This is a genomic window from Christiangramia sp. 3-2217-3z, from assembly GCF_051195275.1.
In the GTDB taxonomy this organism is placed as follows: Bacteria; Bacteroidota; Bacteroidia; order Flavobacteriales; family Flavobacteriaceae; genus Christiangramia; species Christiangramia marina.
In genome coordinates this window covers 115,041-172,711 of sequence record NZ_JBNJLI010000002.1, presented here as the reverse complement: position 1 = coordinate 172,711, position 57,671 = coordinate 115,041, and the positions used below count along the sequence as shown (strand labels likewise).

53 protein-coding genes and 1 tRNA gene (2 of these 54 cut by a window edge) are annotated in these 57,671 nt (G+C 37.3%); 29 read left to right on the top strand and 25 right to left on the bottom strand.

The features are described from left to right. Positions 1–232 carry the 3' end of a lipocalin family protein gene (locus ACSHZO_RS04120; RefSeq protein ID WP_298246094.1) on the top strand. The gene continues 338 nt to the left of window position 1, outside the view, so the window shows 232 of its 570 coding nt (coding positions 339–570); the start codon falls outside the window, past its left edge; the stop codon is at positions 230–232. Between the two features lie 85 nt (positions 233–317). Here ACSHZO_RS04120 and polA read toward each other — a convergent pair whose 3' ends face one another. Both polA and ACSHZO_RS04110 read right to left on the bottom strand, forming a co-directional pair. Further along, positions 318–3,143 carry a DNA polymerase I gene (gene polA, locus ACSHZO_RS04115; RefSeq protein WP_298246095.1) on the bottom strand — a complete coding sequence of 942 codons (2,826 nt, stop codon included), beginning with the start codon at positions 3,141–3,143 and terminating at the stop codon, positions 318–320. A 73-nt stretch (positions 3,144–3,216) separates the two neighbouring features. Beyond that, positions 3,217–4,191: a N(4)-(beta-N-acetylglucosaminyl)-L-asparaginase gene (locus tag ACSHZO_RS04110; RefSeq protein ID WP_298246096.1), complete on the bottom strand. Its 975-nt coding sequence runs from the start codon at positions 4,189–4,191 to the stop codon at positions 3,217–3,219. A 148-nt stretch (positions 4,192–4,339) separates the two neighbouring features. Here ACSHZO_RS04110 and ACSHZO_RS04105 point away from each other — a divergent pair, with 148 nt between their 5' ends. Together ACSHZO_RS04105 and ACSHZO_RS04100 are read left to right on the top strand one after the other, a co-directional pair. Next, the gene (locus ACSHZO_RS04105) at positions 4,340–5,566 is read left to right on the top strand and encodes a metallophosphoesterase (RefSeq protein ID WP_298246097.1); all 1,227 of its coding nucleotides are present in this window, start codon (positions 4,340–4,342) and stop codon (positions 5,564–5,566) included. Positions 5,567–5,637: 71 nt separating this feature from the next. After that, on the top strand, positions 5,638–5,934 hold the full coding sequence (locus tag ACSHZO_RS04100) for a thioredoxin family protein (RefSeq protein ID WP_298246098.1): 297 nt from the start codon (positions 5,638–5,640) through the stop codon (positions 5,932–5,934). Here ACSHZO_RS04100 and ACSHZO_RS04095 read toward each other — a convergent pair. Both ACSHZO_RS04095 and ACSHZO_RS04090 read right to left on the bottom strand, forming a co-directional pair. Then, complete coding sequence (locus ACSHZO_RS04095) at positions 5,906–6,565, bottom strand: polysaccharide deacetylase family protein (protein ID WP_298246099.1); 660 nt, start codon at positions 6,563–6,565, stop codon at positions 5,906–5,908. The genes ACSHZO_RS04100 and ACSHZO_RS04095 overlap by 29 nt on opposite strands. 46 nt (positions 6,566–6,611) lie before the next feature. Then, positions 6,612–9,920 carry a glycosyltransferase family 117 protein gene (locus tag ACSHZO_RS04090; RefSeq protein ID WP_298246100.1) on the bottom strand — a complete coding sequence of 1,103 codons (3,309 nt, stop codon included), beginning with the start codon at positions 9,918–9,920 and terminating at the stop codon, positions 6,612–6,614. Between the two features lie 212 nt (positions 9,921–10,132). On the opposite strand from ACSHZO_RS04090, the gene ACSHZO_RS04085 reads away from it, so the two are divergent. From ACSHZO_RS04085 to ACSHZO_RS04070, 4 genes are all read left to right on the top strand, one after another. Then, positions 10,133–10,205, top strand: a tRNA-Gln gene (locus ACSHZO_RS04085). Between the two features lie 136 nt (positions 10,206–10,341). Continuing rightward, positions 10,342–10,554 (top strand): hypothetical protein, encoded by a 213-nt coding sequence (locus tag ACSHZO_RS04080; protein WP_298246101.1) that lies wholly within the window; start codon positions 10,342–10,344, stop codon positions 10,552–10,554. A gap of 99 nt (positions 10,555–10,653) precedes the next feature. Continuing rightward, positions 10,654–10,896: a hypothetical protein gene (locus ACSHZO_RS04075; RefSeq protein ID WP_298246102.1), complete on the top strand. Its 243-nt coding sequence runs from the start codon at positions 10,654–10,656 to the stop codon at positions 10,894–10,896. Positions 10,897–11,060: 164 nt separating this feature from the next. Further along, the gene (locus ACSHZO_RS04070) at positions 11,061–12,011 is read left to right on the top strand and encodes a hypothetical protein (RefSeq protein ID WP_298246103.1); all 951 of its coding nucleotides are present in this window, start codon (positions 11,061–11,063) and stop codon (positions 12,009–12,011) included. Between the two features lie 200 nt (positions 12,012–12,211). On the opposite strand, the gene ACSHZO_RS04065 is transcribed toward ACSHZO_RS04070, so the two are convergent. The 6 genes from ACSHZO_RS04065 to ACSHZO_RS04040 all read right to left on the bottom strand — a co-directional run bounded on the left by ACSHZO_RS04065 (position 12,212) and on the right by ACSHZO_RS04040 (position 19,940). Then, on the bottom strand, positions 12,212–13,663 hold the full coding sequence (locus tag ACSHZO_RS04065; RefSeq protein WP_298246104.1) for a 5-methylcytosine restriction system specificity protein McrC: 1,452 nt from the start codon (positions 13,661–13,663) through the stop codon (positions 12,212–12,214). After that, positions 13,664–15,820 carry an McrB family protein gene (locus ACSHZO_RS04060; RefSeq protein ID WP_298246105.1) on the bottom strand — a complete coding sequence of 719 codons (2,157 nt, stop codon included), beginning with the start codon at positions 15,818–15,820 and terminating at the stop codon, positions 13,664–13,666. 46 nt (positions 15,821–15,866) lie between these two features. Next, a complete protein-coding gene (locus ACSHZO_RS04055; RefSeq protein WP_298246106.1) occupies positions 15,867–16,193 on the bottom strand; it encodes a hypothetical protein in 327 nt (108 codons plus the stop codon). 9 nt (positions 16,194–16,202) lie between these two features. Next, on the bottom strand, positions 16,203–19,343 hold the full coding sequence (locus ACSHZO_RS04050; protein WP_298246107.1) for an Eco57I restriction-modification methylase domain-containing protein: 3,141 nt from the start codon (positions 19,341–19,343) through the stop codon (positions 16,203–16,205). Positions 19,344–19,422: 79 nt separating this feature from the next. Next, complete coding sequence (locus ACSHZO_RS04045) at positions 19,423–19,716, bottom strand: type II toxin-antitoxin system RelE/ParE family toxin (protein ID WP_298246108.1); 294 nt, start codon at positions 19,714–19,716, stop codon at positions 19,423–19,425. Continuing rightward, positions 19,716–19,940 carry a type II toxin-antitoxin system ParD family antitoxin gene (locus ACSHZO_RS04040; RefSeq protein ID WP_298246109.1) on the bottom strand — a complete coding sequence of 75 codons (225 nt, stop codon included), beginning with the start codon at positions 19,938–19,940 and terminating at the stop codon, positions 19,716–19,718. Before ACSHZO_RS04040 ends, ACSHZO_RS04045 begins: the two co-directional genes overlap by 1 nt. 121 nt (positions 19,941–20,061) lie before the next feature. On the opposite strand from ACSHZO_RS04040, the gene ACSHZO_RS04035 reads away from it, so the two are divergent. Beyond that, positions 20,062–20,334: a hypothetical protein gene (locus tag ACSHZO_RS04035; RefSeq protein ID WP_298246110.1), complete on the top strand. Its 273-nt coding sequence runs from the start codon at positions 20,062–20,064 to the stop codon at positions 20,332–20,334. Between the two features lie 295 nt (positions 20,335–20,629). On the opposite strand, the gene ACSHZO_RS04030 is transcribed toward ACSHZO_RS04035, so the two are convergent. The 10 genes from ACSHZO_RS04030 to ACSHZO_RS03985 form a co-directional block, all read right to left on the bottom strand. Next, complete coding sequence (locus ACSHZO_RS04030; RefSeq protein WP_298246111.1) at positions 20,630–21,226, bottom strand: hypothetical protein; 597 nt, start codon at positions 21,224–21,226, stop codon at positions 20,630–20,632. Between the two features lie 6 nt (positions 21,227–21,232). Next, positions 21,233–21,628 carry a hypothetical protein gene (locus ACSHZO_RS04025; RefSeq protein WP_298246112.1) on the bottom strand — a complete coding sequence of 132 codons (396 nt, stop codon included), beginning with the start codon at positions 21,626–21,628 and terminating at the stop codon, positions 21,233–21,235. A 520-nt stretch (positions 21,629–22,148) separates the two neighbouring features. Beyond that, positions 22,149–23,054 (bottom strand): DUF5712 family protein, encoded by a 906-nt coding sequence (locus ACSHZO_RS04020; RefSeq protein WP_298246113.1) that lies wholly within the window; start codon positions 23,052–23,054, stop codon positions 22,149–22,151. Next, positions 23,054–23,518 carry a BfmA/BtgA family mobilization protein gene (locus ACSHZO_RS04015; RefSeq protein WP_298246114.1) on the bottom strand — a complete coding sequence of 155 codons (465 nt, stop codon included), beginning with the start codon at positions 23,516–23,518 and terminating at the stop codon, positions 23,054–23,056. Before ACSHZO_RS04015 ends, ACSHZO_RS04020 begins: the two co-directional genes overlap by 1 nt. Positions 23,519–23,626: 108 nt before the next feature. Then, entirely contained in the window at positions 23,627–24,508 is an 882-nt protein-coding gene (locus ACSHZO_RS04010; protein ID WP_298331805.1) for a toprim domain-containing protein, read from the bottom strand. 224 nt (positions 24,509–24,732) lie between these two features. Beyond that, positions 24,733–25,572, bottom strand: a complete 840-nt coding sequence (locus ACSHZO_RS04005) for a primase-helicase family protein (protein WP_366941457.1) — start codon at positions 25,570–25,572, stop codon at positions 24,733–24,735. A gap of 60 nt (positions 25,573–25,632) precedes the next feature. Further along, positions 25,633–25,950, bottom strand: coding sequence for a hypothetical protein (locus ACSHZO_RS04000; RefSeq protein WP_366877824.1), 318 nt, complete (start codon positions 25,948–25,950; stop codon positions 25,633–25,635). 103 nt (positions 25,951–26,053) lie between these two features. Further along, a complete protein-coding gene (locus ACSHZO_RS03995; RefSeq protein WP_298246116.1) occupies positions 26,054–26,356 on the bottom strand; it encodes a helix-turn-helix domain-containing protein in 303 nt (100 codons plus the stop codon). A gap of 137 nt (positions 26,357–26,493) precedes the next feature. Next, on the bottom strand, positions 26,494–27,708 hold the full coding sequence (locus ACSHZO_RS03990; RefSeq protein ID WP_298246117.1) for a hypothetical protein: 1,215 nt from the start codon (positions 27,706–27,708) through the stop codon (positions 26,494–26,496). 4 nt (positions 27,709–27,712) lie between these two features. Continuing rightward, positions 27,713–28,948, bottom strand: coding sequence for a site-specific integrase (locus ACSHZO_RS03985; protein WP_366877827.1), 1,236 nt, complete (start codon positions 28,946–28,948; stop codon positions 27,713–27,715). Between the two features lie 555 nt (positions 28,949–29,503). Here ACSHZO_RS03985 and ACSHZO_RS03980 point away from each other — a divergent pair. The 10 genes from ACSHZO_RS03980 to ACSHZO_RS03935 all read left to right on the top strand — a co-directional run bounded on the left by ACSHZO_RS03980 (position 29,504) and on the right by ACSHZO_RS03935 (position 37,778). Next, a complete protein-coding gene (locus ACSHZO_RS03980) occupies positions 29,504–29,743 on the top strand; it encodes a ribbon-helix-helix domain-containing protein (RefSeq protein ID WP_298246230.1) in 240 nt (79 codons plus the stop codon). 834 nt (positions 29,744–30,577) lie between these two features. Then, complete coding sequence (locus tag ACSHZO_RS03975) at positions 30,578–31,051, top strand: UpxY family transcription antiterminator (RefSeq protein ID WP_298246119.1); 474 nt, start codon at positions 30,578–30,580, stop codon at positions 31,049–31,051. A 114-nt stretch (positions 31,052–31,165) separates the two neighbouring features. Further along, positions 31,166–32,182, top strand: coding sequence for an NAD-dependent epimerase (locus ACSHZO_RS03970; RefSeq protein ID WP_298246120.1), 1,017 nt, complete (start codon positions 31,166–31,168; stop codon positions 32,180–32,182). A 20-nt stretch (positions 32,183–32,202) separates the two neighbouring features. Then, positions 32,203–32,991, top strand: a complete 789-nt coding sequence (gene cysQ / locus ACSHZO_RS03965) for a 3'(2'),5'-bisphosphate nucleotidase CysQ (RefSeq protein ID WP_298246121.1) — start codon at positions 32,203–32,205, stop codon at positions 32,989–32,991. 35 nt (positions 32,992–33,026) lie between these two features. After that, positions 33,027–33,902: a glucose-1-phosphate thymidylyltransferase RfbA gene (gene rfbA, locus ACSHZO_RS03960; RefSeq protein WP_298246122.1), complete on the top strand. Its 876-nt coding sequence runs from the start codon at positions 33,027–33,029 to the stop codon at positions 33,900–33,902. Next, on the top strand, positions 33,899–34,909 hold the full coding sequence (rfbB, locus tag ACSHZO_RS03955) for a dTDP-glucose 4,6-dehydratase (RefSeq protein ID WP_298246123.1): 1,011 nt from the start codon (positions 33,899–33,901) through the stop codon (positions 34,907–34,909). Before rfbA ends, rfbB begins: the two co-directional genes overlap by 4 nt. Positions 34,910–35,045: 136 nt before the next feature. Beyond that, entirely contained in the window at positions 35,046–35,519 is a 474-nt protein-coding gene (locus tag ACSHZO_RS03950) for a hypothetical protein (RefSeq protein WP_298246124.1), read from the top strand. A 95-nt stretch (positions 35,520–35,614) separates the two neighbouring features. Next, a complete protein-coding gene (locus ACSHZO_RS03945; RefSeq protein ID WP_298246125.1) occupies positions 35,615–36,616 on the top strand; it encodes a PAS domain-containing protein in 1,002 nt (333 codons plus the stop codon). 5 nt (positions 36,617–36,621) lie between these two features. Then, positions 36,622–37,395 (top strand): sensor histidine kinase, encoded by a 774-nt coding sequence (locus tag ACSHZO_RS03940; RefSeq protein WP_298246126.1) that lies wholly within the window; start codon positions 36,622–36,624, stop codon positions 37,393–37,395. Next, positions 37,392–37,778 carry a response regulator gene (locus tag ACSHZO_RS03935; protein WP_298246127.1) on the top strand — a complete coding sequence of 129 codons (387 nt, stop codon included), beginning with the start codon at positions 37,392–37,394 and terminating at the stop codon, positions 37,776–37,778. The genes ACSHZO_RS03940 and ACSHZO_RS03935 overlap by 4 nt, the downstream gene beginning before the upstream one ends. 50 nt (positions 37,779–37,828) lie before the next feature. Here the strand turns inward: ACSHZO_RS03935 and ACSHZO_RS03930 are convergent, their stop codons facing one another. From ACSHZO_RS03930 to ACSHZO_RS03920, 3 genes are all read right to left on the bottom strand, one after another. Then, on the bottom strand, positions 37,829–38,158 hold the full coding sequence (locus ACSHZO_RS03930; protein ID WP_295180871.1) for a hypothetical protein: 330 nt from the start codon (positions 38,156–38,158) through the stop codon (positions 37,829–37,831). A 147-nt stretch (positions 38,159–38,305) separates the two neighbouring features. After that, the gene (locus tag ACSHZO_RS03925; RefSeq protein WP_298246128.1) at positions 38,306–38,923 is read right to left on the bottom strand and encodes a metallophosphatase domain-containing protein; all 618 of its coding nucleotides are present in this window, start codon (positions 38,921–38,923) and stop codon (positions 38,306–38,308) included. A gap of 79 nt (positions 38,924–39,002) precedes the next feature. Next, positions 39,003–39,215 (bottom strand): hypothetical protein, encoded by a 213-nt coding sequence (locus ACSHZO_RS03920; RefSeq protein ID WP_298246129.1) that lies wholly within the window; start codon positions 39,213–39,215, stop codon positions 39,003–39,005. Between the two features lie 184 nt (positions 39,216–39,399). Here ACSHZO_RS03920 and ACSHZO_RS03915 point away from each other — a divergent pair, with 184 nt between their 5' ends. Next, positions 39,400–40,923, top strand: coding sequence for a hypothetical protein (locus tag ACSHZO_RS03915; protein WP_298246130.1), 1,524 nt, complete (start codon positions 39,400–39,402; stop codon positions 40,921–40,923). Here the strand turns inward: ACSHZO_RS03915 and ACSHZO_RS03910 are convergent. Beyond that, positions 40,920–41,747 (bottom strand): universal stress protein, encoded by an 828-nt coding sequence (locus tag ACSHZO_RS03910; RefSeq protein ID WP_298246131.1) that lies wholly within the window; start codon positions 41,745–41,747, stop codon positions 40,920–40,922. The two genes, ACSHZO_RS03915 and ACSHZO_RS03910, sit on opposite strands and share 4 nt — an antisense overlap. 162 nt (positions 41,748–41,909) lie before the next feature. Between ACSHZO_RS03910 and rimP the strand changes: the two genes are divergently transcribed. From rimP to infB, 3 genes are read left to right on the top strand one after another with little or no spacing between them, the layout of a single operon-like run. Further along, positions 41,910–42,371 (top strand): ribosome assembly cofactor RimP, encoded by a 462-nt coding sequence (gene rimP, locus ACSHZO_RS03905; RefSeq protein WP_298246132.1) that lies wholly within the window; start codon positions 41,910–41,912, stop codon positions 42,369–42,371. A gap of 12 nt (positions 42,372–42,383) precedes the next feature. Further along, the gene (gene nusA, locus ACSHZO_RS03900; protein WP_295180859.1) at positions 42,384–43,616 is read left to right on the top strand and encodes a transcription termination factor NusA; all 1,233 of its coding nucleotides are present in this window, start codon (positions 42,384–42,386) and stop codon (positions 43,614–43,616) included. A gap of 51 nt (positions 43,617–43,667) precedes the next feature. Then, positions 43,668–46,493 (top strand): translation initiation factor IF-2, encoded by a 2,826-nt coding sequence (gene infB / locus ACSHZO_RS03895; RefSeq protein ID WP_298246133.1) that lies wholly within the window; start codon positions 43,668–43,670, stop codon positions 46,491–46,493. An 824-nt stretch (positions 46,494–47,317) separates the two neighbouring features. Here infB and ACSHZO_RS03890 read toward each other — a convergent pair. Then, complete coding sequence (locus tag ACSHZO_RS03890; RefSeq protein WP_295180855.1) at positions 47,318–47,707, bottom strand: SPOR domain-containing protein; 390 nt, start codon at positions 47,705–47,707, stop codon at positions 47,318–47,320. A 225-nt stretch (positions 47,708–47,932) separates the two neighbouring features. On the opposite strand from ACSHZO_RS03890, the gene ACSHZO_RS03885 reads away from it, so the two are divergent. The 7 genes in view from ACSHZO_RS03885 to ACSHZO_RS03855 are tightly spaced (at most 48 nt apart) and all read left to right on the top strand, a layout consistent with a single transcriptional unit that may run on beyond the window. After that, on the top strand, positions 47,933–49,297 hold the full coding sequence (locus ACSHZO_RS03885; RefSeq protein ID WP_298246134.1) for a c-type cytochrome: 1,365 nt from the start codon (positions 47,933–47,935) through the stop codon (positions 49,295–49,297). A 48-nt stretch (positions 49,298–49,345) separates the two neighbouring features. Further along, positions 49,346–52,441 carry a TAT-variant-translocated molybdopterin oxidoreductase gene (locus ACSHZO_RS03880; protein WP_298246135.1) on the top strand — a complete coding sequence of 1,032 codons (3,096 nt, stop codon included), beginning with the start codon at positions 49,346–49,348 and terminating at the stop codon, positions 52,439–52,441. Between the two features lie 33 nt (positions 52,442–52,474). Next, on the top strand, positions 52,475–54,289 hold the full coding sequence (gene nrfD, locus ACSHZO_RS03875; RefSeq protein WP_298246136.1) for an NrfD/PsrC family molybdoenzyme membrane anchor subunit: 1,815 nt from the start codon (positions 52,475–52,477) through the stop codon (positions 54,287–54,289). Positions 54,290–54,294: 5 nt separating this feature from the next. Beyond that, positions 54,295–54,822, top strand: coding sequence for a DUF3341 domain-containing protein (locus tag ACSHZO_RS03870; RefSeq protein ID WP_298246137.1), 528 nt, complete (start codon positions 54,295–54,297; stop codon positions 54,820–54,822). A gap of 5 nt (positions 54,823–54,827) precedes the next feature. Further along, a complete protein-coding gene (locus ACSHZO_RS03865; RefSeq protein ID WP_298246138.1) occupies positions 54,828–55,520 on the top strand; it encodes a c-type cytochrome in 693 nt (230 codons plus the stop codon). Positions 55,521–55,538: 18 nt separating this feature from the next. Then, positions 55,539–56,945, top strand: a complete 1,407-nt coding sequence (locus ACSHZO_RS03860) for a quinol:cytochrome C oxidoreductase (RefSeq protein WP_298246139.1) — start codon at positions 55,539–55,541, stop codon at positions 56,943–56,945. Between the two features lie 33 nt (positions 56,946–56,978). Next, a protein-coding gene (locus tag ACSHZO_RS03855; protein WP_298246140.1) for a cytochrome c oxidase subunit II crosses the window boundary here: on the top strand, positions 56,979–57,671 show its 5' portion. It continues 501 nt past the right edge of the window; 693 of the gene's 1,194 nt are visible here — the first part of the coding sequence; its start codon is at positions 56,979–56,981; its stop codon lies beyond the right edge, outside the window.

Sequence of the window (57,671 nt, the reverse complement as noted above, 5' to 3'; positions counted from 1 at the left end):
TTCATCAGATAGAATGGATTCTGGAACCTGGAATATTGTGGATAATAAACTGGTACTAAACATTAGTATCAATGGATCTGATTATACACATGAAAAAGCGATCGATCTTGGATCTGATACTTTCGCTTTTGATGTCACCAAAATTGAATCAGATCAATATGTAAATGATCCCGGTAATACGAGAGCTTCTGAAATCAGAATTTTAATGCTGGAGTATACCAGAGCTAAATAATAGTAAGAAGTAGTTTATAGTGTTAGTCAAAAAACCTCGTTAGTACTGCTAACGAGGTTTTTTAGTTAAAGATTTTTACTGTCTTCTAGTGAGCTTCCAGCCAGTTCTGTCCAATTCCTATCTCTACATCTAAAGGCACCTGAAGTTTGTAGGCGTTTTCCATTTCTTTTCGAATCATGGTTTTCATCTCTTCCAGTTCTTCCTTGTGAGCGTCGAACACCAGTTCATCATGAACCTGTAACAGCATACGCGTTTTACAGTTTCCAGCTTTCAGTTTTTTGTGAATATTGATCATGGCTAGTTTGATGATGTCTGCTGCACTACCCTGGATTGGTGCATTCACAGCGTTTCTTTCCGCAGCACCACGAACCACCTGGTTTCTTGAATTGATATCTTTCAAATAGCGTCGGCGTCCCAGTACAGTACTTACATACCCATTCTGTCTTGCAAACTCTACCTGGTCTGCAATATAACTACTCAGTTTAGGATAAGTCTTATAATAAGTGTCGATCAAATCTTTCGCTTCACTACGGGAGAGAGAAGTTTGATTACTCAACCCAAAAGCTGAAACACCATAAATGATCCCAAAATTCACCGTTTTGGCGTTACTTCTTTGTTCGCGAGTAACTTCTTCCAGTGGCACGTTGAATACCTTTGCAGCGGTGGAGGCATGAATATCTTCACCTTCTTGAAAGGCCTTTATCATATTTTCTTCATCACTTAAAGCGGCGATAATACGCAATTCGATCTGGGAATAATCGGCGGCTAACAGGACGAAGTTTTCATCTCTGGGAACGAAAGCTTTTCTAACCTGTCTGCCCCGTTCTGTTCTAATCGGGATGTTTTGTAAGTTCGGGTTGTTGGAACTCAGCCTTCCGGTAGCCGCGATAGTTTGCATATATTCGGTATGCACACGGCCGGTCGTTTTTTCTACCTGATTTGGTAGCGCATCCACATAGGTGTTCTGTAATTTAACGAGTCCGCGGTAATCCAGTACATGTTGAACGATCGGATTCTCTTCAGCTAGAACAGAAAGTACGTCTTCACTGGTGCTGTACTGACCCGTTTTCGTTTTCTTGGGTTTCTTGGAAAGTTCCAGTTTTTCAAAAAGGATGATTCCCAGTTGTTTTGGTGAACTTATCAGGAATTCTTCTCCTGCTTCCTTATAGATCTTTGTTTCCAGATCTTGAATATCATTGGTTAATGCTTCTGAAAGGGACTGCAGGTAATTTTCGTCCAGTTTAATTCCTTCCAGCTCCATATCTGCCAGTACTTCTACCAGCGGAATTTCAATTTCATTAAATAATTTTTTCGTGTTTGCATCTTCCAGTTCTTTCTCGAAAAGCGTTTTTAGCTGAAGAGTAATATCGGCATCTTCTACTCCGTATTCAGTTTGAGATTTGAGATCCACATCACGCATGCTTTTTTGATTCTTACCTTTTTTTCCAATAAGTTCGGTAATTGGTTGCGGAGTATAATTAAGGTAAGTTTCGGCCAGAACATCCATATTATGACGCATATCTGGATTAATAAGATAATGTGCGATCATGGTGTCAAAGATCGGTGATTTCACTTCGATATTATATTTGTCCAGGACCTTGATATCATATTTTAGATTCTGACCTATCTTCTCTATGGATTCATTTTCAAAAAACGGACGAATTTTTTCGATCAATTCCTGTGCTTTCTCGCGTTCCTTCGGAAATGGAAGATAGTAGCCTTTCCCGGCTTCCCAGGAAAAAGCGATTCCTACTAATTCTGCATCCAGCGGATTCAATCCTGTGGTTTCGGTATCGAAACAAACACTTTTCTGCATGAGCAGTCGTTCAAAAAACAGCTTTTGAGCCATTTCTGTTTCAAGTAACTGGTAAAGATGGGGAGTATCAGCCAGATTTGTTCTTGAGGAAGTTCGTTCGATCTCTTCACCATCACCTCCAAATAATGAAAACTGTCCAGCCCCTGCGGTTTGCGCATTTTGTTTTGCTGAAGGCGAATTACTCACCTGCGTTGGGGTGCTTTCTTCTTCTCCTGAAAATAATTTTAAAAACTGATCTTTCAATCTTCTAAATTCAAGGTCTTCGAAGATCTCCTGTACCTTGTCCCCATCTGGCATGGAAAGCTCATAATCTTCAGCATGAAATTTCACATCACAGTCTACGAAGATGGTGGCCAGTTTTTTAGATAAAAGTCCTAATTCCGCATTTTCAATGACCTTTTCCTTCATTTTTCCTTTAAGATCATCGGTATTTGCCAGTAAACCTTCCATGCTTCCGTATTTCTTCAGAAACTTTTTGGCAGTCTTTTCACCAACTCCCGGTAATCCCGGAATATTATCTACAGAGTCACCCATCATTCCAAGGAAATCAATCACCTGCTCCGGGCGTTCCACCTCAAATTTCTTCTGAACTTCAGGTATTCCCCAGATCTCGATCCCATTACCCATTCTGGCGGGACGATACATGAAAATATTTTCTGAAACCAGCTGAGCGAAATCCTTGTCTGGCGTCACCATATATACCTTATAGTTCTCCTTTTCTGCCTGTTTGGCAAGAGTTCCAATGATGTCATCTGCTTCCATTCCGGCACATTCCACCACGGGAATATGCATAGCGCGAAGAATTTCCTGTATTACGGGGATAGATTCACGTATAGGTTCAGGGGTTTCATCCCTATTAGCTTTATAGTCTGAGAACATTTCAGTTCTGGCCTCGCTGCCATCCTTATCGAAACAAACCGCTAAATGATCTGGTTTTTCTCTTCGTATAACATCGAAAAGGGAATTCGTAAATCCCATAATCGCAGAAGTATTAAAACCTTTGGAATTAATTCGCGGGTTTTTGATAAAAGCATAATATCCTCGGAAAATTAATGCGTAAGCGTCCAGTAAAAAAAGGCGTTTTTGATCGGCCATTAGAAATGTTTAATAAAATTCGTGATTAGCTCAAAATTACAAAGATTATATCGTTCTGCAGAAAGATATAAAACTAAGAATCCAAATAAGAGGGGCTCAGGTTGTCGCTGCTAATCCCTTCATGAAACTTAGCGTAACTGAAGCCTTTGTGGATACAGTAAGATCCAATTTCCCCGGCTTTGTTGAGTGCTACATATGCGATCTGGAAATCCTTGTGATTTGGTGCTTTGCGAACGGTTCTCATGACCGCTTCCTTACAGGCATCCTGTGGAGACATTCCCTGTCGCATTAATTCCACGATCAGGAAACTACCCACACTTTTCATAATGGCTTCACCCATTCCTGTACCTACAGCACCACCAATTTCATTATCGAGAAAAAGACCAGCACCAATTATTGGAGAATCACCAACACGGCCATTCACTTTGTAGGAAAGTCCGGAAGTTGTACAGGCTCCGGCGATATCCCCTTTGTCGTCCAAACATAGCATCCCGATGGTATCATGGTTTTCAATATTAATAATAGGTCTATACTCTTTGTGTTCCAACCATTCTTTCCATGCTTTTTCAGAGCTTTCGGTAAGCAGGTTCTTCTTTTTAAATCCCTGCTGAATGGCAAATTGTAAGGCGCCTTCACCGGCAAGCATGACATGCGGAGTTTCTTCCATCACTTTTCTCGCTACCTGTACCGGGTGTGCGATCTCCTTCAGGTAAACCACCGCGCCGGCGTTCCCATCTGGTGACATGATACAGGCGTCTAAAGTAACATTTCCATCACGGTCTGGCGCGCCGCCGTCACCAACAGTAGTGTTTTTAAGGTTGGCCTCTTCTACCATCACTCCCTGTTCCACAGCATCCAGGGCGCTAAAACCATTTTCCAGCATAGACCCGGCTTTTTTGGTGGCGTTTTGAAAATTCCAGGTAGCGACCGCAACTGGTTTTGGCTTGATGTTCATAGGTTCTAAAATGTTTTGTGGAAAAAGGCTGGGACTTACACTAAGTGCTCCTACGCTGATCCCGGTTTTCTGAAGAAATTGTCGACGTTTCATGATTTAAATCTCTTGCTAAAAGTAATATTTCGAAGCATGCTTTTAAAATAATGAATAATAGAATGCTTTGTAAGAAGTATGTGCTTAAAGAATCGTTAATAAGCTGGGGTTCGCTGCAATTAAAATTATCTTCGCAAAAAATTACTTAATGCGCTGGTTAATTCTTGCCGTTATCTACATCATCGTAGATCTTTACGCTTTTCAGGCTTTACGGGTATTTTCAAAGAATGTTTGGGTTGCCTCGTTCTATTTCCTGATCTCGATCATTGTGATTGCCAATCTTTTCTATCAATTTAACCAGCCCAATCCTAATGATGGTTTTGGAGGAGGTAGAGGCTACGCGATAGGTATTTTTCTTGCATTCTTTGTAGCGAAAATTGTTCTTGCTTTAGTTCTGCTGGGGGAGGATTTTCTAAGACTTCCATTTGCAGGTTTTCAAAAATTATTCGGCTCTTCAGAAAGTTTTTCTATTCCATCAAGAAGAAAATTTATAAGCACAGTGGCTCTGGGTCTTGCAGCAATTCCATTTGCTGGTTTGTTGTATGGAATGGTAAAGGGTCGGTACAACTTCAGGGTGTTACGATATACACTATATTTCAATGATCTTCCTGAGTCCTTTGATGGTTATACCATTAGCCAGATTAGTGATGTGCATAGTGGAAGTTTCGATAATAAAGAAAAGATACAGTATGGAGTGGATCTTTTAAAAGAGCAGGAAAGTGATCTGGTGGTTTTTACCGGGGATCTTGTGAATAATAAAGCTTCAGAAATGGAAAACTGGAAAGGGATGTTTTCCCAGGTAAATGCCAGGGACGGTGTTTATTCCATTCTCGGCAATCATGATTATGGAGATTATACGCAGTGGGAAAGTCCGGAGGCAAAAAAGCAGAATTTGCAACGCCTGAAGGATACGCATGCAGAAATGGGCTGGAACTTAATGCTTAATGAACACCGCCTGATCGAGAGAAATGGCGAAAAGATAGCGCTGGTTGGAGTAGAGAACTGGGGAATTGGCGGATTCAAAAAAGCCGGTGATCTTCAAAAAGCAGGAAACGGACTCTCCAGTAAAGATTTTAAAGTGCTGCTTAGCCACGATCCTTCTCACTGGGAAGAAGAGGTTAAGAAAGACGAAAAACATTATCATTTAACGCTTAGCGGCCATACTCACGGGATGCAATTTGGGATTGAGATCCCGGGTTGGTTAAAATGGAGTCCGGTGCAATATCGTTACAAGCACTGGGCTGGAATTTACGAAGAAGCAGGACGCTATATTAATGTAAATAGAGGCTTCGGATTTCTGGCATATCCTGGTAGAATAGGAATATGGCCCGAAATTAGCGTCATCGAACTGAAAAAAGGACCTAAACCAGCTTAATACAAAGAATTTCCTATATTTGAGTTTAGCTGGCGAACACGGTAAATAACCGAAAAAATAAATACTGAATTATGTCAAAATTTGGTGAACTAGTAGATCTGAACATTCCGGTACTTCTGGATTTTTATGCTGAATGGAGCGAAGCTTCCGAAGCCATGCATCCGGTATTACGTGATGTCGCGGCCGCTTTAGGTGATAAAGCCAAGGTCATAAAGCTCGATGTGGATAAGAATTCTCAGCTTGCTGAAGCCTTGAGAGTAAAGGGTTTGCCAACGCTTATGATCTACAGGGACGGTGAAATGAAATGGCGCCAAAGCGGTGAGCAGAATGCAAATACGCTTATTGGTCTTCTAAAGGAGCATCAGTAAGACTTTTGAAAGTAAAGCCTTTTTCAGCGTAGTATCTCATCACTCTGGGTAATACTTCTCTGAGATTTTTCAATGCCTTTTCTGAGTCATGGAAGACGATCGTACTTCCATCAACAGCATTGTTTATGACATTCCGGTAGCACTTTTCTGCTGAAATACTGTGGTCATAATCACCACTTATTACATCCCACATCACAATTTTATAGCTTTTTTCCACAAGGTCACGCGCCTGAGCGTTCATGATCTTACCGTAAGGTGGTCTGAAAAATTTTGTCTCTGGGAAGAATTTGTTAGCAGTAAATACCTGCTGAGTTTTCTGGGTATTTTCGATATAAGGAGCTTTGCCAGTTTTCCAGCCGTTAAGGTGATTATACGTGTGATTTCCCACTGCGTGTTCTTTCTCTAAAATACTTCGGAAGATTTCCGGGTACTTTTCAACATTCTCTCCAATACAGAAGAAAGTAGCTTTTGCTGAATACTCTTCGAGTAGATCCAGAACCCATGGCGTGACCTCTGGAATTGGGCCATCGTCAAAAGTGAGATAGATAGCATTTTTATCCTTTATCCTGGAAATACGTTTAGGATAAAGAAGTTTCAGGACTGAAGGATATTTAGACAGGAATAAACTCATCGATATTCAAAAATAAAAAACCCGGCGCAATTGGCCGGGTTCAATTTTATTGCTGATCACTTTGCAGCGAAACCGAATCGTCCTGTTGCCCTATGGGAGTTGCGCCATCCAGCGCTTCCAGTATCTCCTGTTGCGGAGATTTTGCTTCAGCATCTATTTCTTCGTCCTCACGGTAGAAATGCCTGAACTTTTTTAGATAGGTATTAAATTCTTCGGCTTTTTCTCTGGCTGTCTCACGATCCTCATAAACCATCATAATGTCAACCAGGCCGCGGTAACGTTCCATATCGGTAATGATCTCATCTGCATATCTGTATTGACGTTCTACTTCCCAGCCGCTATAAAATTCCAGATTCTCCTGGTACTTCTTAGTCACTTTTTCCCAGATCTCACCGGCTTTTTGAGGTTTGTTAACTTCGTAGTAACCGGTGATAAATGGTTCCAGTAGCGTATAATATTCATAATGCTCGACCGGCATATGTTGCATTCCCAGGTCAAGGATCTCTTCCGCATGTATTGTATCACCCTCGTTAAGAAGATTCTCATTCAGTCTTGCCAGGTTGCTTCTATAGGTAATAGAGTTCTTACGGGTTTCAGGGTCATGATAAATATCTGAAGATCCCATATTTCCCCAATTCCAGTTCTTCACGATGTTGTACATCTTCTCAGTATTCACGCGACCCATATCGAATGGATTTCGGGGATCAAGAGGTGTTTGAATAGGAACCAGTTTATAAGTGACTCCTTCCAGTTGAAGATAATCTTTCATCCATAGGTAATCGTCATCACCAAAACTTCCGCCGGTAAAATAGATAGGACGTTTCCAGTCGTTGTTGGCAATAATATCGAGCATCAACAGCCTGTTCTTGTAAAGCACCTGGTCACCAATCTCAATATCTATATGATCAACGATCTCGTTTGCTTCAGAACGGTCTACGATATTATTGTCCAGTACATTTTGTTTGTCTACCGGAATTCGAACATATTTAGAAGGGAAAGTGTTGATCATGGATCCACTTTGCAATTCGGCCATGGTTCTTGGATCTTCATTCTGAATATAATTCATCCAGGTTTTGATGCCCACAGTGTCCTGGGTTACTTCGCGCAGGAAGATCGCATCGTTCTTTCCATTATACCAGTCCTGTGGTAATTGCGACGGGATCGCATCACTATCAAAAGCTTTTCGCTTCATCTGGTCAATATACCAGTCGGTTGCCAGTAAACTTGTATTGATTACACGAACATCGGTTCGGTATTTTTCAATCTGCTGAACATACCAGAGCGCAAAAGTATCATTATCACCAATGGTAAATATAATGGCATTTTCGTCGATGGAATCCAGGTACATCCTGGCCATGGTTAGTGCAGTGTCTCTGCTGGAACGATCATGATCATCCCAGTTTTCCGAAGCAAGCAATGTTGGCACGGCAAGTAAGCTTGCGATAACCACTACCGGAGCCAGAATTTTAGGACCGATCATTCCTTTAAGTTTATCGAAGATGGCATAGACTCCAAAGCCTATCCAGATCGCAAAAACATAAAAGGACCCTACAAGTGCATAGTCCCGTTCTCTTGGTTCAAAAGGCCTTTCATTCAGATAAACTTTCAGCGCAATTCCGGTAAAAAGGAAAAATACCATAAGCACCCAGAAATTCTTCTGATCTCTTTTCAGCTGAAAAATGAGTCCGATTAGTCCGAGTAAAAGCGGCAGGAAATAATAGGTATTTCGAGCCTTGTTATTTTTTACATCTGAAGGTAAATTCTTTTGCGAACCAATATGCCATTCATCAATAAAATTGATTCCGCTAATCCAGTTTCCATGCAGATCTCCGAATTTTCCCTGTATATCATCCTGTCTCCCGGTGAAGTTCCACATAAAATAACGCCAGTACATATAGCCAACCTGATACTCCAGGAAGTAGCTGATGTTAGACGAAAATGAGGGTTTTTCGACATTGATATAATCGCTAAACTGTCTTAGGAAATTATGATAATCTTCCATATCCCTCTCACCACGGGAAAACTGAGTGCGAAATTCATTGATCGCACTTATAAGTCTTTCTTCGCTCTGGAATTCTGGTTTGATCGTGAAATCCAGGGGACCGGTAAATTCCATATAATTGGTAGCATGCTCGGTACTCCACATTCTTGGCAGAACAGCCTTATGATCGTCATCCAGGTTCTGGCGTGCGTTCTTATATTCATTAACGATCACATACTTTCCAAGCTCCTCGTCTTTTTCATATTGAGGTTTCCCATCGCGATAAGGATTATCTTTGTCGAGTCCGGAATACATCTCAGACCACTGAGGGCCGTAGAATAGATGGGTTTCCCCGTATTGCTCACGATTATAATAGGCGAGTAGCTCACGTGCATTGTCAGGACTGTTTTCATTGATCACGGTTGGTGCATTACTACGAACCGGTAGCATTACCCAGCTGGAGAAACCTATAAGAACGAACAATACACAAAGCAATAGTGTGTTGTACTGGTACAGGTTACGCTTGCGAGTGAAATTGATCAGGAAATAGAATACGGCGATGATCGCAAGTAAAGCGATCGCTGTTCCCGTATTAAAAGGCATTCCCAGGGAATTGGTAAAGAACAATTCTGATGCAGAAAAGAACGTAAGAGTGTATGGTAATAGCAGTTTAAAGATAAACATAAGAACAGCGACCACGACCACGTTGGCGATGATAAAATTCTTGACGGTTACCTTTTTGTAGTTTTTAAAGAAATAAAGGAATCCGATTGCCGGTAAGGTTAACAGACCCATAAAGTGAACCCCAAAAGAGAGACCAATGACCAGGGAGATCAGAATGATCCAGCGATTTCCACGCGGAGTGAACATATCCCGTTCCCAGAGTAGTCCTAAATAGAACATGACCGACATAAAGCAGGCTGCCATGGCGTATACTTCGGCTTCCACAGCATTGAACCAGAAACTGTCGGTAAAAGTAAATGCGAGGGAGCCAACGAGGGCACTACCCAGAACCGCTATTTTCTTAGCATCGGTAAGAGTTTCTCGCGGTCCGGCAATCTTTAGCACCAGTAAGCTGATGGACCAGAACATAAACATGATGGCTACGGCACTGGCAAACCCAGACATGAAATTGACCATCAGGGCAACCTGGGTATTGTCTGCCGCAAAAGTGGCGAAAAATGCCCCCATCATTTGATAAAATGGAGCCCCCGGTGGATGACCAACTTCCAGGTTGGCAGAGGTAGCAATATATTCACCGGCATCCCAGAAACTTGCCGTTGGTTCCAGAGTAAGTGTATAGGTAGTGAGGCCAATAAGAAAAACCAGCCATCCCAGGATCTTATTCCACTTACTAAAGTTGAAATCTGTCATAAATACTTGTGTAATTCTACTGAAGTGGCGAATTTAATAATAATATGCTGAATGCTTTACAAACGCAATGGAAAAGCGAATATTTTGGAAGTGTCTGGAAATGAATAGAAAAAATATGCTTTCAGAAAAAAAATGAAATTTTAATGAAAATCTTTTTGAAAAAGTTTGTGCGATAGAAACTTTGTTTTAAATTTGCATCCGCATTTAAGCATTGGCCTATGGTGTAACTGGCAACACGTCTGGTTTTGGTCCAGAAGAGTCTAGGTTCGAGCCCTAGTAGGCCAACAAGAAAAACCCTTAACTACTTGTAGTTGAGGGTTTTTTGATTTTCAAGGGGGAAGGATAGGGGGCATAACTTGATTAATAATCTTTTAGACGCAATTTTTCAATGTTGTTAAAGAGTCGGTAGAATGTATAAATTATGAAAGCAGAAATAGCTTATAAATTTCTTAAGGCTTCTATTGAGCAAATGACGGATAAGGAAAGAGTGAGGTTATCTGAAATGATTTTACCTTCAGAATCTAAACCTAAAAAGTGTAAGAAAGTAGATCCTATACCGTCTAACGATTATTACAGACGTAAACTCTTAGAATCCGGAATGTTTAAAAGTGGGCCTGGTCTAACGAATAAATAAAATTTTCTTTAACGTAATAGGGTAATATAGGTAAATATTTAATAAGTTTTTAACTTAATAAAATTCTATATTTGTACCTCTAACAAACAAATTCAACCAATGAAAACTCTTATTCCTAATATTTTGGAAGGTATGATGTGCGTAATTGGTGCTATATCTACACGCAATAATTCTTTTTTTTCTAGAAATTCATTTATTAATGAAGATTTTGTAGATCAGTTTAATAGTGATGAAGATAGAAAGCTATTAAGTCAAACTGTAAATGATTTGAAATTGAGCAACGAAAAAAGTAGGAAAATTAAATTGAGTAATGACAAGATTGTAACTATTGTTATTGATTAATGGAGTTTAACATTGCTCTAAATACGATAGTTTATTTAATGTTATTCTTATTTCCGGGCATTTTGTTCCGGAAATTTTATTTTAGAGCTGCTCATTCCAAACAATTCGATCAAGGAAATTTATTTGAAAGGTTTTTGTGGACCATGTTATCAAGTATAATTATCTTGATTTTGGTTATTACATTATTTGTTTTTGTTAGGTCAGTTCTTGAATTACCACTTTTACAATCCCTTTCCTATTCCACTGTTAAAAATATCTTCGATTCACTTTCCTCCAATGTGCTTCCTGAAGAGGACAAAATTGAAAACTCATATACAGATTTTCTAACTTTTATATCAGCCTTGTGGTTACTCTCTGGAGTTTTTGGAATGCTCGCTTATTTGATAAACGCAAAAATTTTTAACCTTTTCAAATATAACAACTACTGGGAGAATGTTTTAAAAGGTACCTACAAAAAGAAAAAGGAAGATAATAATTTAGTATATGGATTTACTGAAGCCGATGTATTAGTTGACACTAATAATGATTCGAAACTTTATTCAGGAAAGGTTATAGATTATTTTCTTTCTCAAAAGGATAATCAACTGGAGACTATAGTACTTTCAGGGGTTAAACGATATAAAAAGATTTTTAACGAAGAAGGAAAGCATATATCTACTGAACCTAGATTTGTGCCGGGAGATAACTTCTGTATAGGCAATGATAAGATTTTGAATCTAAATCTGACTTACGTCTATGAGGATAAATCTGAAAATATTCTTTATAAAAGATTAAGGGTTCTTGTTGATATAACATATGTTCTGGGACTTTTAGCCTTAGTTCTAATTTTATACTTAGATCTGGATTGGGCTTTGGTTTCTACAGTTACTAAAAAATTCATTTTTTTTATTCTGAGTTGGTTAATCCTAGACAATTTTTTGAGATTAATGAAAGTTATAATTAACGGTCAGACTAAAAACCTGAAATTAGAAAATCTCTTGGTATATGTTATTTTTATAATACCTTATCTGTGGTTGTTGAATATAATTGAATGGTGGGGTATAATTATTTTTGAAATTGTTGCCTTTATGATCGTTGGTTTTATACTAAATCCAAACAGGAAGAAAAATCGTTAATGTAAAGCAACATAGGTATCTAACACTATCTCATTAATTTTGTAAGATTGTAAAGCCATTTCATTACCTTTTTCTAGAACTTTTTGTTTTATCTGAATAAGACAATGTTTTTCAATGTGGTATATAAATAAATAGCTATGAGGTTGACACTTAAAATTGTGCTCAATTCTATTAGAGTTGATTTTCTTTTGAAATTAATTTTAGCTATTGGCCTGAACCATATGATATCTCGTTTTTTTATTGAATTTAGCTCTAGAGTTTTCAATGTGAGTTTCTATCCGCTTTAAAAAATTTGTCTCACTTATTATTAAAGATTCCATGTCCATTTCATTGTTAATATTTATACCGTCAACAATAAAATTAGGCGAATTCGTATTGTTACCAAATAAACCATTTGAAACAGAACTATTTAAATTTAACTCCTGCGATAAAGGATAAATTAAACCTCCAAAAATTAAATTAGGCATATAGTATTGCATATAAGTGTGTATTTGATAAAAATCTGAGCGATCCAGATCAATATAAGAACCTTCCATTTTCTTAAATTTTGCATCAAAAACTATAACCTCCTTAGTAAATTTATTCTTCATCACTATATCAGGCAACATTTTTCGACTATAAAAAAGACCTCCATATACCTTTAATTCCTCCTGGCCATTAATCTCCCAATTTGTAAAATATTTACTTAATAATTTTTCAAGATAAACTTCAAATAATTGAGAAATATCAAACATGAAACCATAAGTCTTAAGTTCATTATTTATTTTATTAGCTTCTGTATTCTGATTTTTAAGTAGTATTTCTGCATATTTTAAAACTTCCTTAAAAGGCTTATAAACTGGATTGTAAAGTACCCTATGATTTTTGGCTCTATCTATAATTCCTTGCGAAACATAGCGTTTAGAGTTTTGCTCATTTAGAGTTTGATAAATACCCATTATTTTCGATTTATAACGAACTCCTAAATAATCTTCAACCTTATTACAAGCTGCCAATAATACATCTATAATCTCTTGAATGTATTTTTGAGTTCGGAATGTAGAGGTTAATTTACCTTGAAAAGGCATATCTTGTTTTAGATATTGATTTATACTAACCGTTCCTTTAACCTTTGAACTTCTTTCAGTTACTTTTGTATATTGTTTAGGTAAACCTAATACACTTGCTTTTTCTAAAGCCTGGATGAATATGTAAGCAATAATATACTGAAACTCGTTACTATGATTCTTAGGTTGAGCATATACCTCTTTAGTATCAACATAAATGTCATTGACAAAATTCAACATTCTACGTAAAAATACATTTCCGTAATTCGTTTGAATATTGAAAGTATATCCTTTATGATAAATCACACCCGCAAAAAGACCTGTTTGTATAGCGAAGCGTTTTTCTTCACCTGCTTTTGTAGCAAATAGCTTTAACACCAATTGCTCCTCGTCTTTCAGCTTATTCCTTTTGTCCTTAAAACCAATTATTTGGAGCTGAGAAAAATCTTGATTTTTTGTACTTAATGAATAAACATTAGAAAATAGATTTTTCTCAACTGCAATCTTGTCTTTTTTATATTTTAATTGAAAAGCATTCCATAGCTGATTATCATTAAAATAAGTTGACTCGTAATAATGATGATTTGTTGAAATTCCTATCTTCATCTACCCTAGACTTTCTTTGAATTTTTTTAGCGCACTTTCTAATTTATTGTCTAATTCTTGTTCTGGAAATAAAGCACGTAAATATTCTTTTAAGGAAGGTTCTAAATATAAATGAAACAGAGTTTCTATATTTTTTTTTGATATAGTTTTTGAGTTAGCTATTCCAGTAATTTTCATGAAAAAAGAATGCCCAAATTCATAGGACTTTCCTAATCCTAATTCCTCACTTATAAATGTGTTTAATTTGGTACAAGCATTCGCATATTCAGGCATATTATTAAAATCTAACCCATTTCTAAACTTTGTTTCCTGTTCCAGAACTTCTTGCTTGTAATTCATTCTAATCCACTTAAAACGTCTTCTTAGAGCCAAATCGAAAGCATCAATACTTTTATCTACATCGTTCATCATACCAATGAAAAACAAATTGGAAGGGACTCCAAAATATGAGTTTTTGTTTTGATAATGAAATGCTAAATCGCTTATTTCTGTATCATTATTTGAATCTTCAATTAAAGATTCAATAAGTGCACTATATTGTGTTTTGTAAAGATTTTCATTTGGCTGACTAACATCATAACGATAGTCTTTTTCCAGGCACATTAAAGTTTCGCCAAAGACAGCTGATAAATTAGCTCTATTGATTTCGTCCACTACGAAATAATAAGGTTTTGGTTCTCTTTTTTCTTGCTGTGCTAAAAGGCATTCTTTTTTTGCTTTTTTGCAGAATTTTTTAAACACCCCATCAGTAAGTTCAAATTTTATATTACCATCTTTGCTTACTCCTTTCGGTTTGATACCATCAATAAAGTCTTCATAAGTGAATGAAGGATGGAATGTAACAAATTCATACCTATCAACATCTCCCAGGGAAACAAACTCTAGACTCTGTTTTACGGTATAAGTTTTACCTGTTCCCGGAGGTCCATATAAAATTACATTTGGTGTGTTGGAATCAGCAATGGCACTTGAAGTGGCATATTTCCATAGAAAACGAGAAATTAAGACAGCATTGACAGCTGTGTTTTCAAGGTCTAGAATATTATTCACTAATGAACGAACTTCATGGTTCTTTCCTAAATTTGTTTCGTTTTCACTATCTAAAAAATCATTGTGTAATGTACTAATTGCCTCATCGGAATATATATAGATAAAATCTTTTTGATTATCAAGAACAGCTAGTTTTCTTAGAATCTGCTTGGCTGCGTAATTACTATTTTCTAAAATATTTATTTTTTCGAGAGCCGAAGTGCTCTTAATTATATTTTGTAACAGTGGTTTGATATCTTCACTAAAAAGCTGTTCTGCATCTTGTTTAGAATTAAAGTTTTCACTTTCTCCTCTCGACAAAGCGTTTCTTAACGTGTAAGTCTCCCCATCTTTATTCAACTTTATTTCAAAATTAGTAGCATTCCCCGGTTTTGAAGATCCGTAAATATCACTCGTAGTTCGCTCTAAGAAATTACATAAATAACCACCCTTTTCGCTATTGTTTTCTAACCTGTTTGTGTAGTCTTCTATATCGAGAGTGCCATCAAGTATTTTATTTTTGTAATGCTTCCAATCGATTTGTAAAGTCTCAATTTGTTTTTCTATTTTATTTAAATCTTTATCGGTATAGGTAGCTTTATAACTTTGCCATAGACTATTTATATTGGCTATTCTTTCTTTGTCTAATTTTGAGTTTTTTATTATCATTTCACTTTGCACTTTTAAATGCCACTTTTTGATAAATTGATTGGTGCCGTTACTGCCGTTACAAGGGGTCAATGTGCCTGATGATTGAATATTATTAATATTATACTGACTAAGTATTTTTCTTAATAAACCCTTATCGCTATTATCATAAATCTTTAATAGTTTAATTGGTCTTCGTAATTTGAACCAATCAAACTCTTCATTTATGTTATTCTCGATATACCAGTTTCCCTTTACTTGAACGAGGGCAATTGGCCTACTGCCATCACGAATTAGAATAACATCATCAACTTGTATGTCATTCTTAAAATGTGTGGGATCGGAAACTAAATCTCCGTTTTTATTTTTCCAAGATTCACCCATACCGACTACCTTCTTTTCTTGTAGTATTTGTATGAGCTTTTCTTGTTTAAATTTAGTGCTATCACTAGGATGCATTTGTAAATGCCAGTAGTTCATAAATTAATTTATGGTGTTTTAATTAATTCTTATTTCAAAGTTTCTACTACTTAAACCTTTGCTTCATACCTTGTCCTAGCTTCGCATATTCATAAATTTCTTGAGAAGAATTTGCTTGGGCTATTAGGCTCATTAAATTACTAAGTTGACCCTGTTCAGTAGAACTAATATCTTGATTGGAAAAAATCTCGCAAGCCTTATGCATCCTGCTTTTGAGTTCTTTCAAATTTTTATTAGTATTCTCATTTTTATCTTCTAGCCTGACTAAATTTTGGAACTCTCCTTTACTAGGTCTGGTAATTCGTTTATCCAAACGATATGCGCGATTCATAAAATTTGCATAAGTCGTAGATTTAATTTCTGTAGTACTCATAGGTACTTTTTAACTATTTTCAACAATTACAATTTCTTCATCCGAAAGCCCATATAACTCATAAACCTTTTGGTCAATCTCTTTTTCTGTTTTTGCTATTTGCTCTTGAAGCTCTACTGCTTTTTTCTTATTACCTTCAAATAATTCCATCCACTCGAATTCATCTTTTTTGGTAAGCATGTCGATGATGTTGAGATTGTCTTTTGCTCTCAATTTATTGGTAGCTTTTATTGCCTTGTTGATTTCTTTAATGAAATCACCAAATTCTAGTTCGTGCCAGTTTTCAAGTTTCCTAGATATTTTTATCAGAGAAAATTTTTGCAGCAGATAGTTCTGGAATTTAGAATAAAGTTGAGCGGCTTTATCTTTAATATCTAATAACAAATTGACGGTGGTTTCCACCCATAATTGATCTTTTAAGTCGATTCTTTTTATGGGTAATTTTTTGAATTCTGCAACGCGAATTTTTGGAAAGAGATTATCAAATTCGTTGTTTGAATAGCGAAAATAGAAGGACATTAATTTAGAATTCAGAACACCCAGAATATATTCAATCAAATAATCTGATTCTTGCTCATCATCAATTCTTGCAATATATAAACTACGATCAATTATAAATTGCTCTTTAATCAATGTACTGACCAATGTTTTGCCTAAAATTTCCCTAAATATAATTCGTGGGCCAGCAAAATATTTTTCCTGTCGAGGTGCAGCCAACCAATTGCCGTAGCTGATAAAATGCTCTTTATCCCAAAAATAATTGTAAGAACTAATGTGTTTTCCTTTTAATTCAGGAACAAAAGATTCATCTTTTTTGAAATTTGAATGGTAAGCACGTTCTTTTATAACTTCAGCTGATTGTCCAGTATATTTATCATAGGGATTTACACCTCTTGTAACGTCCATTATTGCACCCACTTCAATAACATCGTTTCTTACTTTTCTGATAATAGGTAATATATTCTCACTTATTTCAACATCAAAAATATATCCTTCATTCTTATAGAATCTTAACTGGTCTATAGGATGCTTGTAAACAATTTGCTTATCTATAAAATTAACAATATCAACTTTGCCGAATGGAGCATCTTTTTTGGCGACTAAAATTAGAGTATCTACAGATGCATCTGGAAAGACGTTTTCCAAATTCGGAATGAGTGTTGATAAATCAAGATTTTCAAGGATATATTTCCGACAATGAGACATCCTTAAATTTTTTAACCAAGAATTAGGAACTATAAAGCTAATTTCCCCCTTTGGTTTTAATAATTCAGTTCCTTTTTCAATGAAAGAAACATATAGTTCTACTTGATATTGAGCAGTTTGATAATTACTATTAATATATTTTTTTGCTTTTTCATCAATGGATCTTGCAACATAAGGCGGATTACCTATAATCACATCAAAACCGCCATCGGCAAAAATTTCTGGAAATTCATTTTCCCACTTAAATGCTTTATGGCCAGCTACACTTTTACTGTCTATAAGGCTATTGCCACATTTAATATTCCTACTCAAATCGTTCAGTTTACGTCGTGGTTGTGCAGTACGCAGCCATAAGGATAGTTTGGCGATCTCTACACTTTCCTGGTTAAGGTCAACTCCGTAAATATTGTTTTCTAAAATGGTGTTTTCAATATCTGGAAATTGCAAACCACCACCTAAAATTTTGGTTTTTAGTTCATCAATATAGTTGTGTTCCTTAATTAGGAAATCAAGTGCCTGGTTCAAAAATGCCCCAGAACCGCAAGCGGGATCACAAATGGTCAACTGTAAAAGCCAATTACGATAGCTGTCCAGCGTTTCTAAAAGCTGTTTTTTAGTGTTTTGATGTGTGCCTTTTTTGACTTCAAAATAATCTGCCTCTTTAAAACCTAGCTCTATCTTCTTTTCCTCACAAAGTTTACCGACAGTATTCTCTACGATATACTTGGTAATATACTTTGGTGTGTAGAAAACCCCATCTTTTTTGCGCTTACTGGTCTGTTTGTCAAACTCACCGCCTTCAATCTCTGCGTTTACACTTTCAATTTCATTAAGGGAGTTCTCAAAAATATGTCCCAGGATATTAACATCTACTTGGCTTTCAAAATCATAATTGGACAATTTGATAGTGTATTTGTACAATAAGTCATTATCAATTTCAAGGGCATCGAGTATAGCATCGGGTTTAAACAAGCCGCCATTATAAGCGTAAATCTCTGCGCGTTTTTGTGTTCCTTTGCGTCCTATGTCCAGAAAATTAAAATATTGCTTAAAAAGGCCGTATAAAGGGCGTTCATCGCCAAAATCCCAATCGTCCTTCCATTTGTTTAATATTTGAAGTGTAGAATTAGAGGGTAGCAGCATTCTGTCTTCTGCAAAAAAGATAAACAGGAAGCGGTCTATAAGTTTTTGAGACTTTTGAAAAAGAGTGAGCTTTACATTCTTTTCAAGTCGTTGAATATCCTTTAGATCATCTATACGCTCGGTCTCACTTAATTTTGCCTTTACCGTTTTTGCGTTATTCCGTACCAGGTCTCGATAGAGTTCACGCTTAAATATGGAGTAATCTTTATAGAATGCCTTTGTAATTTCTTCTTCTTCTGCAATGGATGCTTCCTTAATTTTGAGTGGGACATCATTATGTACCTTATCAATATGTAGGCATAGATAGAGTAGGGTAAACCGATTTTTCGAAAGTGTAAACAAATCGAATTCTTCAAATTCGGTTGCATCATTGATATAAAAACGTAGCTTTTCGAAGTTGGACGTTATTACGTACACACAACCTTTTTGATTGGCTTTATAATCAAACGCTTGACGACGGATACTCTCTAAGTCTTTTGTATTAGTGCCTTTTAACTCGATTACACCTATTGCCATACCATCCTTTAAGATAGCACCATCCGCTTTTCGTGCGTTCTTTTCGTTTTTGAACTCGGTAGTTAAATTTGAATTGGGATTTGGAAATAGAGTATAGCCTAAAATATTAACGAACAACTCATTTAGAAAAGTTGCCTGGTATTGTTCTTCTTTCGCACTTTTTATGTTTTCTTGAATAGTAGTGTTCCAGAAGTATTTTTGATATTTCTTATATGCTTTATCAACTATTTTTTCATCAAGCAAAGCAAGATGTGATTTTAGAACTGATGCCTGGAATAATGCCATTAAATATTATAAAGGGTTACTGAGTTCCCAAAAATAACAAAAGTAACTCGGCATTAACATTTTATTTATTCACAGGGCATCATCTTAAAAAATTCTTGTAATCCCTGCTTCCGTGAAGAACCCGGACTATCCTAATATGGTTTTTGAAAATCCTGTAGAATACTATATGTGAAACATAGGGAAAGCTAGAAAGGCCTTCCTTAATTTCATCCCGATTTTTTCCGATGTATGGATTTTTTAGAAGAAATTGAAAATGTGTTTTCAAACCAATTAGATATTCCAGAGCCTGATCTTCGCCAAATTTACCAACGCCAAATTCATAGATGTCATCAATATCATCATGGGTTTTTTGAGATAAGATGTAATGATCCATTAAGACTTTCTCTTGGATTCAATAATCTGATCCATCGTCATTGAACTATCAGGCCCATCCCAACCAAGCTCAATTTCCTTTCTAAGGTCTTGGATTACTTTTTCCCGATAGATACCATGAAGTCTCAAAGCATCCCTTATGACTTCGCTATTATTTTGATATTCCCCAGAAGCAACCTGCTTGGAGATATATTCTTCTTGTTTTTTTGTGAAACTTATATTCATAGTTTAAAATTACTAAAATATCTATAAATAGCAAATATAGATATGAATTAACTTTTCACTCTTGACACTAAAAAATAGTTATACCATTTCTTATCTTTATTAAATTGAAAATAATTTCTCTATGGATTTGGAAGATTTTTTTAAGGATTTCGAGAATGAAAAAGTTACCCTGGATTATAAGAAATATCTCATACACCTACTTTCTTACCATATCATTAATCAGCAATACTTAAAGGCAATCTTGGAGGCTCAGGTAGAGACCCTGGTTAAAGTAAGTGGCAATCCCCCGGATTTCGATATCACAAAGCACCTGAAAATTATTGAGGACAAAATCGATAAAGCTTCCGATGAAGAATTTATAGAAGCGATGCAGCGAATTATTAATAAAGACTAAGATCTGAGGTGCATTGTGATTTCTACTCCTTCAGTAACATACTTAATTATGGCTGTCCAATTATTATAACTGGTCAGGCTACATTTATTATTGTTCGAAAATATGCCCAACGATTGAAAAGAAATACAGTATTAAAAATAAAGATACCACCCAGAAAAACAACTGCCAAAAGCTTTTATCTATGTGAAAAATCTCAAATAAAGAAAGTATCGTAAGTAGGTAGCATACTAGAAATATTGAAAAGTAATAATTCTATATACTCGCATGTATTTCTCCATGTTTGTTTTAACAGTATTTACATTTTTCGTCTAAATTTTCCATTTTCAATAATTCCCAAAACTTCTGAGCCATCTTCGGATAGAACAAAATCATCCGTTCTTTCCTGACGCGTTTGTAGTCTTGGATTAAAAAATGAAAAGGTAGTTGTAGCTTTTTTCACAAGTAAATCATTTTCATTACTATCTTTATACTTATCCAATAATAAAGATTTCTGCCTTTCCACATTTTCAAGCTTAGCCCTTGACTTTTCAAGGCCTCTACGATATAATTGGCTTAAAGAATTATTAGCCGATATCTTGGCAAGATTATCAATATTTGAATTATCCAATGAATCGTTTTCCTGCTCTGCGCTTTCGATATTAGATTGAAAGTTATCTATCGACTTTTGAGCTTTTTCTATTTCTGACTGATATTTATCTTTTAAAAAATTAATGCTGTCTGCAACCGTTACTTCTATAATTTCTAATTGCGAAACTTCGACCTTTAAATCGGTTTTCACTCCTTTAGCATTTTCTTGTAGGAAGTTGACAATTGCCTGTTTTTGAGCATCTGTATTCTGTTGGCTATTACAGGCCATCATAGTGATAAGTAAAAATTGTAAAACTTTCTTCATGATATTTTATTTAGGTTGTTCAATAAGATCTTTCTTTACAAGTGCCGAAATATATTTCGCTTCTGAAGTTTCAAGATTTGAAGCATAAAGCTTCTCCAAAACGGTGTTTATCTCAATATCTTCTTTGTACTCTTCAGGGATAGGATTGGGGTATTCGAGTATGAAGTTTTTAAGATCAAAATTGAAAGTGGATTGACCTTTGCCATCTGCAGTGTCTTCAAAGTCCCATATACCATCGAGGTAAAACTTTTGTATTATTTTTTTTACCTGGGTATATTCATATTCGTTTAAACCAGAGAATAAAAACTTTTCAGCAATTTCTGGCTCGTCATGGTACTTGGCAAGAGTTTTTAAAATTTCGACTTCTTCAAAACTGTAATTTAAATGTGCTAACTGATTCATTGGCTTATTTTAAATATTAAGTAGCCTTTGATCGTGAAGTTCAAGCACAAAAAAGCGTGGAACTGAACTCACTAGTTTTAGAGGTCTCGCCAGAAACCTATCCACCATATAAGAACAGCCCACGCCGGAACGTGGGCGTCTTAACTTTGAATATGGTGGAATTCAAAAACCTGGCGAGTTTCTAAAACCAAATCAAAAGCTAAACGCTTAAGAATTTTATTTTATAAAAAATATATTTTTTATTCTATAGTTTATGTTTTTATAATTTATAATTCTAAAAACTATATTTATTAGTTTTCAAATTTTAAAAATATAGTTTTAAGTTTTTCTATTAATGCAACCAAAAATAGAATTTTTACTGGTTTAATGCTTTTGTCCTATAAGATATAAAAACCTATTAAAGGACGACACTAATATGGTTTTGCAAAACCATATTACCACAAAATAACATTATTGCTTTAGAATAATAGAATTTTGTAGCGTTAAAAAACTTTAGGGTAATTTCGAAATTTCATTATTTTTACCTTTTAGGCCCCTTAAAACCTCTTTTTATCACATTTTCTTGCTTATTAAGTCTTTTGCTTTCATCTATTTTTTTGATAAGTAGGTCTTTTTCTCGAGGAGAACCATTCTTTAAAATATATTGATTATCAAATTTTTCAATGGCGGATCTTCTATAATTGAAAAGAGTATCAAAAGATTTCTCATTCTTATTGATCCATTTCATACGATCAAAACCTACTTGATAAGAATTTCCTCCTATACTTCGCTGGGTAGACCTTTCTTTGGTAGTAGGTGTTAGTTTTAATCGTTGAGTTTGATCTTTGCGACTTACGATAATATGAGCATGAGAATTAAGTCCAGGTTTATAATCTCCTGAATTATATAAACCTCGCTTAACTTCTTTATCAGTACCTTTGAATTTTCTAAAGTGTTCGATTTTGGCGTAATACACGAGATCTTTCCCTGTCTGCAATCCTTTATTTTGCCTGTTGAAATTCTCGGCGTAATTATCCATTATTTCCTTAATATAATTCTTTAAAAGATGATTGTATTTTGCATATTCATTATTACTAAGCTGCCATACGTTATCAATCTTTTTCTTTTCAGTAGCTAAGGAAATAATATGTTGCAATTCTGAACGGCTAAAACTTATTGTGGGCGCGAAATACTTAGCATCAGCTTTTCCAAGTTTTTTAATATTGCGGTCAATACTATCAATTACCTCAATTGGGCTTATATCGTCCTTTCGATGATTAAAAAAATCTTGTTTTCTGTTTTCGAGTAAAGTGATTTCCTTTAAACTATTCTTTGTATTGATTGTCGCTTCTAACTCCTGATTTTCTTTATCGAGATAATTAACCAATAAAGCGCAACTTCCCATGTTTTTGGCTCCAAGCGTACTATGTGGTTTACTTATAGGCATCAATCAAAAATGTTGTTGATTTTAGATAATATACCAGACTTGTTTTTAGCATCAATTAACTGGGCAATAGCTATAACTGCCTTTCGTTGCTTTTTAATTTCTGCTAATGTTGTATTAGCCCTTTCTCGTTCATGATGATCTATTCTACTAAGTTCTTCTACTAAAATTTTGTAAGATTTTTGAATCTCTTGTTTTTGCTCTTGAGAATAATCGTAGACCTCTTGACGAAGTGGCTTTAAAATATCTCTCTCCTGTATTTTAATAAAAGAAATTAATCTCTTGTCCAGTGTTTTCAATGCCATTGAAGGATTTTCATTTTTAGAGTCTAAAGGATTAATGCCTGTTTTTTTAAAATAGGTAATCATCTCCTCCACCAATTTGTAATAACTAAACCCAAAAGCATCCGATAGTTTCGCAAGTTCTTTATGGTGATACGTTGAAATTAAAATACTTTTTTTTGCCATTTTAATAATTTTAAGTATTGATAATCAGTTATATACATCTGTTAATATATTTTTTATATAATTTTATATAATCAAATAATGTTAGTTTATCCTATTCATAGTAAGGGATTAGGCCTCGCAGAGCAAGTTGAAAATAGGGGCTCTGCCCCTGTTCAACTTGCTATTACCTTCGGCAACATTCTCAACTAGCATTTCATTTGAATGTTTGTACTCAGCATACATTTCATTTTTCAAATTGGCATAGCTATAACTTTCCACAATTGTCGAACTCGCTTTAGTTCCAGAGGAGTCATTATCCAGATATAGATCAATGTCTGAATATTGTTTAAGTAGAGGCAAAACTCTTTCAATGAGCGCTGTAGAATTACAGATTAAGTAGTCTGAATTAGTCTTGTTTGAATTTATTTCTAAATAGCTTAAAAAGTCTACAAATCCTTCAAATACCTTAATTGTAGAAGTATTGTTTATTTGTAGCGTATAATTTTTTGAACCAATACAACCTTTAAAGTACTTATTGCGCAGCTCTACTCCTCCTGAGTTATTGATGAAGGCAATTGCAAACCAGTTCTTACCCTTATTCCTGTAATAAAGTTCAAAGCAATAAGTACTGGCAATAGAAAAGGAAATTCCTCGTGATTTCAAATAATTAATGAGTGCCTTATTCTGTAGATTTTGTTTTTTAATGATTTGAAATTCTGAATCATAGTCTTTTTTAAGATATTCCGGCTGTTGAAAAGAAAAAGAATTTTCATCTAAAAGAGTAAGAGCTTCTTTTACAGAACAGTTTTTTAACTGGATAATTAAGTCTATCGTATTTCCACCAATTCCTTCTCCGTGATCATACCATCTATTTAATTTCTTAGATACTTTAAAGGATGGAATAGTTTCTTTTCGGAATGGACTTAAAAACCAGGCTTCCTTTACATTCTGCCTTTTTAAATTATATCCCATGGTAATTAGTAAGCCAATGAGATCAATTTCTCTTGCCATATTGCAGTTCATTTTTACTCTTTTCATAAGCTATTTTAATTTTCGTTGTTTTTTGATGAATTGATGACAGTTCCTTCTTAAGCTAGTGATAGCAAGGAATTTGCTTATCATCATTATTTCATCAATTCATCACTTTTTCTCAATAGTTGTCATCACTTTTTATTTTGATGACAAAATGATGACAGTTTGATGACAGCCTAAACCTTACTATTACTGGTCTAAACTCAATCTGTCATCATATCATCAAAATTTTCAAAAAGAAATTCTTTAGTTATAGTAAAATATCTGCCTTTTGCTTCTTTTGACACTATATCACCATCAGACCAGATTGTATATTTTTCATAGAGGTTACTATTATTCTGGATTGAAAGACTCCATTCATTTTTTAATAATTTTCGTATCTGGGTAATGTCAGTTCTTACCCTTGTCTTACTCAAAAGGTTTACAGCATCCATAGGACAAAGATTAACTTCAGTTAAATCATCCTTTTCCATAATACTGATAAGAATATTTGCTAGTACCGTTTCTGCACGACTGCGATTGTTTCGAACCAGTTTTTGTAATGCCTTGGTTTTAATCTGTGCTGGAGTAAACCACATTCTGGTCTTATTCTCAGATGTTAGTTTACGGTTGGAAATGAAGTGCAGGAATGCTGGGATCTCTTTTTTAAGCGAACTGAGCATATCAGTATTCTCATCTTTTATAGATGGTATTTTTAGCACCCAAAATCTGGTCTCATCCCCATCAATTTTTATGAATGTACCTTCGTTATTACTACAAAGAATAAATTTTCCGAAAAACTCTACCTCTCGCTTATCCTTACCCTTTGCCTCTAGCTTATTGACATTCGTGGTACTCAGAAATTTTATGCGTTCTGTGAGCTCTTCTTTATTAAATAAAACTTCATCTATGCAGATAAGTAATTTATTGGCCCAATCTGCATTAAATTGGCTACCAAAACTATCATTAGTTAAATAGGTAAGATTATTCTCGAAAATTGCTTTCAACCATTTTAAAAATGTACTCTTACCCGTTGAACGCTCTTTAGAAACAAGACAGAGTATAGGAAGTATTTGTGTAGGCTTCGTATACAGCAGTTGTAAGTAATCTATCCCTAATTCTATTTAATCCCCAAATATGTGACTTAGAAACTTCATGGTGCTTTCTAATCCACCTTCTAGAGGTTTGTAACTTAAAGGACAATACGTATTGTAGAATCCATTTATTTCCTGTTTAAACGCAGTATGGGAAGGTATGCAGGTAAATCCATCATATTTCGGAATCTTAGCCAGGTAACCTTTGTCTTTCGGATGATCTTCTCTAATTGTTTCTTTATTCCAGGGTACAATGCTTTTATTAGTCTGTCCTGAAATAGTTGGAAAATAAACATGTTTAAAATACGTGGTTTGTACCCGGATATAGGGTATGTCTTCGGATATCATATACAATTTGGATTTTAAACTGTATATTTGCGTATACAGTTTATGTTAGATAAGTTGTGAAAGAATTTGAGCGTAGTATGAGCTGTAACTCTACTACGCTTTTTTATTTGTATGAAGGTTTTATAAGGCCTGGGCTGTTCCTGGCCGTATCTAATAATTCTCTCTTGGAATAAAAAACAGAACTTCCAATTTGATAGAAAGGAATGAGATTTTTCTTCTTCCATTGAATTAAACATTGTTCAGATTTTCCAAGAAATTTAGCAGCTTCTTTTTGTGTCAGTCTATCTTCTTCGCTGTGAATAACGGTTTGATTTACAAGCTCAGTCTTACGAAGTCTTTTTACTACTAATTCAATAGTGTTTTCTAGATCTTTCTTAGTAAAGCCGTAAAGAATTGGGTTGGACATATTTTATAGATTTAGTTAAACAATTCATCTCTGTGTTGTTCTGCTAAATTCTATGAAAATGCTAATAAAAGAGAAAACCACATTTTTATGTGGGTAGATAATATCGACAATTAGTGGTTTTGAAGGCTGTAATTGTTCTATAGATGTAGGTGGTAATCTATTTTTTCAACTATTAATTTTGGAGACTCTGTTTTCTTATAATATTCGTCTCGAAAGGTTTGAAAAGAATTTGTGTACAAGTCCAGCTTGAGAAGTTTTAAAAGCTGAAAAAGATCATAAACCTTAAATTGTACAATAGGAGTAGAGGACTTTCTTTCTGTTTTTGAATTACTGTCAGTTTTTTGGCTTCCTGACCAGTCTTTAAAATATTTCAGAATCGAGATTAATTCATAAACACGATCGTTGAACACATTGAGATTAGGTGTTTCCATATGCTCCACTTTATTAGTTGAAACGTGGAAAAAGGCTGTGAAAACCTTGATTAATTCCCTTTTTTCATTGTCTTCATTTTTATTTAATTTCAACCAAATAAAGAATATTGTATTAAGCTTTTTTATATTGTAATGAAAGGTCAGGAGTTTTCTAACTCTTCTTTTTTTGGCTTCTATTAAGGATTCTTTAGTGTTGATTTGTAAATTATCAACCCCTATATTCTTTTGAAACTTAATTCCAATAATAATTCTAACAAGTCCTATTTCATCAGTTCTTACGTAGATAAATCCGCATTTTTGCTTATAGTTCTTTATTAGCTCAGTTCCTGTTCTCTTTTTAATCTCTTGTGGTAGAGAATGTAATTCCCTCTTATTATATACAGAGCCCTCTATGTGATTGAATTTTTTGTTATTATGATTCTTTTTTAATGGTTTTCCATATGCTTTAGAAATGTCATTCTCGATAATTTTAACCCAATCAGTTTTAGAGAAGAGAAAGGGTGAGATAGCTAATAGATTAGGTTTGTTTAAGATTATGATGTCAGGTTTCGTTAAACTCCATTCTAGATCATTTAAATGATAATCAGTTTTAATCTTACTTAAGTTGTCTGATATTTCAGTTACTAAATAGTCGTCAATTCCATTTATAAACTCACTCCAGGAATATTGTGCTTTAGAACAGTCTTCTGCTTTATATTCATATTTAAAGGATTTCTCATTTTCATGGTAAAACTCTTCGCCAATTATATCTCGATATGCTTTGTAAAATTTTTCTCTAACCCTAATGCAATAAAATGCCCTATCAATAGGATTGAGATAATTCATCTCTTCTAAATAAAATACCATCTGGAATAATCGTGGATGTTTGTTTTTGAGTGTTTTAATGTATTTAGATTGAGGATCTATTTCGTGTTTGAACATAACTTTAGAATTTATTCCAGGTATTATCCATTTCCTGCTTTTTAAAATCTTCAGCAATTTCTACATAGCGTTTAAAGGAATTCTCGTCTTTATGGCCAGTAATATTTCTAACTACCATTTCTTTCATCCCCAGGATTAAAGAATTGGTTACAAAAGTTTTTCGTGCGGTATGACTAGTAATTAATTTATGTTTCGATTGCACTTTATCTACCCTTCTTTGTCCTATATATCTGGTTGTATTAATTTGAGTGTTGATTTCCACTATTTCACAACATTCCTTTATATACTTGTTGAATTTTTGTCCTGAAATCGCTGGTAAGGGTTCGTAGATGGTATCTGAATATTTTTCTAAGATTGCCTGAGCAAAATTATTCAGTGGAATTTTATGATCTATGCTCTTAGTCTTTTGGATGTTTAACCGTATATGATCAGAATAGATATTTGAAGGCTTTAGTTGCTTAATATCGCTAAAACGAAGTCCCGTAAAACAACCGAAGCAATAGAAATCCCTAACATGCTCCAATCGTTTTGATTTAAAATCATGTTTGTAGAGCTTCATCAATTCATCCATAGTAAGATAAATGACTTCTATTGTATTATGAACCGTCTTAAATTTTTTGAATTCGAGGTTTTCATGGTAATTCCTTTCAAAAGCCCAGTTCATAAATGTTTTGATTCCGGCAATTAACCTTCCGAAATAATTGTTAAGGGTGTTTCTTTCATTAAAAGCATAGTCTCGGAATTTTTCATAGAAATCAAAGTTTATATTGTTGAAACTCAAATCATAGTTTGAATATTCCTGGAAGTCTTTAATGAAATTTATAGTGGAAACATATTTCTTAATTGTGCCTTCTGCTTTTGAGCTTCGGTTTGTTTCAATGAATTCATCAAAAGATTCAATGAATTTTGGAGCTATAGAATTAGTCCCGAAATTTTTATTGTCTAGTTGTCTAAGAATATAATTTTTATCTGCAATTATATCATTAAGAAGAGCATAGCGAAATATGAGTTTAACACGATTTTCTAGATCATCCAATTGTTTATTGTACTCTACGTGATAATTATATTCTTCCGATTTTAAGTTGGGTTTAATCCTCTCGTTTTTCCAATATTTTCCAAGGGTTTTTACGTTGTGAACGCTTTTTCTTATTCGTTCTCCGTTGGAAGTGATAAGCATTCTTACAGGCATCAGCCCATTTTTGGTAATTTTATCTTTTCTTAGAGTGAAGGAAACCTGCATAATTATTAATAGAAATTAACGGACTGTAATAAAAAACTTTATAAAATTAGTTAAAATCGATTAAGCAGGGGGCGAAATAGGGGGAAATATTTCAGTTAAACACTATTTAAATTTGTCAAATTACATTCCTATAGTAGCAGTACCAGTATAGTATATAAAGTTAACAAGGGTTTTAAAAAATTGAAAAAGTATGGTAGCCCTAGTAGGCCAACAAAAATGTTAAAAACCCAAACTGAAAAGTTTGGGTTTTTTTGTTTTATATATTGTAAGGGCGAGAAGCGTGTGCCGAGCCTGTCGAAGTAAGCTTTAAGAAAGGTGCTTGCCCGAGGATACTCTCGAAGTTGTTTATGAAATGAAATTTCATATCAGTAAATCTTAGTATATTTTCCTACGCCATTTTAGATGCTTATGCGGCCATCCTGAGCCTGTCGAAGGAGGCCTGTCGAAGGAAGTCTGTCGAAGGAAGTTATTCCATCAAAACTTTATTCTACAGAATATTCGGTTGGATAATTCGTGTCTGATGCGATTTTGATGCTTTACATCAAACCAGCTATTATGTCCAGACAAAGTATTTCCTTCACAAAGCCAAATGATGAGTGGCTAAAATCTAAAGTTGATAATCAAGAATATTCCAGCAAAAGTGAACTGTTAAATGATTTGATAAGACAAGCCCGAAATCAACAAATTCAGATTGATTATGCCAAAGATAAGATTGAGAAAGCTGAGAAAAGCGGATTTACAAAAGACAGTAAAGAACAAATTCTAGCGCAATCGAAATCTTTGCTTAATGGTTAATTACAAATTAAGTAATCTTACTAAGAAGAATTAATTAGAATACATCAATTTGGAATAAAGCGACTCGGAGTTATTCAAGCCGACAAATATTTTGAGAGGTTTTTCGAATACTTCGATATGATTGCAGAACGACTTTTCGCATTCGAATCTATTGATTTTATAAAACCTGGTTACCGAAGATATGTTTGTGGGTCAGATTCCAACTATTATAGAGTATTGAAAAATTCCGTTGAGATAATAACTGTCATCGGCAGACAGGATCTGAGTAACATTTAACCAGAAACCGGTTTGAGATAATGCAAAAAAGGAATAAACCCTATATGTCTGAACCCGCTCTCTAATTTCTATAACAACTATTATAGAGAAAATCATACCACCATCCTGAATCTTTCGAAGGATGCTTGTTAAAAAAAATCAGAGAATAGGCGGTCGTATATAATACCAATATTTCTTGTCAAATAATAGGTTTTAGAAAAGACATTGCCGCCATCCTGAGCTTGTCGAAGGAAGCCTGTCGAAGGGAGCCTTTCGAAATCAAATCACCAATTTACATCAACCAATATATAAAAAGTCTTCTTACTTCTTCGGAAGGCTGCGAATCCAAAATTTAGTTTTTAAAACTATAGAATATTCAGGTTCCTGAAGTCACTTCCAATAAGGCCCGGTATTCCTGGAAATACCTCTTTAGAATTATTCACTTAAAAACCGATATTCTGAAGCAATGGTTTTCAGCCTTCTAAAAAATTGTTCCGCAGGTTTAAAATAACGAACTTTGTGCACTTATAGTTTCAAGACCCTACTGTGAAATCGAATACTCATTAAATCTATCGCAGTATGCCGTGGTATGTAGCAAGAACAAGATCACAACACGAGATCAAAACTTCAGAATATCTCTCCAAAATGGGATTAGAGGTATTCTGCCCTACGATCGTGGAAGTCCGTCAATGGAGCGACCGTAAGAAGAAAGTTACCGTTCCATTATTCAGATCCTATATTTTTGTAAATATCACTGAGGCTGAGAGGTCAAGGGTGTTTGAAGCTCCCGGAGTGGTGAATTTTTTGCAATGGCTCAATAAACCGGCGATCGCTAAGGATGCCGAGATCGATGCTATACGGTCATGGCTTAATAATGATAAGATCTCAGATCTGGAAGTTACCCAGTTTAAACCCGGAGATCAGGTAAAACTTAAATCGGGTAAAATGGCGAATCAAACGGCAGTAATCAAAGAAGTTGGTGATAAAAAGCTAAAACTGATCCTCGAAGAACTTGGCTGGATACTTACCGCCAGTGTACATGACGTAGTTTAAGAATACTTAGCTTCTTAAAATTATAATTTATCGGTTAATTCCAATATTTTAGCAGCGAACTGACAGAAATGGAATGTTTTCTGCAGTTTTTGATCGTTTGAGCTCATAATCTCTATGAAGATATTAGTTACCGGGGCAGCCGGATTTATTGGATTTCACCTGTGCAAAAAACTTTTGCAGGAAGGTCATACTGTAATTGGTCTGGATAATCTTAATGATTATTACTGCCCATCCCTTAAAATTGGACGTCTTGCTGAATTAGGAGTTAATGTAGCGGCAGATTCTGCATTTAATCAGCCGGTGAAGAGTCAGCAGTATCCCGATTTCATTTTCCATAAAATGGACCTTCAGGATCGCGAAAATTTACCTGGAATTTTTAAAGCTTACCAGTTTGATATGGTTTGTAATCTTGCAGCACAGGCGGGAGTACGCTATAGTATTGAAAATCCTCAGGCATATATAGACAGTAATCTTGTGGGGTTTGCCAACATTCTGGAATGCTGCCGACTTTATAACATTAAGGATTTCGTATATGCCAGTTCTTCCAGCGTATATGGACAGAACAAAAAAGTTCCATTTTCCGAAGAAGATAGAGTAGATGAGCCTATTAGTTTATATGCGGCAACGAAGCGCAGCAATGAACTGATGGCGTATACCTATAGTCATCTCTTCGGAATTCGCTGTACAGGTTTACGGTTTTTTACAGTATATGGGCCTTGGGGACGACCAGATATGGCGATGTTTCTATTTGTAAATGCTATCAAAAATGGAGAACCTATCCGGGTGTTCAACGAAGGGAACCTGGAAAGAGACTTTACCTTTGTAGATGATATCATCAATGGAGTGAACGCGGTGATCAATGATTCGGATACTAATAAGAATGCACTACACCGCATATTTAATATTGGAAACAGCCAGCCGGTAAAGTTGCTGGATTTTATCGAGGAGATCGAAAAGCAGTTAGGGATCAAGGCTAAAAAGAATTTGATGCCCATGCAGCAGGGAGATGTAAATAGAACCTGGGCAGACTCACGGCCGCTAATGCAGCGTTATGGCTATCAGCCCAAAATTGACATAGAGGAAGGAATCAAACAATACCTGCAATGGTTTGAAATATTTTATAAGATTTGAGAAATTACTTTAAAAACGACATGCAAAATAATTTAGAGATAGCGATCGAAGCTTCGCTGGAAGCGGGCAAAAGGATCATGGAAATTTACGAGAACGAAGATTTTGAAGTAGACTTTAAAGGAGATGATTCTCCGCTTACTAAAGCCGACCTTGCTTCTCACCAGATTATCATGCAGCATCTGTCTGCAACAGATATTCCGGTGCTTTCAGAAGAAGGAAGATATCTTTCGTATGAAGAGCGTAAGAACTGGTCCAGCCTATGGATTGTGGATCCTATCGATGGCACCAAAGAATTCATCAAAAAGAATGGTGAGTTTACGGTCAATATTGCCCTGGTAAGAGATCAAAAACCTGTACTGGGAGTCATTTATGTTCCCGCACTTCGGGAATTGTATTATGCTTCGGAAGAAGCCGGTTCCTACAAAGTAGATAACGTTGTTGATTTCGACGTAATGGAAAGTCTGGAGGCTTCCGCAGTAAAACTTCCGAAGAAAAATAAGAATAAAAGCTTTACCGTTGTTGCTAGTAAATCTCACCTTTCCGAAGAAACCAAAGACTATATTGAAAAGCTGAAAAATAAGCATGGAGAAGTGGAAAGTATCTCCAAGGGCAGCTCTTTAAAACTTTGTATGGTAGCAGAAGGTAAGGCAGATGAGTATCCGCGTTTTGCTCCTACCATGGAGTGGGATACGGCAGCAGGACAGGCGATCTGTACTTTTGCCGGCAAAATCGTTTATGATCATAAAACCGGAAAGGATATGTTGTACAATCGCGAAAACCTGCTGAATAACTGGTTTCTGGTGAAATAGCTAGCTTTGCAGCGAGGCGATCTAAAATATAGAAAATGAAAGGAATTATTCTTGCCGGAGGTTCAGGCACCCGATTGTATCCTATTACCAAAGGGGTTTCCAAGCAACTGCTGAATGTGTATGACAAACCCATGATCTATTATCCGCTTTCGGTCCTGATGCTGGCCGGGATCAGGGAAGTTTTGATCATTACGACCCCGGAGGATCTTAGTAATTTTGAAAAACTGCTGGGTGATGGGAAGGATCTGGGCATGGACTTTCAATATGCGGTACAGGAGTCACCAGATGGTCTGGCGCAGGCTTTTATCATTGGAGAAGAATTTATAGATGGTGATGATGTTGCTTTGATTCTTGGAGATAATATTTTCTACGGACATGGGTTTACAAGTTTACTTCGGAAGTCGGTCGCTACGGTCGAACAAGAGCAGAAAGCCGGAGTTTTTGGATACTATGTCAACGAGCCATCCAGGTATGGAGTGGCAGAATTTGATGCTGAAGGTAACGTACTCAGCGTGGAAGAGAAGCCGGAATTACCAAAATCCAATTATGCGATCGTAGGTCTGTACTTTTTCCCAAATTCGGTTGTGGAAGTCGCTAAAAACGTAAAGCCCAGCAAACGCGGAGAGCTGGAAATCACTTCGGTGATCCAGTCATATCTAGAGGATCAAAATTTGAAAATGGAGATCATGCACAGGGGTTACGCCTGGCTGGATACGGGAACTCATGAATCTATGCTGGAAGCAGGGAATTTTATTCATACCCTGGAAAAAAGACAGGGACTTAAAGTAGCCTGTCTGGAAGAGATCGCTTATGAAAAAGGTTATATAAGCAAGCAGGATCTGGCACAACTGGCAGAAAAACTGGGGAAATCATCCTATGGAGAATATTTATTAAAGAGAGCGGGACAATGAGCAATCTAAACAAAACGATCCTGGTTACCGGTGGTGCAGGTTTTATAGGATCTAATTTTATACCCTATTACCTGGAGCAAAATCCGGAACAGCATATTATTAACCTGGATGCGCTTACCTATGCGGGTAATCTGGAGAATCTTAGCGAAGTGGAAGCCAATCCTCGTTATACCTTTATTAAAGGAGACATCCGCAACCGTGAACTGCTGGAAAAGATCTTTCAGGAAAATCATATAACCGGAGTGATACATTTTGCGGCGGAATCTCACGTAGATAATTCGATTAGCAATCCGGGTGTTTTTATCGAAACCAATGTGAACGGAACATTTAATCTTCTGGACGTCGCCTTCAAAACCTGGATGAAAGCGCCTTTTGAATACAGAGAGGAATATAGAGATTGTAGATTCCATCATATTTCAACAGATGAGGTGTATGGAAGTCTTGGGGAAACCGGGTATTTTACTGAAGAAACCCCCTATGCTCCAAATTCTCCTTATTCGGCTAGCAAGGCAGCTTCAGATATGGTGGTGCGCAGTTATCATCATACGTATGGAATGAATACGGTCATTACGAATTGCTCCAATAATTTCGGACCAAAACAGCATAAAGAAAAATTGATTCCTACCATCGTTCGCAAAGCCCTGAGCGGAGATGATATTCCCATTTATGGTAACGGAAAGAATGTGCGTGACTGGTTATATGTTTTGGATCATGTAAAAGCGATTAGTCTGGTTTATGCGGAAGGCAAAGCAGGCGAAGTGTATAATATTGGAGGTGACGCAGAAATGCAGAATATAGAGCTTGCTTATAAGATCTGTAAATTGCTGGATGAACTAAAACCGAAGAATTCCGGAAGTTACAGCGAACAGATCACCTTTGTAAAGGACCGGGCAGGGCACGACCAGCGCTACGCCATCGACGCTAGTAAGATTAGGTCTCAATTAAACTGGAAACCAGATTCAGAATTTGAAGATGCTTTGAGGGAAACCATAACTTGGTACATGTAATAACATATACCCGGCTATTCGCCGGGTTTTTTTATACCTCAATATCTATATTTCTGTACTGAATAAGTTATACATATTTAGCTATATTTGAATCTTAACATTTCAAAGTCTCGTTCAACAGGCCTGAACCCACTGAATGTCAAAAACTAACCATAACCCTACCTCGCCAGGTTTGAACCTGAAGCTTTTGCTGATCTCTCTGGTTAGTGCACTGGTGCTTGTGATCCTGGGGTTCTTTATGCTGTGGCAGCGTTACCAGATCCTGGTAGACGACAGGCAAACTGAAATGTCTTCCATGATTGATGTGGTAGCTCAGAATATCGACCAATCTCTTAAATACAGTTATTCGGCAGCTCTTTCACTGGCATTGCAGATCGATGAAAAGGGTGAGATCGACAATTTTGAGCTCATTGCATCTCAACTGGTAGATAACAACCCAAATATTGATGCGATACAGATAGTACCCGATGGCGTTATTACCAAAGTATATCCATCTGAGGAGAATAAGGACGCTATTAACTATAATATTCTTGAAGATGCTACCCGTAATCAAGAAGCCCTGGAAGCGATCGAACGTAAACGTATGTTTTCGCTGGACCTTTCGAACTGAAACAGGGTGGTCTTGCCGTTGTAGGACGATTACCTGTATTTATAAAAAATGACTTCTGGGGCTTTGTTGCCGTCATCATAAAGTTTGATAATTTGATGCATCAGTCTGGAATACAAGAGTTATCTGGCGATGACTATCAATTTCAGTTTTCTAAGATTAACCCAGTTTCAGAAAAAGAAGAATTTTTTCTGAAATCCAGACCAGATCTTCACGAAAGTTATTCCGAAGTGATCACTCTGCCAGATGGAGAATGGCGGATATATATTATTCCGCAATCACTACATCAGCCATTTTTAAGACTTATTCCGGTTGCTTTGCTTATGATTTTTTTCGGGGGAGCGGTTGCCTTTATAATCTATCAGATTTTAAAACGTCCTGTGATCATGCAGCAGCGAATGAAGTCGCAAGCAGGAGAACTGGCTGAAAGTGAGCAGCGTTTTAGAACGATCTTTAACCAGGCGGCTATCGGGATGGCCCGTCTTGATACCAACACCGGGCTCATCCTTGAAACCAATAAGAAATTTCAGCAATTACTAGGTTATCCTGAAGACTACCTGGTGGGTAAATCACATATCGATATTACCCATCCAGATGATAACGAAAGGAATATTGAGCTAATTGAAAAACTCAGGAATAATGAGATCAATCAATACAGTCTACAAAAACGCCTTATTAGAAGCGATGGAAAAATCATCTGGATAAATCTAAGTGTTTCGCCTTTATGGGCGGAAGGAGAGCAGGCAACTTCGCAGATTGCACTTATCGAAGATATTTCTGCCAGGATGGAGACAAAGCAGTTGTTGATCGATAATGAGAACCGCTTCCGAACCCTCGTGGAAAATAGTGATGAGATCATACTTATCGTGGATACAGAAAATAGTGTTCGTTATTATTCTCCTTCACTAGCTAAGGTCTCCAAATATGAAGAGATTGATTTTACCGCTCATGGAGTTTTACATTATATTCATCCAGATGATCATGACCTTTTAAGACAAAAGATCGAGTACTCTTATACGAAACCTAACCTACCCATTGCCGATATTATCCTTCGGGTAAAAAATGCGGAAGACCACTGGTTCTGGGTAATGCGACGCTAACCAATATGCTGGAGGTTCAGAATGTGAATGGATTCGTGGTGAACCTTCGGGATATTACAGAAAAGCGCGAAGCGGAACTCAACCTTGTAAAATCTTATGAACTGGTGATGGAGCAGAATAAACGTCTGCTAAACTTTGCTTATATAGTTTCACACAATCTACGCTCTCATGCCAGTAATATGCAGTCTATTCTGGAATTGTATACTGAAGAAGATTCAGTAGAGGAAAAGGATCGGTATATAGAATTGCTTCAGAAAGTATCGGGCAATCTTGACCAGTCTTTACATGATTTGAATGATGTGGTTTCCATTAGCACAAATATGGATATTAGTATTCAAAAAATTAATGTGCGGGAAATGCTGGAAAATACACTGGAAATTCTAATTCCGCAAATTAACCGGAAGGAGGCTAGAATTCGAAATAAAGTTCCGGCTGAGATGGAGGTTTCCTTTAACGCGGCTTATATGGAAAGCGTATTATTAAATTTCCTTACCAACGCGCTTCTTTATACCGATAAATCCAGGACTCCGGAAATTATTATTTCTGGCTATCTAAAAAATGAGCGATGGGTGCTTGAAGTGGAGGATAATGGAATTGGGATAGATATGGATGCTTATGGTGATAAGATCTTCGGACTCTATAAAACTTTTTCCAGTAGAAAAGACGGTCGTGGTGTAGGTCTTTTCATTACAAAAAACCAGGTGGAGGCTATGGGAGGTTCGGTTGATGTGGAGAGTACGCCGGGAGAAGGGACGACTTTTAAAGTTTATTTTAAATGACAGATAAGATAGCAGTGATAGACGATGATGAGGTCTATCAAATGATCATTAGCCGGTACATCGAAAAATCTGGCGCTTTCAGGATGGCAGAATATTACCAGTTTCCAAAGGAGGCATTGAAGTACTATAGTAACAATAAAGAGAATTTACCTTCAGTGATGTTACTGGATATTAATATGCCCTTAATGGATGGCTGGCAGTTTCTGGAGGCGTTGCAATCTCAATTTCCGGAAGTTTATGATCATACAAAGATTTACATCGTGACCTCGTCGATCGCATTTTTAGATAAAGAACGTTTTGAGAATTTTCCGAAGTTGGCAGGTTTTCTATCGAAACCTTTGAATGTAGATAAGCTTAAAGAGATAGGAGGGAGTCAGAAATAAAAAAGTTCGGTGTAGGGACCGAAACTTTATAGATACTTGAAGAATTTTTACTAAGCTGCTGAAGTAATATTGTAATGAGAAAGAATAGTCTCATAAAAAAAGATGCTTTTTTCATCCTTTTTAAGACAGGATTGTAAAAATCTTTCCAGGTCCATACACTCAAAAGTAATGTTTGTATATTTTTTATGGCCAACTGGTAATTGTAATTCGATAGTTTGCTCGTCATAGTTGATCTGCACATTCTTAGCTTCGAAATATTTTTTTACGATGGCTCTATGCATTAACTGAAAATTCGAGGACTCCAGATTCTTATTTGAAATACTGTATGAAATAAGATTTTTAACCTCATCTATTAACTCCGGGGTAGTAAAATTGTTCATTATGAAAGTATTGATAGGTGTATTGATGTATGATTAACAATTGCTAAATTACTATTAGACAGGCTAAAAGCTGTTAATAAAAATCTAATACTTCCCTTATTAATAAATTTTTAACCTTACCCAAAATTTGTTTACAAAAATTTTAGATTATAGATCTAGAACCATCGGTGAACGCACGATACTGCCAGCTTCATCAAGAATTGAGAGATTGTAAAACGAAGTTTTGTTCCGTTTGAGGTAGCCTGAAGAGTAATGAATATGTCCAAACAAATGGATTTGCGGCTGAACGAAGTCTAATGTTTTCAACAATTCCTCACATCCCAAACGTTCTCCAGAAGCAATTTGGTCCATGATGCCGTATGGAGGAGTATGAGTGATTAGTACATCTGTATCTTCAGGGATCTTGTTCCAGTGCCTTTGCATGGCCATACCTCTTTCTCTGTTAAATGCCCAGTTCTCCAATCCTGGAGTAACGGGTGAGCCCCAGAATTTTGTTCCTTCAATAATCAATTCGTGATCGAGGAGTACTTTGATGCCTTCGGGAATGCTTTTTAACAACTCCTTCTTTTCAAAATAAAAATCGTGATTACCTGGTATTAGGATTTTGTAGGAATGAGGTTGATCACTCATCCATTTCAGGAAATTATTTGTTTCATTCCGGGTGCCACCATCTGTACAATCGCCGGCATGAATAAGCACGTCACCCTCGGGAATGGGTAAATGATGATGTAAATTATGAGTGTCTGCAAGACAAACGAGCCTCATGCTAATTAAATTGGTTGAGTTTAAAACAAAAAAAATCCGTTGATGCAAATCAACGGATTTAATTCTTCTTTCTCAATTATTATTCTTCATCTTCCGATCCTAACTGGAGCATTTCTCCATTAGCTGGTAAGACTTTATCAATCGTTTTCAAAATTCCAAAGGCGACGATCGCAGCAGTTACTACGAAAAATATAAATTTAACCAGCAAACTTTCACTGATTACCAGACTGTAAAACCCGAGAAATAACTCGACCATTACAAATAAAACTTTTACACCGACCTTTAAAAACATTTTTTTCTAATTATTACCCTACAAATATAGCGTGCAATAAGCTTAGGTTGAAAGTTTAAAAATAAGTTTGACGAATATTTAACTTTGGTAACTTCTGGCTCACAATCTTTTAAGTTAAATATTCTTAATTCAGCCAGAATGATGCCTGCCGAATAGTAAATTGGCTCACCTAAATCTTGGTAAATTGAAAAAATCAAGCAAAATCGCTATTGGAGTTTTGATCGCAATTGGTGTTCTCGCTCTTATTTTAGTGATCGCGAACAACATTCTGGAGAGTAAGATCAAGAAAGGAATAGAGAAAAATCTGGATTCTGCAAATGCGGTGTATAAAAAGGTCGATGTGAAGCTTTTAAATCGTTCTGCGGAAGTGATCGATGCTGCCATTAGTATTCGCGGTAAAATGTTGAAAGTTGATACCATCAGATTAAATGATATCGAGATTCTTGAGTATTTGACTAACAAGAATATCGTTATTGAGGACCTAAGAATTTCCAATCTTGAAGTGAAGATCTTTAAAATTAAGAAGAAAGAGAATGATACGTCCACTTCTAAAAAACAGAATAGTTTTAAAAATAAGATTAGGATCAAGTCGGTTAGAGTTTCCGGGGGGAGTCTGAAGATCTTTGAAAAAGATAGTTCCAATCATAGATTTTACTCAAAACTGCGTGATATTAGTATGGAGCAGGTGCGAATTGATTCAACCTCTCTAAAGGAATCGGTGCCATTTAATTATGACCTTATCCTTCTGAATATTGATAGCTTGTATTATGATCTGAATGATCTTCAGAAATTGTATGTTGGCGACCTTGTGATCAGGAATGACGATGTGAAGATTACCGATTTCCAGCTTAAACCGAAGTTCTCCAGAAATGAGCATCAGCAGAATATTAGTAAAGAAACCGACTGGTATGATTTGGAGATCGATAGTATCGGGATGCAGGGGCTTACCTGGAGTTTGCAAAATGACAGCCTGAAAATTGGAAATTCTCTCACACATATAGATCAATTCAATTTTGTGATCTACAGGGATAAGTTACAGCCAGATGACAATAGTATTAAGCCTTTATATAGTCAAATGCTTCGGGAAATGCCTGTGCTATTGCAAATTGATAGCATAAGTTTTACGAACGGGTATCTCAAGTACGAAGAGAAGATTCATGCAGATCGCGAGCCGGGAACTGTAGATTTTTCTAATATGAATTTTCAAATAAGCCAGATATCCAATGTGAATCTTGATAAGCAGGATTTTCCGGAAACCGTGATAAAGGCTCAGGCAGATTTTATGGAAACGGCATCTCTGGATGTGAATTGGAGTTTTAATATTGCTGATACCCAGGATCGTTTTAATATAAGCGGGGAACTTGGCAGGATCGCTGCGGAACAGATCAATGAATTCATGAAGCCCGCCATGAATGTACAGGCACATGGAGAAATTGAAGATATGTACTTTAATTTCGTAGGTGGACCTTACACGGCTAAGGGTGATATGCGCTTGGAGTATAAGGATTTTAAGATCGAAGTATTACAGAAGGATGGAAAAGAGAAGAACAAAGTCGTATCTGCACTGGCGAATCTTATCGTGAAGAATAAAGCGCAGAATAGTAAAGCAAATCATAAAGATATTGCTGTAGACAGGGACAGAACTAAATCTTTCTGGAACTATCTCTGGAATATGATCAAAAATGGAGCTTTGAAAGCATTTATTTAAATTCTGAAAGTTACTACCGGTCTGTTGGCATGATTGACGAGGTCTTCGCTAATGCTTCCATTGAAAAAGTGTGCGAGACCTTTACGACCATGCGTTCCAATTCCAAGCAGGTCTGCTCCTCGCTTACGTGCAAAATTCAGAATACCTTTTTCAACGCTTATATCATTATATATATGAATATTGGTTTCCAGCTCCGGATATTCTTCTGTAAATTTCAGTATTCTTTTAGTAGCTTCCGCAGTGCTCAAAAAGTCATTAGGCGTGTTTACAAATAACAGGTGCATTTGCGTATCGATTGCCCGGGCAAATTTCATGGCCCTGGAAAGCAGGTCTTTTTGATCTGAAGTAGCATCTGTAGCGAACACGAAATTTTCAATTCTGAAGTCAGGGATCTCATTTTTGATCACCAGTACAGGAATCTCAGAATTACGCACGACCTTCTCTGTATTGGAACCAATGAACATTTCCTGGTAGCCGCTGGCACCATGTGAACCCATCACGATCATTTCGCAATTATTCTCCTGACTAATTTCAATAATACCTTCAAAAGCACGGTGAAACTGAACGGTTTCGTGCACCTTTATTCCTTCAAGATAGTCTGCCATTTTTAATCTGGAAAATCTTTGATGCGCTAGCTTCATAAAAAATAATGCTTCAGGAACATTCTGGCTACTGCCATGTACCGGGTCGATCAACATCATGGGTAGCTCCAGCATATGGAGCAAATAGATCTCACTGTCGAATTTTCGGGCCAGTTGTGCAGCGACTTTAAGAGCTTTTTCGGCCTGATCGCTGAAATCGGTGGGAACTAGAATATTTTTCATAATTCGAAGTAATAGATTGAAGGTGAAGTCTCTATTAAATTTACGAAGAATATTTCATTTCCTCTGGCGTTTTTATACTTGAAAAATATTGCTATATTTGCAGCGTTGAAACTAAAATTTTGGTACAGCGAGGGGACAGAAGTCCCCTCTTTTTATAAACATATGCTGAAGGATAAAGTAGAAAAATTAGCAGAGCAGGTCTTTGAAGAGAATAAGAACTTATTCTTAATAAGCCTTGACATAAACTCCGCTAATCACATAAAGATCGTCATAGACGGTGATGAGGGAGTTTCAGTAAATGATTGTATTACAGTAAGTCGCGGGATCGAGCATAATCTCGACAGGGAAGAGGAAGATTTTTCGCTGGAAGTGACTTCTGCAGGGGTTTCTGAACCTTTGAGCTTACCAAGGCAATACAGGAAAAACATAGGTCGCAGGCTGAAAGTGAAAACTGAAAATGATAAATTTGAAGGAGATCTTCTGGCTGCAGACGAAAAAGAGATCAAGCTAGCCTGGAAAGCCAGGGAGCCCAAGCCGGTAGGTAAAGGGAAGGTCACAGTTGATAAAGAGGCAACATTGCCTTATGATGAGATTGTGGAAGCGAAAGTTAAAATAACATTTTAATCACAAATTGATATGGAAAATATCGCGTTGATTGAATCATTCTCAGAATTTAAGGATGATAAGCTTATAGACAGGGTTACGCTTATGGCGATCCTGGAAGACGTTTTCAGAAATGCTTTGAAGAAAAAGTATGGAGAAGACGATAATTTTGATATTATTGTAAACCCTGATAAAGGAGATCTTGAGATCTGGAGAAACCGGATCGTTGTTGCAGATGGTGAAGTGGAAGATTCCAATAGGGAAATTTCTCTTGCTCAAGCCAGAAGGATCGAACCCGATTTTGAAGTTGGTGAAGATGTTTCAGAAGAAGTGAAGCTTATTGACCTTGGAAGAAGAGCTATTTTGGCATTACGTCAAAACCTGATCTCTAAGATCCATGAGCATGATAACACGAATATTTATAAGCAGTTTAAAGATCTTGAAGGAGAGATTTATACTGCAGAAGTTCATCATATAAGGCACAGAGCAATCATTCTCCTTGATGACGAGGGCAATGAAATTGTGCTTCCTAAAGACCGCCAGATTCCATCAGATTTCTTCAGAAAAGGAGAAAACGTACGCGGGATCATTGAAAGCGTGGAGTTAAAAGGTAACAAGCCTACCATTATCATGTCCCGAACCGCACCAGGTTTCCTTGAGAAGTTATTCGAGCAGGAAATCCCAGAAGTGTTCGATGGTTTAATTACTATCAAAAAAGTTGTTCGTGTACCTGGTGAAAAAGCGAAAGTAGCAGTAGATTCTTATGATGATAGGATCGATCCTGTAGGTGCCTGTGTAGGAATGAAAGGTTCTCGTATTCACAGCATTGTTCGTGAGCTTGGAAATGAAAACATCGATGTGATCAATTTCACCAATAATGAGCAGTTATTCATCACAAGAGCTCTGAGCCCTGCGAAGATAACCAGCATTAAAATGAATGAGGAAGCTAAAACTGCTGAGGTAATGCTGAAGCCGGAAGAAGTTTCCAAAGCCATTGGTAGAGGTGGTCACAACATTAGACTGGCCGGGCAGTTAACCGGTTATGAGATCGATGTTTATAGAGAAGGTGTTGAAGAAGATGTGGAGTTAAAAGAGTTTACAGACGAAATTGAAGATTGGGTGATCGCCGAATTTTCAAAAATTGGTCTGGATACTGCAAAGGCTGTATTGGAACAGGATGTTGATGATCTTGTACGTCGTACAGACCTTGAGGAAGAAACCATCAAAGACGTTATGTCGGTTCTTCGCTCAGAATTTGAAGAATAATATTTTTTTAATATAGAATACATTAAAAGAGGTTAATTTAGAGGGCAATTTATGGCAGAAGCGAAAACAACGCGATTAAATAAAGTTCTACGTGAGTTCAATATCTCGTTAGACAGGGCTGTGGAATATCTTACTTCCAAAGGCTACGAGATTGATGCACGTCCAACTACCAAGATCTCGGGAGAAATCTACGAGGTGCTTTCTGACGAGTTCCAAACCGATAAGAGTAAAAAGGTTGCTTCCAAAGAAGTAGGAGAAGAGAGAAAGAAGGAGAAGGAGGAACTTCGCAAGGAAATAGAGGAAAAGCGTAAAGCTGAAGAGGTGAAGAAAGAAGAAGTTTCTACTTCCCGAGCCAAGCTTGCCGGTCCTAAAACGGTTGGTAAGATAGACCTGGACAAAAAGCCCGGAGCGCAAACTCCTGCGGAAGAATCCTCTAAAGAAACTGAAGAAGTAAAAGAAACTCCAGCTGAACCTGTCAAAGAAGCGGAGAAGACTACTGAAGAAAAAGAACAACCAGCAAAATCTGCAGAGAAGCCTAAAGAGGTTCCTGCGGAAAAACCTGCTGAGAAAAAAGAAGCTCCTGCTCCTAAGAAGGAGGAAGCGCCGGTTGCTAATAAAGAAGAAGGGAAGCCAGAAGTGAAAACTGAGGCTAAAGCTGAAACTGAAAAAGCTCCAGAAGCTACTGTAGAGAAGAAGGAAGAAGGTTCTGATACGATCAAGACCAACTATACGAAGCTCGACGGACCTAACTTCACCGGTAAGAAGATCGACCTTTCACAGTTCAAGAAACCTGTCAAGAAGAAAGACGAGAAGAAAACCGAATCTAAGGACGAAAAGGACAAGCGTAAGAAACGTCGTCGCCGCATCAGTAAAGATGTAAAAGGTGGTGGAGGTAACAGTCCGCGTGGTGCAGCTGCTAAAAAAGGCGGAAGAGCAAGAAGCAAACCTATTACCAAAGAAGAACCAACCGAAGAAGAAGTACAAAAACAAGTACGTGAAACTCTGGAGAAACTTCAGGGTAAATCTTCCAAAGGTAAAGGGGCTAAGTATAGAAGACAGAAAAGAGACGAACACAGGCAACGTTCTGCAGATGATCTTGCACAGCAGGAATCTGATGATAAGATCTTAAAGGTAACAGAATTCGTTACTGTAAGTGAAGTCGCAACGATGATGGATGTGCAGGTAACTAAGATTATCTCAGCATGTATGTCTCTTGGAATGATGGTAACCATGAATCAGCGTCTTGATGCTGAAACATTAACTATCGTTGCTGAAGAATTTGGCTATGAAGTTGAGTTCACCACAGCAGATGTAGAAGAAACTGTTGAAGAAGTTGAAGAGAATCCTGAAGATCTTGTAACCAGAGCTCCTATTGTAACTGTAATGGGTCACGTGGATCATGGTAAAACATCCTTACTGGATTATGTTCGTAAAGAGAATGTAATTGCCGGTGAGAGTGGAGGGATCACTCAGCATATCGGAGCTTACGGAGTTGAGCTTGATGGCGGACAAAAAATCGCATTCCTGGATACTCCTGGTCACGAAGCCTTTACGGCGATGCGTGCTCGTGGTGCACAGGTAACAGATATCGCGATCATTGTGATTGCGGCAGATGATGATGTGATGCCTCAAACAAAAGAAGCGATCTCTCACGCACAGGCTGCAGGAGTACCGATCATCTTCGCGATCAACAAATCTGATTTGCCAACGGCAAATCCAGAAAGGATAAAAGAAAAACTTGCCCAGATGGATCTTCTTGTAGAAGACTGGGGTGGTAAGATTCAGTCCCATGATATTTCCGCCAAAACAGGAGCTGGCGTAAAAGAATTACTTGAAAAAGTACTTCTGGAAGCAGAAATCCTGGAACTGAAGGCGAATCCCAAGAAACTTGCCAAAGGTACCGTGGTGGAAGCATTCCTTGATAAAGGGCGGGGTTATATTGCGACTATTCTTGTTCAGGCTGGTACTCTTAAGATTGGAGATTATGTACTTGCCGGTAGAAATAGTGGTAAGATCAAAGCTATGCATGATGAGCGTGGTCATGAGGTGAAAGAAGCCGGGCCTTCTACACCAGTGTCTATTTTAGGACTTGATGGTGCTCCTCAGGCAGGCGATACTTTCAAAGTAATGGAAGATGAGCGTGAAGCAAAAGATATAGCAGCACGTAGAACTCAGTTACAACGTGAGCAGAATGTTAGAACTCAGCGTCACATTACACTTGACGAAATTGGTAGACGTATCGCACTTGGTGACTTTAAAGAACTTAATATAATCTTGAAAGGGGATGTGGATGGTTCAGTAGAAGCGCTTACAGATAGTTTCCAGAAGCTTTCTACGGAAGAGATTCAGGTGAATATCATACACAAAGGAGTTGGTGCAATTACTGAAAGTGATGTACTGTTAGCTTCAGCATCTGATGCGGTAATTATAGGATTTAACGTTCGACCTGCAGGTAATGCCAGAATGGTGGCCGATAAGGAAGAAATTGATATCCGTACTTACTCGATCATCTACGATGCGATCAATGATCTTAAAGATGCGATGGAAGGCATGCTTTCACCAGAACTTAAAGAAGAGATCACTGGTACTGCAGAGATTAGAGAAACCTTTAAGATATCCAAGGTTGGTACAATCGCTGGTTGTATGGTAACCGCAGGAACTATTTACAGAAGTGCTGGAATACGACTTATTAGAGATGGTGTGGTTGTTTACACTGGAGAACTGGCTTCATTAAAACGATTCAAAGATGACGTTAAAGAAGTGAAGAAAGGCTACGATTGTGGTCTTCAGGTTAAGAACTACAACGACATTAGAGAAGGTGATGTAGTAGAAGCATTTAGAGAAGTAGAGGTTAAGAAAACCTTGAAATCAAAATAAACTGAGTAGGATACTCAAACGAAAAAAGCGGCTCATGTAGCCGCTTTTTTTTGTGAGTGGTGTCAACAGTATATATTGGAAATAAATTGGTGTCAAATTATCAGATTCATACTACTATTGGCTGCGTATTATTATATTCAATAGTGCTTGTTGATCTTGTTTCTGAAGTTTCAAATCAAACTTTTTGAAACCCTTTATAAAATGTTTTCAGGATTTCAGTGTCCTTTCGAAGGATTGTATTTCTGTATTTTTCGGTGCTTGGACATAGATTATGTTGCTAATTCATTAGAAGTAATTACATGAGCTGTATTTGCACTCCATAGCATTGGCTACTCGGGATAGAAATCATCTTATCTGAAAGAATATTTATATTTAGAATATTGTACAGGATTGTAAAGATCAATTACATGGGTAATCTCAAATTTCTGAATGATCTACAGTTCTAATAGAGCTGATATAATCCAGGATTAATTGATAATGCTATATGTTTTAAGTCGGTAGCATTTTAGAGTATTAATCCTCAGTATTGAGTATTATGCATTGTGCTATCAGGAAAACTATAGCTCTATCAAAGCTTTTTCCAGAATAAAAGCAGATGGATCAAACAGCAAACTGCCATATTTTCCACTCAAATTCTTTGAGACAGTTGGGAATATGGGTAAAGAGACTTTGATTAAAAACCTGAATTATTGGTTAGAATATGAGAAATCTTCAGCTATAAATAGTTGGTCTTGTAGCGTCGTTTGTAAATATCAGTTTCCGAAGTAGCTATCAACAAAAAAACGGCTCAATGAGCCGCTTTATAATGTATAATTTTCAAATTCTTATTTCCTCTGTGGCTTCGGAATAAAAGCTGAAGGAAATTCTTCTTTCAGGGTTAAAAGCGCTCTGTCTGCTTCCAGTCTGTTTCTAAAGTTACCTACCCAAACTTTATAATTGGGGGCTTCGTAAGCGATTTTAGAGGGGTATTCATAAAGATTCCGGTACTTTTGAATTACTTCGTTTGCTTCACCATTATCTCCATAAAATAATTGAATCACGAAGCGGTCGCCAATCTTGTTATTATCATTCAATTCTTTCTTTACTTCCATGAGCTTGTCGATCTTTTTGCTTTGTTGAATTTCAACACTGGCCTGTTGAGCACTGGAACTCAGATTAAAAAGAAGGAAAAAAGCTGCGATCGCAAATGAGTACTGTATATTAGGTTTTTTCATAGCTTGTGGTCTTTTGACAAATGTAAAATATAATAACTTAAACAGCTTGTAAAATATTATTTAGAACTATTATAAATTACCCATTAACACTTATCTAACATTCCTAGAATCGTCTATAAGTATTACTTTTGTGCCTGAATTTAAAGGTACCTTTTTAGGTATTTAGCCCTAAAATACTGAGTGTAAAAACCGTACCAAAGTTTAGACGTTAATCGAACTTAAAATATGAAAAAGGTGATTTTCCGCCATTCAATTTCGCGACAACTACTCTTAAGCGTAGCTTTCTTATTTACATTTTCTCTGTTCGCGCATGCGCAGGATCAGACGGCGCAGGATACTACAGCTCAGGCTGAGTCTGGTCAGGCAGCCGAAACTGATGCTGGTGCTGGAGCAGCTGCTGCCTCTCTTGGAGATGCTGCTGCTGGTAAAGAATTATTCAATTCATTGTGTGCAGCCTGTCATAAACCTTATTCTAATTCTATTGGTCCTGCCTTAAGCGGTGCGACAGATAGACATGAAATGGAGTGGCTTTATGACTGGATCCAGAATTCTGCTGCTTTGATCGCTAGTGGTGATGCTGAAGCTAACGAAGTTTACAATGAATGGAATCAGACGGCAATGCCGGCTTTTCCTCAATTGACCGAGAGTGATATTGATAATATTCTTGCTTACGTTGAGCAGCCTAAACCTGAACCAACAGCGGCAACTACTGGTGCAGCTCAGTCAGGTGGAGGTGAAGGTTCAGGTGGTGTTTCTGTAAATATCATTTTAGGAATTCTTGCTTTTGTTTTGGTGCTTCTTCTTGTGGTGCTTTTCCTTGTGAACAAAACATTAAGAAATTTCGCTTCTGCTTCTGGAATTGCAATTCCGGAGAAGCCAAAAACTAAACCTTTATATCAATCTTTCGTAGAGAATCAATTCCTTCTTGTTGTGACGTCAATCTTCGTGTTGCTTACTGTAGGGTACTTCTCTTACGGATTTCTAATGCAGATTGGTGTTGATCAGGGTTATCAGCCAATTCAGCCAATTCACTATTCACATAGAATTCACGCAGGTGATAATCAGATCGAGTGTAAGTACTGTCACTCTTCTGCAAGAGTTTCTAAACACTCCGGGATTCCTTCCTTAAATGTTTGTATGAACTGTCACAAGGCTATTGCTGAGGTGTCTCCTGAAACGGCTACTGAAGAATACTCGAAAGAATTTTACGATAAAGAAATCGCTAAGTTATATGATGCGACCGGTTGGGATCCTGCTTCCAGAACTTATTCTGGAGAAGAGAAACCAGTTAAATGGGTTCGTATTCACAACCTGCCAGATTTTGCATACTTCAATCACTCGCAGCACGTAAGTGTAGCTGGAATTGAATGTCAGAAATGTCATGGTCCTATCGAAGAAATGGAGATCGTTTATCAAAATGCGCCTCTAACCATGGGATGGTGTATTAACTGTCACCGCGAAACGAATATCAGAATTGAGGGTAATGAGTACTATGAAAAGATTCATGAAGAATTATCCAAAAAATATGGTGTAGAAGAGCTTACGGCTGCTCAAATGGGTGGTTTAGAATGTGGTAAGTGTCACTACTAAAATCCTGAAGTTCAGGTTTAAATTAAGAAGCTAATATTTAGATATAATATGTCATCAAACAAGAAATACTGGAAAAGTGTTGAAGAGCTGGAAGATAAAAGCTCTGTTGTTGAGACGCTCCAGCAAAAGGAATTCGCTGAGGAGATCCCGATTGAGGACTTTCTTGGGGATAAAGATAATCTTGCAGACTCTAAAACTTCAAGACGTGATTTCCTTAAGTATGTTGGTTTCAGTACAGCAGCGGCATCACTGGCTGCCTGTGAAGGCCCGGTGGTAAAGTCTATTCCTTACGTAGTTCAGCCAGATAGGATAGTTCCTGGTGTTGCTAACTACTATGCGACTACTATTGCTGATGGTTTCGACTTCGCCAGTGTGTTGGTAAAGACACGTGAAGGTCGTCCTGTAAAAATTGAAAATAATGATCTTTCGAAGTTCAAGGGCGGAGTTAACGCTCGTGTTCACGCTTCGGTACTTTCATTGTATGATACTAAAAGGGTTAAACGTCCAATGATTGAAGGAAGAAACGTTTCCTGGGAAGAATTCGACCGTCAGGTTGTTTCAGAACTTGAAAACGCGAATGGTGAGATCGTATTGCTTACGCAAACATTTGCCAGTCCTTCAACTACAAAATTAATTCAGGAGTTTTCTTCGAAATTTGGTAATGTACGCCACGTGGTGTATGATACTATTTCAGAAGATCCTGCATTGAATGCATTTCAGTCTAAATACGGAAGACGCGCACTACCTCACTATGATTTCTCTAAAGTGGAAACAGTAGTTGGTGTTGGTGCAGATTTCCTTGGTGACTGGCAAGGTGGTGGTTTTGATGCTGCTTTTGCAAAAACCAGAATTCCTGAAAATGGTAAAATGTCACGTCATATTCAATTTGAATCGAATATGTCGTTGACCGGAGCAAATGCAGATAAGCGTGTTCCAGTTAAACCATCTGAGCAAAAAGCTGTAATGGCTGCTCTTAAAGGTTATATCGCTGGTGGTTCTACCAGTGCTCTTTCTGAAAAGCTTGATGATGCAGTAGTGAAAGCTGCCAGACAGCTAAGAAAAGCAGGAAGTGCTGCTGTGGTTGTGTGTGGAATTCCAGATGAGGAAGCACAGGCCTGGGCATTGGAGATCAACGAAGCTCTGGGAAGCCGGGTTATGGATACTTCGAATGCTCGTGTAACTCGCCAGGGAAATGCTAGTGAAGTAGCTCAGCTAGTTAAGGATATGAATAACGGAAGTATTGGCGCTCTTATGATTGCTGGTCTTAACCCGGTTCATACCCTTCCAAACTCGAAAGATTTTGTAGAAGGTCTCAAGAAAGTGAAGACCGTAGTTGATTTTACTACAAGAACTGACGAGACTTCTCAATTAAGTAAATATGTTGCTGCAACTCCGCACTATCTTGAAAGCTGGGGAGATATTCAGTATAGCGAAAAGGCTTTCAGTCTTATGCAGCCAACAATAAGACCCTTATTTGATACCAGACAATTTCAGGATACGTTATTGAAATGGACAGATAATGATCAGTCTTACTACGAATATATTCAGGAAACCTGGTCTGGCGGACTTGGCGATCGTAGCTGGAGCGAAGTGCTTCATGATGGTGTCTTTGAAGCTAGTTCACCGGTAGCTCTTCCGGCTTCAGCAGGAAGCAGGGCATCAGCTATTTCTTATAGCATTGATGATCTTGACGGTGAAGGATTTGAATTAAGTCTTTACACTAATACTGCGATTGGAGATGGACAGCAGGCAAACAACCCTTGGTTGCAGGAAATGCCAGATCCATTAACCAGAGCAAGTTGGGATAACTACATTACCATGTCTAAGGCAGATGCCGAGGCGATGGGAGTTATGAACGAACATGTTGCAAATGGCGGACTTAACGGTAGCTATGTGAACGTTAGCGTTGGTGATACTGTAGTTCAGAATGTTCCGGTTTATATTATGCCAGGACAGGCAAAAGGATCTGTTGGTCTTGCACTTGGATACGGTAGAAAATCCGGTGTTCAGGAAGAGATGCAAACAGGTGTGAATGCTTATCCGTTATATAACGATTTCAAATCTGTTCAGAAAGTAAAAATAGAAAAGGCTCCGGGTGTTCATGAGTTCGCCTGTGTTCAGCTTCATAATACCTTGATGGGTCGTGGAGATATCATAAAGGAAACTACCCTTGAGATCTTTAATACCAAAGATGCTCACGTATGGAACCGTGTTCCGGAAGTTTCTTTAGATCACCAGGAAACTCCAGTAACTTCTCCGGAAGTTGATATCTGGGAAAGTTTCGATAGGTCTACAGGTCCTCACTTTAATTTGAGTATCGACCTGAATGCATGTACCGGATGTGGTGCTTGTGTGATTGCCTGTCATTCTGAAAACAACGTTCCAGTAGTTGGGAAAGAGGAAGTAAGAAAGTCCAGAGATATGCACTGGTTGCGTATTGACCGTTACTTCTCTTCTGAAGACAACTTTACGGAAGATATTGAGGAAAAAGAAGATGCTTCAGGTCTTGGTTTTGGAGACTATATCTTTGGAGATCGAGAAGGAGAAGGTTCATTGTCTACTTTCGACAGACTTGAATCTACTGCAGATAATCCTCAGGTTGTTTTCCAGCCGGTAATGTGTCAGCATTGTAACCATGCTCCATGTGAAACAGTTTGTCCTGTTGCGGCAACTTCTCACGGTAGACAGGGTCAGAATCAAATGATTTATAACAGATGTGTTGGTACTAGATATTGTGCGAACAACTGTCCTTATAAAGTACGTCGTTTCAACTGGTTCAATTATGCTCAGAATGATGAGTTTGATTATCACCTGAACAACGACCTGGGTAGAATGGTTCTCAATCCTGACGTTACTGTACGTTCCAGAGGGGTAATGGAGAAATGTTCTATGTGTATTCAAAAAACTCAGAAAACCATTCTTGATGCGAAGAGAGAAGGTAGAACGATCGAAGATGGAGAATTCCAGACTGCTTGTTCTGCTGCTTGTGATAAAGGTGCGATGGTCTTTGGGGATGTGAATAACAAAGACTCGAAAGTTCTTGAAAAGAAAAATGACGACAGGATGTATCATCTTCTTGAGTATGTAGGTACGAAACCAAACGTGATGTACCAGACGAAAGTTAGAAATACAACCGAAGCTTAAAATAACGAATAACTAAGAATCAATTAGAAGGATATGTCTCATTACGAAGCACCTATACGAAAGCCTCTAGTTACCGGGAACAAAAGCTATCACGACGTGACGGTGGATGTTGCTGCTCCGGTTGAAGGACGGGCTAACAAATCCTGGTGGATAGTTTTCTCTATTGCCCTTGTTGCCTTTCTTTGGGGTGTAGGATGTATAGTTTACACAATTTCTACAGGTATTGGTACCTGGGGATTAAACAAAACCGTAGGTTGGGCCTGGGATATTACCAACTTCGTATGGTGGGTAGGTATTGGTCACGCCGGTACACTTATTTCTGCCGTATTACTGCTTTTTCGCCAGAAATGGAGAATGGCAATTAACAGGTCTGCAGAGGCAATGACCATTTTCTCTGTAATGCAGGCAGGTCTATTCCCGCTTATTCACATGGGCCGTCCATGGCTGGCATATTGGGTACTTCCAATTCCTAACCAGTTTGGATCACTATGGGTGAACTTTAACTCGCCACTTCTTTGGGATGTATTTGCGATCTCTACGTATCTTTCTGTATCACTGGTATTCTGGTGGACTGGGTTGCTACCTGATTTTGCAATGATCCGTGACCGTGCAATCACTCCTTTTACTAAGAAAGTCTACGGAATTCTATCCTTTGGATGGAGTGGGCGTGCTAAGGACTGGCAACGTTTTGAAGAAGTATCGCTGGTACTTGCTGGATTGGCAACGCCACTTGTACTTTCTGTACATACAATCGTATCTTTTGACTTTGCAACTTCGGTAATACCGGGATGGCATACGACCATTTTCCCTCCTTACTTCGTTGCGGGTGCGATCTTCTCTGGATTTGCGATGGTGAACACCTTGCTTATCATCATGAGAAAGGTTTCTAATCTTGAAGACTATATCACCATTCAGCATATCGAATTAATGAACATCGTGATCATGATCACAGGTTCTATTGTAGGTACTGCATATATTACCGAGTTAGTGATCGCATGGTACTCTGGTGTGGAGTACGAACAGTATGCATTCCTTAACAGGGCTACCGGACCTTACTGGTGGGCGTACTGGAGTATGATGACCTGTAACGTATTCTCTCCGCAGTTCATGTGGTTTAAGAAATTGCGTACCAGTATCATGTTCTCTTTCTTCATCTCGATCGTTGTAAACATTGGGATGTGGTTCGAACGTTTTGTAATTATTGTGACTTCGCTTCACCGTGATTACCTTCCATCTTCATGGACGATGTTCTCGCCTACTTTTGTAGATATCGGAATCTTTATAGGAACTATTGGATTCTTCTTTGTATTGTTCCTTTTATATGCCCGTTCGTTCCCAGTGATCGCTCAGGCAGAGGTGAAGACAATTCTGAAGGCTTCCGGAGAGAAGTATAAAAAACTAAGAGCTCAGCATGGTGATGATGTATTGCATTATGATCCTCAGGCGGTAGGAAGAAATCCTATGCAAAATGAGGAAGATGGAATACATCATAAGATCGAAGATACAGAACATCAAAAAACGGTAGAAGCAGATCATCCTCATGAGGATACTGTGAATGCTGATGGTATGGTAATTTCAGAAGTGATGAAAGACCGTATTGATGAGATGTTGGGAAGAATTGGTACTTATGATCCTGCAACACAGTCTGCAGATGACCTAACCAGACTTAAGAATGTTGGGCCTTTACTACAACAGCATTTCCACCAGGTTGGTATCTACCTTTTCGACCAGGTTAGTAAATTGACAGAACAGGATTTTGTCCTTCTTGACGAAGTGATCGAGAACTTCCCTATCCAGGCGAATAGAGCTGGATGGACAGAGCAGGCAAACAAACTAAAAAATAAATAATCAGGATGGCAACTAAAGTTTTACACGCTATTTACCAAGATGACGACCTGCTTTTACAGGCTGTAAAGCAGATTCGTGAAGCACGCTATCATATTGGAGAGATCTATTGTCCATTTCCGGTTCACGGACTTGATAAAGCAATGGGACTTGCTCCAACAAGACTTGCCATCACCGCATTCCTTTACGGATTGGTTGGTTTGTCAGTAGCAGTTGCTATGATGAATTTTATCATGATAGAGGACTGGCCACAGGATATTGGAGGAAAACCAAGTTTTAGCTTTCTTCAGAATATGCCGGCTTTTGTACCTATCATGTTCGAACTTACAGTATTTTTTGCAGCTCACCTTATGGTAATCACATTCTACATGAGAAGTAGATTATGGCCATTCAAAAAAGCTGAAAACCCTGATGTAAGAACTACAGATGACCTGTTTCTTATGGAAGTGGATGCTGCGAACCATAACATAGATGATCTTACGAAGTTTCTTTACGATACTGGAGCATCTGAAATTAGATTAATAGATAATAAATAGTGATAATGAGAAGTTTGTTCCATAAAACTATAGGATTATGTCTGCTTGGTGTTGCAGTTGTTTCCTGCAATGACAAGGAGGATCCAAACTATCAGTACATGCCAGATATGTATGAGTCTGTAGGTTACGAAACTTACGGTGAGTACAAGGTATTTGAGAATGCTCAGGAGGCAAAGCTACCGGTAGAAGGATCTATTCCAAGAGGATGGATGCCGTACGATTACGAAAATTCTGCAGCAGGACTTGCAAATGCTAAGGCAAATCTTAACAATCCAATTCCATATACTCAGGATAACCTTGCAGAAGGTAAAGGTTTGTACACTATTTATTGTGCAGTTTGCCACGGTGATAAGGGAGATGGTAAAGGAATTCTTGTAGAAAGAGAAAAGATCCTTGGTGTACCATCCTACGATGATGCAGGTAGAGCAATTACTGAAGGTAGTGTTTATCACGTAATGTACTACGGAATTAATAACATGGGATCTTATGCTTCGCAGACTTCTATCGAAGAGCGCTGGCAGATTGATCACTATGTGATGAGCTTAAAAGATAAGTTGGAAGGTAAACCTGAAAGAGAATTTGAAGAAGAGCAAACAAGCCTTCTTCCTTCCAGAGCCGATGCTAATATCTATGAGGATGCTGGCGACACGGCTGCTGAAGGTACTACCGAAAACAACCAAACCGAAACTCAAGAATAAAGATTTAGATCTATCAATATGTATACGCTATCCAGTAAAATAAAATTAGCAGCAATCATTTGTATGATTGTGGGAGCAATAGGTCTCGTTTACGGGTTTATCGCGGCTCCAGAAACTATCGAGGATGTGGAGGCAATGATGGCTTCTGAACATCACGGGGAAGAGCATGCGACAGATGAAACTCACGAAGTTAATGTAGAGCAGATCCCTGGTGGAAACACTGAAGTTGAGAATATAGAACACACTGAAGATAATACAGATCATGCCGCTGAAGCAGATCACGCTGAAGCCGGTCACGGTGAAGAAGCATCTCATGAGGCTGAGCATATGGAGCATATTCTGCACCAGCTACAGAATAAGCCATGGGCTGCGCTTTATGTGGCAGCATTCTTTTTCTTTATGATCTCCTTGGGAGTTCTGGCCTTTTACGCTGTACAGTACGCTGCACAGGCAGGTTGGTCACCGGTATTATTCAGAGTAATGGAAGCTATCACAGCTTACTTACTACCTGGTGGACTTATCGTTTTTGTAATACTTGTGCTTTCAGGTTTACATTTAAACCATCTATTCGTATGGATGGATCCTGAAGTAGTAGCACATGATGAAATTATACAGAATAAAACAGCATACTTAAACGTACCGTTTTTCTTAATCAGAGCTGCTATCTATCTTGGTGGATGGGCAATCTTCAGACATTTACTTGTAAAGAACTCTAGAAAGATGGACGATGCAACAGATTTATCAATCTTTAAAAAGACTTTTAAACTATCTGCTGGATTCCTTGTATTCTTTATCGTGACCGAATCTATGATGTCATGGGACTGGATCATGAGTTTGGATCCGCATTGGTTTAGTACATTGTTCGGATGGTTCGTATTTGCAAGTATGTTCGTTTCCGGGATCACTACGATCGCTATCATATCTATTTATCTTAAATCGAGAGGATACCTTGAATTTGTAAATAACAGTCATATACATGACCTGGCTAAGTTCATGTTCGGGATCAGTATTTTCTGGACTTACCTGTGGTTCTCTCAGTTTATGTTGATATGGTATTCAAATATTCCTGAGGAGGTGGTTTACTTTATCCAGAGGACGAACGATTATCCTATACTTTTCTGGGGTATGATCGTAACCAATTTCCTTTTCCCGGTATTATTGTTGATGAACAGCGACTACAAACGAGTGAACTGGTTTGTCGTAATGACCGGTATCATTATTCTTTGTGGTCACTACATTAACGTTTATGTAATGGTTATGCCTGCGACTGTTGGAGAATCCTGGTTTATTGGTATTCCTGAAATTAGTGCAATGCTATTGTTTGGAGGTTTATTCTCTTTCATAGTATTCAATGCGCTTACAAAGGCACCACTACTGGTAAAAGGTAATCCATACTTGAAAGAAAGTAAACATTACCACTATTAATAAAGATTGATTGTTTAAAGAAGAACTTATAAAATGACCGTATTTTTAGTAATCATAGTACTCGCACTTCTGGCCGTAACAGGTTGGCAGATCTCTAAGATCTTTCAGTTATCTAAGGGATCAGATGAGGATACTTCACAGGTTGCAAACGATAAGGATAACCGTACTCACGGAATCCTGATGCTAGCATTTGTAATTTTCCTTTATGTTATTACCATATTCTGTTTCTGGGAATACAGTAAATTCTACCTTCCGGAAGCAGCTTCTGAACATGGTTCAGATTATGACACGCTAATGTTCGTGTCTATCGGACTTATCATGTTCGTACAGATCATTACTCAGGGTCTGTTACACTACTTTGCTTTTAAATACAAAGGTAAGAAAACTCAAAAGGCATTATTCTACGCAGATAATGATAAACTGGAATTTATCTGGACGATCATTCCTGTAATCACTCTTGCCGGTCTTATCATCTACGGATTATTTACCTGGAGTGATATCATGAATATCAATGAGGACGAAGATCCTTTAGTGATTGAAGTTTACGCTTATCAGTTTGACTGGAGAGCAAGATATTCCGGTGAGGACAATACTTTAGGAAAAGCCAATGTTCGTTTTATAGAAGGTGTGAACCAGTTAGGGGTGGATGAATCTGATTCTTATGGAAAAGATGATGTTATCACTACTGAATTACATTTACCGGTAGACAGACCAGTACTTTTCAAA

Coding starts and splice junctions, on each gene's coding strand:
- polA (WP_298246095.1), bottom strand. CDS start 3,143: ATGGCCGATCAAAAACGCCTTTTTTTACTGGACGCTTACGCATTAATT.
- ACSHZO_RS04110 (WP_298246096.1), bottom strand. CDS start 4,191: ATGAAACGTCGACAATTTCTTCAGAAAACCGGGATCAGCGTAGGAGCA.
- ACSHZO_RS04105 (WP_298246097.1), top strand. CDS start 4,340: ATGCGCTGGTTAATTCTTGCCGTTATCTACATCATCGTAGATCTTTAC.
- ACSHZO_RS04100 (WP_298246098.1), top strand. CDS start 5,638: ATGTCAAAATTTGGTGAACTAGTAGATCTGAACATTCCGGTACTTCTG.
- ACSHZO_RS04095 (WP_298246099.1), bottom strand. CDS start 6,565: ATGAGTTTATTCCTGTCTAAATATCCTTCAGTCCTGAAACTTCTTTAT.
- ACSHZO_RS04090 (WP_298246100.1), bottom strand. CDS start 9,920: ATGACAGATTTCAACTTTAGTAAGTGGAATAAGATCCTGGGATGGCTG.
- ACSHZO_RS04080 (WP_298246101.1), top strand. CDS start 10,342: ATGAAAGCAGAAATAGCTTATAAATTTCTTAAGGCTTCTATTGAGCAA.
- ACSHZO_RS04075 (WP_298246102.1), top strand. CDS start 10,654: ATGAAAACTCTTATTCCTAATATTTTGGAAGGTATGATGTGCGTAATT.
- ACSHZO_RS04065 (WP_298246104.1), bottom strand. CDS start 13,663: ATGAAGATAGGAATTTCAACAAATCATCATTATTACGAGTCAACTTAT.
- ACSHZO_RS04060 (WP_298246105.1), bottom strand. CDS start 15,820: ATGAACTACTGGCATTTACAAATGCATCCTAGTGATAGCACTAAATTT.
- ACSHZO_RS04055 (WP_298246106.1), bottom strand. CDS start 16,193: ATGAGTACTACAGAAATTAAATCTACGACTTATGCAAATTTTATGAAT.
- ACSHZO_RS04050 (WP_298246107.1), bottom strand. CDS start 19,343: ATGGCATTATTCCAGGCATCAGTTCTAAAATCACATCTTGCTTTGCTT.
- ACSHZO_RS04045 (WP_298246108.1), bottom strand. CDS start 19,716: ATGGATCATTACATCTTATCTCAAAAAACCCATGATGATATTGATGAC.
- ACSHZO_RS04040 (WP_298246109.1), bottom strand. CDS start 19,940: ATGAATATAAGTTTCACAAAAAAACAAGAAGAATATATCTCCAAGCAG.
- ACSHZO_RS04035 (WP_298246110.1), top strand. CDS start 20,062: ATGGATTTGGAAGATTTTTTTAAGGATTTCGAGAATGAAAAAGTTACC.
- ACSHZO_RS04030 (WP_298246111.1), bottom strand. CDS start 21,226: ATGAAGAAAGTTTTACAATTTTTACTTATCACTATGATGGCCTGTAAT.
- ACSHZO_RS04025 (WP_298246112.1), bottom strand. CDS start 21,628: ATGAATCAGTTAGCACATTTAAATTACAGTTTTGAAGAAGTCGAAATT.
- ACSHZO_RS04020 (WP_298246113.1), bottom strand. CDS start 23,054: ATGCCTATAAGTAAACCACATAGTACGCTTGGAGCCAAAAACATGGGA.
- ACSHZO_RS04015 (WP_298246114.1), bottom strand. CDS start 23,518: ATGGCAAAAAAAAGTATTTTAATTTCAACGTATCACCATAAAGAACTT.
- ACSHZO_RS04010 (WP_298331805.1), bottom strand. CDS start 24,508: ATGGCAAGAGAAATTGATCTCATTGGCTTACTAATTACCATGGGATAT.
- ACSHZO_RS04000 (WP_366877824.1), bottom strand. CDS start 25,950: ATGATATCCGAAGACATACCCTATATCCGGGTACAAACCACGTATTTT.
- ACSHZO_RS03995 (WP_298246116.1), bottom strand. CDS start 26,356: ATGTCCAACCCAATTCTTTACGGCTTTACTAAGAAAGATCTAGAAAAC.
- ACSHZO_RS03990 (WP_298246117.1), bottom strand. CDS start 27,708: ATGTTCAAACACGAAATAGATCCTCAATCTAAATACATTAAAACACTC.
- ACSHZO_RS03985 (WP_366877827.1), bottom strand. CDS start 28,948: ATGCAGGTTTCCTTCACTCTAAGAAAAGATAAAATTACCAAAAATGGG.
- ACSHZO_RS03980 (WP_298246230.1), top strand. CDS start 29,504: ATGTCCAGACAAAGTATTTCCTTCACAAAGCCAAATGATGAGTGGCTA.
- ACSHZO_RS03975 (WP_298246119.1), top strand. CDS start 30,578: ATGCCGTGGTATGTAGCAAGAACAAGATCACAACACGAGATCAAAACT.
- ACSHZO_RS03970 (WP_298246120.1), top strand. CDS start 31,166: ATGAAGATATTAGTTACCGGGGCAGCCGGATTTATTGGATTTCACCTG.
- cysQ (WP_298246121.1), top strand. CDS start 32,203: ATGCAAAATAATTTAGAGATAGCGATCGAAGCTTCGCTGGAAGCGGGC.
- rfbA (WP_298246122.1), top strand. CDS start 33,027: ATGAAAGGAATTATTCTTGCCGGAGGTTCAGGCACCCGATTGTATCCT.
- rfbB (WP_298246123.1), top strand. CDS start 33,899: ATGAGCAATCTAAACAAAACGATCCTGGTTACCGGTGGTGCAGGTTTT.
- ACSHZO_RS03950 (WP_298246124.1), top strand. CDS start 35,046: ATGTCAAAAACTAACCATAACCCTACCTCGCCAGGTTTGAACCTGAAG.
- ACSHZO_RS03945 (WP_298246125.1), top strand. CDS start 35,615: ATGCATCAGTCTGGAATACAAGAGTTATCTGGCGATGACTATCAATTT.
- ACSHZO_RS03940 (WP_298246126.1), top strand. CDS start 36,622: ATGCTGGAGGTTCAGAATGTGAATGGATTCGTGGTGAACCTTCGGGAT.
- ACSHZO_RS03935 (WP_298246127.1), top strand. CDS start 37,392: ATGACAGATAAGATAGCAGTGATAGACGATGATGAGGTCTATCAAATG.
- ACSHZO_RS03930 (WP_295180871.1), bottom strand. CDS start 38,158: ATGAACAATTTTACTACCCCGGAGTTAATAGATGAGGTTAAAAATCTT.
- ACSHZO_RS03925 (WP_298246128.1), bottom strand. CDS start 38,923: ATGAGGCTCGTTTGTCTTGCAGACACTCATAATTTACATCATCATTTA.
- ACSHZO_RS03920 (WP_298246129.1), bottom strand. CDS start 39,215: ATGTTTTTAAAGGTCGGTGTAAAAGTTTTATTTGTAATGGTCGAGTTA.
- ACSHZO_RS03910 (WP_298246131.1), bottom strand. CDS start 41,747: ATGAAAAATATTCTAGTTCCCACCGATTTCAGCGATCAGGCCGAAAAA.
- rimP (WP_298246132.1), top strand. CDS start 41,910: ATGCTGAAGGATAAAGTAGAAAAATTAGCAGAGCAGGTCTTTGAAGAG.
- nusA (WP_295180859.1), top strand. CDS start 42,384: ATGGAAAATATCGCGTTGATTGAATCATTCTCAGAATTTAAGGATGAT.
- infB (WP_298246133.1), top strand. CDS start 43,668: ATGGCAGAAGCGAAAACAACGCGATTAAATAAAGTTCTACGTGAGTTC.
- ACSHZO_RS03890 (WP_295180855.1), bottom strand. CDS start 47,707: ATGAAAAAACCTAATATACAGTACTCATTTGCGATCGCAGCTTTTTTC.
- ACSHZO_RS03885 (WP_298246134.1), top strand. CDS start 47,933: ATGAAAAAGGTGATTTTCCGCCATTCAATTTCGCGACAACTACTCTTA.
- ACSHZO_RS03880 (WP_298246135.1), top strand. CDS start 49,346: ATGTCATCAAACAAGAAATACTGGAAAAGTGTTGAAGAGCTGGAAGAT.
- nrfD (WP_298246136.1), top strand. CDS start 52,475: ATGTCTCATTACGAAGCACCTATACGAAAGCCTCTAGTTACCGGGAAC.
- ACSHZO_RS03870 (WP_298246137.1), top strand. CDS start 54,295: ATGGCAACTAAAGTTTTACACGCTATTTACCAAGATGACGACCTGCTT.
- ACSHZO_RS03865 (WP_298246138.1), top strand. CDS start 54,828: ATGAGAAGTTTGTTCCATAAAACTATAGGATTATGTCTGCTTGGTGTT.
- ACSHZO_RS03860 (WP_298246139.1), top strand. CDS start 55,539: ATGTATACGCTATCCAGTAAAATAAAATTAGCAGCAATCATTTGTATG.